This is a genomic window from Microbacterium sp. Y355 (assembly GCF_059445345.1).
On the sequence record NZ_JCAIUD010000002.1, the window covers coordinates 1 to 57516 of the forward strand.

The window sequence follows — 57516 nt, forward strand, 5'->3', positions numbered from 1 at the left end:
GCTAAGCCTCACAGCGCCGATGGTACTGCAGGGGGGACCCTGTGGGAGAGTAGGACACCGCCGGACTTCTTTTAGACAAAATGGCCACCCAACGCTGGGTGGCCATTTTGCATTGTGTATCTCTGCGTCAGCAGAGCGAAGAGCCATCCCTTGCGGGGTGGCTTTTCTTCGTTAAGAGACGAGCTATGCGTTCAGCAGCTCAGTGTGCGCCGAGCACGGCTGTAACGAAGCGAAACGGGATGCGGTCAGCGCCGGTCCGTGTGTACGGTGATCGAGTCCACCCGCATCGGGTGCGATTCTCAAAGCCCCAGGAGGGTTCACCACGGCTCGTCGCTTCGCCGCACTCACCGCGCCGACGCATGAGCGCACGCGGCGCTTCCTCACGCGGATCATGCGACCGCTCGACGGTCAGTAGTCTGATGCGCTTCGCCTACTGGGCGATCACGCGGTGAGTACCGGGAGCACCAGGCTCACGGCAATGGCGATCATCACGACGGCGATCATCGCGTCGAGGATGCGCCACGCGCGTGGCGTGTCCAGCCAGCGCCCGAGGTAGCGTGCGCCGAAACCGAGAGCGGTGAACCAGATCCCGCTGGCGAGTATCGCTCCTGCAGCGAAGAACCAGCGGGCCTCGCCGTGCGTGGCAGCGATCGAGCCGAGCAGCAACACCGTGTCCAGATACACATGCGGGTTCAACCATGTGAGCGCGAGCGCAGTCAGTATCACGGGTATGAGAGTGGCGGTGGTGGTGCGGTCTTCTCCGTCATCCGCTCGAAGAGCGGCTCCGCCACCGCGGAACGCCCGACGTGCTGCGAGAACTCCGTATCCGAGCAGGAAGGCGGCGCCGAGCCAACGAGCAACAACCACCAGCCACGGCATCGATTCCAGCAGGTATCCGAGGCCGGCAACACCGGCAGCGATGAGTACGGCATCCGAGAGTGCACAGATCATGACGACTGCCAGTACATGCTGGCGGCGGATCCCCTGACGCAACACGTAGACGTTTTGCGCGCCGATGGCGATGATGAGCGAGAGACCGAGTCCCAGACCGGAGAAGAAGGAGATCACCCTCCGACGCTACGGTTACGTGCACATAAGATCCAGCGATCAGAACTTATGAAGCATTAGCATGACTAATATGGCAGGGATATCCGCTGAGCTTGCGTTGACCGTTGCGGCGATCATCGACGGCGGAAGTCTCGACTCCGCAGCGCGCGCGCTCAGCATCACCCCGTCGGCTGTCAGCCAGCGGCTCAAGTCTCTCGAGCAGCAGCTTGGGCAGGTGCTCATCGTTCGCTCAAAGCCCGCAACCGCGACAGCAGCAGGGGAAGCTGTGGTTCGGATGGCGCGGCAGGTCGCCCTGCTCGAGCACGAAACTCTCGCGGCGCTGGGTCTCGACGCCGGGGGAGGCCGGGTGAGCGTGCCGTTGGCGGTGAACGCCGATTCGATGGCCACGTGGTTCCTCGCGCCGCTCTCGCGGCTTGCCGCGCAGCATGACATCGACTTCGATCTGCACCGCGACGACCAGAACTTCACTGCACGGCTGCTGGAGTCAGGCGAAGTAATGGCAGCGGTGACCTCGGAAGCTACCCCCGTCTCCGGCTGCACTGTTACGCGTCTGGGAGTATTCCGCTACGAAGCCGTGGCGAATCCACAGTTTGCTCAGCGCTGGTTCGCTGCCGGGGTCAACGCCGAGACGCTTCGTCTTGCGCCGTTCGTCGACTTCGATCGGCGCGACACGCTGCAGCACGTATGGCTCGCTTCCCGGGGCGCCTCCGAGCACGGCATCCCGCGGCATTTCGTTCCCGCCTCGCATGATTTCGCGCAGGCGGTCATCCTCGGGCTGGGCTGGGGCTTGCTTCCAGCGGAACAGGCGGCGGATGCCGTGGCATCCGGTGCGCTCGTTCCGTTGGGTGGCGATCCGGTGCGCGTGCCGCTCTATTGGCAACAATGGAATCTGCGCTCTCAGCTGCTCGATGCCATCGCACGCGAAGTCGCCGACGAAGCCGCTCGAGTGCTCGACTGAGCTCAGCCCTGGCGCGCTGCGGCGGTGAGCCGGTGCAGCAGGTTCGTCAGAGTCGAGATGTCTTCCAGCTCCCAGCTTGCGAGGCGGCGGAGCATCGCGCCCTCCTGCGGACGCCGCGCCTCTGCCAGTCGGGTGAGTCCGTTCTCGGTCGGGGAGAGCAGCATGGAGCGGCGATCGGCGGGATCCGCGGTGCGCTGGATGAGCCCGAGTTCTTCGAGCTCACGCACTGTGCGGCTGAGCTGACCCTTGTCCATCTGCAGAACGTCGGCGAGCGTGGATGCGGTGCTCGACTCGTATCGCACGATCGTGGTGAAGATTTTATATGCGCCGGGGAGCAGGCCAGGGCTGAGGCGGTTCGCGCTCTCCATCACGACACGACGAAAGTGCGTGATGAGCTCGCCGAACTCGGACTCCAGTGCCGTGATTGCACTGACGCGTTCTTCATCGAGCACAGGGATGGAGCTGGTGTCCGCCCCCGTGCTCAAATCGTCCTCCGTTGCGGTGGTCATGCGTCGTCGTCACGTGAGAGATGTACGGGAATCGAGCCGGTCTCAGCCGTAGCCACGGCAAACTCGTTCTCGCGGCGCTGCTCCCGCACGCGCTCGACGTTGTTCTGTTTGATCAGCGGCTTGTTCGGCAGGAACACGATCGCGATCAGGCTGAGCACTGCGAGCGGCACGCCGATGAGGAAAGCGTGCGAGATGGCCTGTGCGGAGGCATCCTCGATGATGATGCGGATCGCCTCGGGCATGTCCCGCGTGGTCGGCAGCGCGCCAGACGCAAGCTGAGCGGCGATCGCCTTGCCCTCTTCCCCGAGTGAGGCGAGTGCGGTGCCGACCTCCTTTGCGCGGTCGGTCAGCTGCTGCGTCATGCTCGCGCCGAGGACGGAACCCATCACGGCGACGCCCGCCGTGCCGCCGACGGTCCGGAAGAAGGTGACGCCAGAGCTGGCGACGCCGATCTCCTGCGGTGCTGTGGTGTTCTGCACAACCAGGACGAGGTTCTGCATGGTCATACCGGTTCCGGCACCGAGCAAGAACATGTAGATGCCGACCAGCCACAGCGACGTGTCGTAGTGGAGCGTCGACAGCAGCGAGGTGCCAGCGATCATGAGCACCGCGCCAGTGACCAGAAAGCTCTTCCACTTACCGGTGCGGGTCACGAGTTGGCCGACGACAGCCGAGGAGATGAGCATGCCGGCAGCCATCGGGATGGTCAGCAGCCCGGCCTCGGTCGGTCCGTAGCCGCGGGAGATCTGCATGTACTGCGCGAGGTAGACCGAGGTGCCGAACATTGCGACGCCGATCGAGATCGACGCGAGGACAGAGAGGGTGAAGGTGCGGTTGCGGAAGAGTGAGAGCGGGATGAGGGGCTCAGCGACCTTGAGTTCGACGATGATGAACAGCGCCGTGGCGAGCACGGCGGTGCCGACCATGGCGAGGGTCTCCCAGCTGATCCAGCCGTAAGTGGAGACGTTGGTCACCCACACGAGCAGGAACCCGGCTGCGACCGACAACAGCACAATGCCGAAGTAGTCGATACGGACCTTCGCTGCACGGATCTGGTCGATCTTGAGCGTGCGGATCAGCACGACGATCGCGATGATGCCGAGGGGGACGCCGACGTAGAAGTTCCAGCGCCAGCCGACACTGTCGGTGAGTACGCCGCCGAGCAGCGGGCCGCCGACAGTGGCGATCGCCATGACGCCGGCGAACAGTCCCATGTACTTGCCTCGCTCACGGGGCGAGAGGATGTCTGCCATCAGCACCTGGCTGAGAGCAGCCAGGCCACCACCACCGAGACCCTGCAGGCCACGGAACATGATGAGCACCTCAGCGCTCTGCGAGAAGCCTGCGCCGGCACTGGCGAGGACGAAGATCGCCAACGCGATGATCATCAGGTTCTTGCGGTTGACGAGGTCAGCGAGCTTGCCCCAGATCGGCGTGGAGATCGCCGTCGTCAGAAGGGTCATGGTGATGACCCAGGTGTAGGACGTCTGTGACCCGCCGAGCTCGGGAACGATGATCGGCAGCGAGGTGCTGACGACAGTCGTGGAGACCATCGAACAGAACATCGCCAGAAGCAGGCCGGAAAGTGCCTGCAGCACCTGGCGGTGAGTCATCCGCGTTGCCGTTACGGCGGTGGACGGGGTTTGAGCGCTCATGCGCCCCTTTCGAATAGAACATGAAAGGTGAATGGCGCGGCGACGATGGCGCGCAAAAAGTTGATAAATATCAACAATAGTCCAGATGTTGACATGCGTCAACTATGTCCCAGATGGCGCGCGAGAATGCGGCCGCCGGTGGCGGAATGACGGACGGCGTGGCTCAGTCGGCCAGAGCGAGCGCGCGGAACGCATCGCGCTCGCGGAGGGCTTCGCGTCGGCTGGCGCCGTTGGCGGTGTCCGTGCTCGGCGGACGCTGCCCCGTGGTGCGGTGATAGAGCTCATCGATCAGGCGCGTTGCGAGCCCGACGAGTGTGCCGATCTCGCGATCGTCGCGGTCGATCCACACGCATCGAGGCTCGTCGTGGATCGGGCGGAAGTTGTCGTGCTCTTCCCAGATGAACAGGGTGCGCTCGGCTCCGAGCACATGCTGCTGCCACCACACCTGTCGCAGATAAGTGCGCGGGATCGTCCGCCAGTTCTTGTTGGTGGTCTTGATCTCAGCGAGCAGGATGCGGCCTTCGCCATCCTGGACGACGCCATCCGGCGTGGCCAGATGGCGGTGCTCCGCCTCGGCACGGAACAGTGCCGAAGAAGGTTGGATGCCATGCGTCGCTGCAACCCAGGCGGCGATCTCAGGCTCGCGCCGACGACCATGATCGGTGTAGGCGTTGCCGCCGAAGCGCGGACCTGCGCCGAGTTTTGCATCCGCGGCGCGGGTGATCGAGTTCTCACTCGTGAGGCCTGCGACATCGGTCGCGGTGATGCCGCGCGCTCGTGCTCGGAGCCAGGCGACGCGGTCGCGGGAGTCCGCGACGATTCGAGCCTGAAGTTCCGGATTCACCTTTCGAGGCTACCCCGAGCCAGTGACGTCCTTGGCCCTGCCGCGCCGCATCAGCCGCGAGTGAGCTGTCGTTCAGTGCCTCGTCGGCCAACCCGCCGGGCCACTCGACCCTGCGGCGTACTCCTCGAGTGGTACTTCGTCGCGCGACCAGGAATCGAGGACCGGCTGGACGATCCGCCAGCACTGCTCGGCGGCGTCATCGCGCACCGAAAGCATCGGATCGGCATCGAGGATGCCGGAGAGCACCTCCGCGTACGCAAGCAGCGCTCCGGCGCCGAGGTCTGCCGACAGAGTAGCCCGCTCGAGAACGAACGGATCATCGGCGCCGTTGAGATTGAGCTCCAACGACATCCGATCCGGCGCGAGCGAGAACCTCAAGATCGCGCCGTCAGCGGAACCGGTGAGCCCGACAGGAACATGGCGCACGGCGCGGAAGGTGACGATGATCTCCCTGGCCGGATCGCTCAGTGCCTTGCCGGAACGCAGGCTGAACGGCACGCCGGCCCAGCGGCCGTTGCGCACTTCGAAGGTCGCCTCCGCGAGCGTCTCTGTCTTGCGCTCAGGGGTGACGCCGGGCTCGTCCACATACGACGGCTTCGCCACACCGTCGACGCTGCCGGCTGTGTACCGCGCACGCCGGGAAGAGGAGGCGGCATCGTCGTCCCAGATCGTCGTCGCCCGCAGGACAGCGGACGTTGCCTCCCGGAAGTCGGCTTCGCCCAGGGTCGCCGGCTGCTCCATGGCCAACACCGCCATCACCTGCAGCAGGTGACTCTGGATCATGTCGATGAACGCGCCGGCGCCGTCGTAGTAGCCGGCGCGCCCTTCTAGCCCCAGCTTCTCGTCGTAGACGATAGCGACAGATTCGATACTCTCCGCCGACCAGAGCGGCTCGAGCAGCCGATTCGCGAACCGTGCGCCGAGCAGATTCAGCGTGGTGGACTTGCCGAGGAAATGATCGACGCGGAAAATCTGCCGCTCCGGTACGAGCTGCGCCACGCGCGCATTCAGTGTGCGGGCACTGGCTTCGTCCGTACCGAATGGCTTCTCGAGTGCGAGCATCGCGCCGTCCGGAAGTATCTCAGGTGTGAGTGCTTCGCAGGCGGCGGCCGCGACTGCTGGTGGCACAGCGAAATAGATGGCCACTTGGCCTTCGAGCCCCTGCAGCAGCGCGGTGAGATCTTCTGTCCGAGTGATGTCTGCCTGGCGGTATTCGACTGTGACGCGGTCGGTGGCGGCGCCGGCATCCGCACTGTCGAACGAAGTGCGCACGACCTCACGCAGATCGTCGTCCTTCCAATCTTCCATCCCGGCGCCGATCACGCGCACCCGACGCTCGGGTTCCGTGGTGAGCAATTGACCGAGCGCAGGCAACAGGAGCCTGGCAGCGAGGTCGCCCGAGGCTCCGAAGATCACAAGCGTGGTTTTGGCATCCATGCGCCCACCGTATTCCCATCGGTGCATATCGGCCAGGGCCATGCAAGAATCGGTGAGATGCCAGCCCCTATCGAGGACTATGCACTGCTCAGTGACTGCCGTACGGCTGCGCTGGTGTCGCGCGATGGCAGTATCGACTGGCTTTGTCTGCCGCGCTTCGATGCGCCCTCCGTCTTCGGCGCACTACTGGGGGATCCCTCGCACGGGCGCTGGCTGGTCCGCCCGCAGGATGCCGACGCAAAAGTGCGTCGCTATTATCTGCCGGACACGTTCATCCTCGTGACCCGCTGGGAGAGCGCCAGCGGCATTGCCGAGGTGCAGGACTTCCTTGCTATGACAGATGACCGCACGGACGTGGTGCGCCGGGTCGTCGGAATCACCGGCACGGTCGATTTTGCCACCGAGCTGCGGATGCATTTCGACTACGCGCGTGCCCTGCCCTGGGTGAGGCAGGTGGGCACGGAGGATGCGCCAGCCCTGCACGCGACAGCAGGGCCGGAGGCCGTCATCGTGCGCGGTGTCGCGCTCGCGGCATCCGATCACGCGCATAGCGCGACGTTCGAGGTTTCGGCGGGGGAGACCCGTGATCTTACGCTTGCATGGTTCCCATCCTTTGAGGATGCCCCGGTGCCGCTGGATGTCGACGCTGCCATCGCGCGGACACGCTCCTGGTGGCAAGGCTGGGCGAGCTCGATCGAGCATGAGGGCCCGCACCGTGACGCTGTGATTCGGTCACTTCTCGTGCTGCGCGCGCTTACGAACCGTGACACCGGTGGAATCGTGGCGGCAGCGACGACGTCACTGCCGGAAGAGTTCGGGGGATCCCGCAATTGGGATTACCGCTTCGTGTGGCTGCGTGATGCGGCGCTGACGCTGGAGGCGCTCATCGCGCACAGCTTCCTCGAGGAGGTGCAGCACTGGCGGCGCTGGCTGCTGCGGGCGGTGGCCGGAGAGCCGGAGGAAGTACAGATCATGTACGGCATCGCCGGCGAGAGGGATCTCGCCGAGCGAGAGCTGAGCAGTCTTCCTGGCTACGGAGGCGCCTCGCCGGTGAGGATCGGCAACGGCGCGGTCGATCAGTATCAGGCCGATGTGATCGGCGAAGTGCTCGTCGCGATGGAAGCGGCACGGATTGCCGGTCTTGATGAATCGGAGTTCTCGTGGCCGCTGCAGCGCGCCCTGATCGCACGGGTCGTTGCAGGACTGGATCGACCTGACAACGGGATCTGGGAGATCCGCGGAGAACCGCAGTTCTTCACGCACTCGCGAGTGATGATGTGGGCGGCGCTCGATCGTGGTGTGCGCGCCGTCCGTGAGCACGGCATGTCGGGGGACGAGGAGCTGTGGGCGCGCATGCGCGATCAGTTGCGCGCGGAGATCGACGAGCGCGGCGTTCATGTCGACGGATACTTCGTGCAGCACTACGACTCCGCGGAGGTGGATGCGTCGCTGCTGACTCTTCCGCAGGTCGGGTACTGCGCTGCGGACGATCCGCGGATGCTTCGTACTGTCGAGCAGATGGAACAGACGCTCGTGCGCGACGGGTTGCTGATGCGCTATCGCACCTCTTCTGGCGTGGATGGGTTGGAAGGCGGCGAGCATCCGTTCCTGGCATGCAGCTTCTGGCTCGTCGAGCAGTACGCGGCCAGCGGCAGGATCGACGACGCGCGAACGCTCATGGACCGGCTGGTCGGGCTCGCCAACGATGTCGGCCTGCTCTCCGAGGAGTATGACGTCGAGGGTGCGCGGCAGGCGGGCAATACCCCGCAGGCGCTGTCGCACCTCACCCTTGTGCGAGCGGCTGATGCCCTGGCTGGCCACACCGGCCGTGCCGCCGACCGGCGCTAGCACGCTCGATTTGGGCGGGAGTGCGGGGTCGGGTATAGTTATCTCAACCGAAGACCGCTGGTCGTCGTCGTGTGCGAACACGATGATCGAAGCTCTGCAATGCAGGGGCCCGCGCAGGTGTCACGATCTTCTCAAAGCTCCGTGCGCTTGCGCCGGGGCTTTTTCTATTGCAGTCGTGGTCGAGGTCGATGCTTCACCACCGTGTGGCATCTCGTACCCACCAAGGAGTGACCATGGCGCAGAAGGATGCATCGGTTGCCGAGCTCACGAAGTCATTCGAGAACTCGAACGCCGTCCTGCTGACCGAGTACCGCGGTCTGACGGTTGCCCAGCTCAAGGAGCTGCGCAACAGCATCCGTCAGGACGCTGAGTACGCCGTGGTGAAGAACACGCTGACCAAGATTGCCGCCAACAAGGCGGGAATCTCTGCACTGGATGACGACCTCAAGGGTCCGTCGGCTGTTGCATTCGTGCACGGTGACTTCGTCGCCACCGCGAAGGCTCTTCGTGACTTTGCCAAGACCAACCCGCTTCTCGTGATCAAGGGTGGCGTTTTCGAGGGCAATGCTCTCAACGCCGACGAGGTCAACATGTACGCATCGCTGGAGAGCCGTGAGGTTCTGCTTGCGAAGGCTGCGGGCATGATGAAGGCAACGATGGCCAAGGCTGCGGCCACCGTCGATGCTCTTCGCGAAAAGCTGGAGACCGCCGCAGCCGCGTAAGCGACTGGCGTTCTCGTTCTACAAACCCCACCAATCTAGGAGATACATCATGGCGAAGCTCACCACTGAGCAGCTGCTCGAGCAGTTTGCAGACCTCACCCTCGTCGAGCTCAGCGAGTTCGTGAAGGCGTTCGAGGAGAAGTTCGACGTCACCGCTGCCGCCCCGGCTGCTGCTGCAGGCGCTGCTGGTGCCGCTGTTGAGGCAGAGGAAGAGAAGGACTCGTTCGACGTCGTTCTCGAGGCTGCTGGCGAGAAGAAGATCCAGGTCATCAAGGCTGTCCGCGAGCTCACCTCGCTCGGCCTCGGCGAGGCCAAGGCTGTCGTCGACGGTGCACCGAAGGCTGTCCTTGAGGGCGCCAACAAGGAGACCGCTGAGAAGGCCAAGGAGGTCCTCGAGGCCGCTGGCGCCACGGTTACCCTCAAGTAATCACGTCTCACCGCTTCATTCGAAGGCCCCGGGGTTCATCCCCGGGGCCTTCGTGCGTTCCCCGCAAAGAGGTTTTGGGGGCTAGCGCGGGGGTGCGGATGAGTTGCGCACGACCAGGGCGGATGCCGCGAGCTTGTGCACGGGCTCGGCCGCGGGATGCTCCAACTGAAGCATCAGCAATCGCACGGCCTCGTTGCCCTGCTCGCGAGGTTGCTGCCTGATCGTGGTCAGGGCAAACATCTCGGCATGCTGATGGTCATCGATTCCGACGACGCTCAGTTCGGTGGGCACAGCGATCCCGAGCCGTCGCGCGGCGATGATCGTGCCGATCGCCGCCTCGTCGCACACGCCGACGACCGCGGTCGGCCTGGTACGCCGGTTGCCGAGCAGGTCAACGGCTGCCTCATATCCGCTCGGCATGCTGCTGGCGGCCGGACTAACGCTGACGTGCGCGCTCAGGCCTGCGGCATCCATCGCCTTGCGATAACCATCGAGTCGGCGCGCGTCGCCGAAGCCGAGTGCGCTCGACTCCGCCTCCCCGCCGATGAATGCGATGGCGGTGTGGCCGAGGTCGATGAGATGCTCCGTCGCGATCCGTGCCGCAGCGGCGTCATCGATTGATACCGCACTCGTGCCGTCGTTGTATGGGCCAACGCTCACCAGCGGGCGGCCGAGCTCGCGTAGTCGCTCTAGTTCGTGTGCGCTCGGCTGGATGCCGGCGGCGATGATCCCATCGAATCGCCTGCGTGGCAGCACTGAAGCGAAAACCTCGTCGCGCGTAGCGGAGTGCTCTGGGACGCCGTAGAGCGCAAGGTCGTAGCCGTGTTGGAGCAGGGATTCCTGGATGCCGGTGAGCAGCTCTGAGAAATACCATCGCCCGAGGCTGGGGACGATAACGCCCACGATCTGGGTGCGTCCGGTGGCAAGGCTGGTCGCCGACGAATGCGCGACGTATGACAGCTCGGCGGCTGCCGTCTCGACGAGCACCCGTGTCTCGTCCGCCACGTAGCCGCGACCGCTCAGCGCGCGACTCGCAGTCGCTTTGGAGACGCCGGCACGCGCGGCGACATCGGTGATCGTGCTCATGCATCCTCCTCGATGGCGGCACTGCTCGAGAGGCCCGAGCACAGCGTAGCCCTAACGGGTGCCGAAGGGAACCGGTTCCATACGATCCGCGCGGGAGCGCTCCCATGCCGCTGGGGAATACCGGAGCAAAGGTTGTCAGCTTGTGACCAACGCCCATTGTGCCGGGACAGGAGAGGCCGCTAGGTTGGGCCTGGAAGCGGTTCCCGATCCGCCTGCCTTTGGGCAGCGGCAAGCCAGAGGGAACGTGAACTCGAAGAGGAGAAGTCACATGGCACTGTCACAGCGTTATCGGCGCCTCGCGCCGCTCGCCCTGCTTGGGGCAGCGGGCATCGCGCTTGCAGGATGTGGGGCTCCGGGTGCGCCCGAGGGTGGCGGAGGCGACGGCGGCGGAGATGCGGGCAGCAACACTGTCACCGTCTACGGCACGATCGTCGACAGCGAAGCCGAACTCCTGCAGGAGTCCTGGGCGGACTTCGAAGAAGAGAACGACATCGAGATCAAGTACGAGGGTAGCCAGGACTTCGAGACTCAGCTCGGTACCCGCGCTCAGGGCGGCAACCCGCCCGACATCGCAATCTTCCCGCAGCCGGGTCTGTTCGCAGACTTTGCTTCGCGTGACTTCCTGAAGCCTGCTCCAGAAGAGGTGGAAAAGAACGCCAACGAGTACTGGACCGAAGACTGGGTGAACTACGGCACCTACGACGGCACCTTCTACGGCGCGCCGCTGATGGCCAACGTCAAGGGCTGGATCTGGTATTCGCCCACGAAATTCGCCGAGTGGGGCGTGGAAGTTCCCGAAACTCTCGGCGACATGACAACTCTTACCGAGACGATCCAGGCCGCCACTGGCACGCCCGCGTGGTGCGCCGGCTTCGAATCCGGCACGGCGACTGGCTGGCCCGGCACTGACTGGATCGAGGACTACGTCCTTCGCCAGGCCGGCCCTGATGTCTACGACCAGTGGGTCACCAACGAGGTGCCCTTCACTGACCCGCAGATCAAGACCGCGTTCGACTCGGTCGGCGCGATCTTGCTGAACCCGGCGAATGTCAACGCCGGATTCGGTGATGTGCGCTCGATCAACTCGACCGCCTTTGGTGACGTCGCGCCGAAGGTCGCCGATGGCTCCTGCGCACTGACGCACCAGGCGTCGTTCCTCTCGGGCTTCTTCCCTGAGGGCACGAACATCGCTGAAGACGGCGATGTCTGGGCGTTCATGCTCCCGGGCGAGAGCGCTGGAGACAGTGCAGTGACCGGTGCGGGTGAGATCGTCGGCGCGTTCACCGACAGCGAGGCAACGCAGAAGGTGCTCGCATACCTGTCCAGCCCCGAGTGGGCGAACAGCCGCGTAAGCCTGGGCGGTGTCACCTCCGCGAACAACGGACTTGACCCGGCCAACGCGCAGGACCCGATCCTTCAGGAGACCATCAAGATCCTGCAGGACCCTGACACCACGTTCCGCTTCGACGCCAGCGACCTGATGCCGGGTGCTGTCGGTGCAGGCACGTTCTGGAAGGGCATGGTCTCCTGGGTCAACGGTGATCCCACCGATGCGGTCCTCGAGCAGATCGAGACGGGCTGGCCGGCAGGCTAATCCGGCTCCTGGCGGGTCGCCTTCGGGCGACCCGCCAGGTCCGGTTCACGCGACGGCGCGTGAACCGAAGATGATCTGCACGCTGTTGTAAAGGGGACTCCGTGACCGCGCTCGATTTCTTCCAATGGATCGGCACCCTGCCGTCGGTGTGGCAGGCAGTGGCCGTCGTCATAGCCTTCGCCGTGGTGGTTGCCGCAATTCTGTTTCTCGTTGACGTCGCACCGCGCACGGGTACCTGGTACACCGTCGCTCGCCTTGCGATGTGTCTACTCATCCCGCTTGCGGTGATGTGGTTCTTCCGCTCGTACTACTGGGCGATGGGCGTCGCCGTTGTCGTCGGCGCAGTATTCTTCCTGCTCGACTACCGATCGCGTGCGGGCAAGGGCTATCTCATTCAGCTGGTCGCATTCCTGGCGCCGGCGTTCCTGCTGCTGACGGTAGGACTCATCCTGCCGTCGCTGCAGACGATGGTTGCTTCTTTCTTGAACTCCTCGGGGAAGAGCTTCGTCGGACTCGCGAACTACACGTGGATATTCGGTCAACCCGACGGCATCCGCGTCGTGGTGAACACCATTGTCTGGGTGCTCGTTGTGCCAACGGTGTCGACCATCGTCGGTCTCGCATATGCCGTGTTCATCGACCAGACCCGCGGTGAGAAGGTCTACAAGGTGCTGGTCTTCATGCCGATGGCGATCTCGTTCGTCGGCGCCGGCATCATCTGGCGATTCATGTACGAGTATCGCGGCCCGCAGTACGAGCAGATCGGTCTTCTGAACCAGCTCCTGGTCTGGTTCGGCGGGGAACCGCAACAGTTCCTGCTCAATCCGCCGTGGAACACCCTGTTCTTGATTGTCGTGCTCATCTGGGTACAGACCGGATTCGCGATGGTGATTCTGTCGGCATCCATCAAGGGGGTGCCGATCGAACTGCTGGAGGCCGCGGAGCTCGACGGCGCGAACGCGTGGCAACGGTTCAAATCAGTCACCGTTCCCGCCATCCGTCCAGCGCTCATCGTCGTCCTTACGACCATCTCGATCGCCTCATTGAAGGTGTTCGACATCGTCCGTACGATGACGGCCGGTAACTACGACACCAGCGTGCTCGCCAACGAGATGTACACCCAGTTCTCGAAGTTCGAAGCGGGGCGCAGCGCGGCGCTTGCCGTGATCCTGTTCATCCTCGTGCTGCCGATCGTCATCTACAACGCACGCCAGATCCAGAAGCAGCGGGAGATCCGATGAGCGACACGGTGAAGTCCAACAAGGTGAGTACCCCGATCTCTGAGAGCACGCGAGCGATCGTTACCGGTGGAAAGCTCAATGCCTCCGCAGGGCGCGCCCGCAAGAAGCTGTCACGGCCATGGGCATCCGTTGCGTCGATCGTTATCGCGTTCCTGTGGACGCTCCCGACGCTCGGGCTGTTTATCTCGTCGTTCCGACCACGCGACCAGATCCTCACCAGCGGGTGGTGGGAGTTCTTCCTGAACCCGCAGGTCACTGGTGAGAACTATGTTGATGTGCTGCAGTCCGGCACGACGCAGCTCACGATGATCGAGTCGTTCGTGAACTCGATCGCCATCACGATTCCGGCGACGCTCGTCCCGTTGATGATCGCCTCTATGACGGCCTACGCGTTCGCGTGGATCGACTTCAAGGGACGCAACTTCCTGTTCATCTTCATCTTCGCGTTGCAGATCGTGCCCATCCAGATGGCCCTGGTGCCGCTGCTGAGCACGTTCTCGAGAGGATTGAGCTTCTTCGGCCTGCAGATCACGCTGCCTCTCGGTGCCTCCGGCGGATACGCACAAGTATGGTTTGCGCACACAATGTTCGCCTTGCCGCTGGCAATCTATCTGCTGCACAACTTCATGGCAGAGATCCCCGGAGAGATCGTTGAAGCCGCGCGCGTTGACGGCGCATCCCGTGGGCAGATTTTCTTCCGGATCGTGCTGCCGCTGACCATGCCGGCCATCGCCTCGGTGGCGATCTTCCAGTTCTTGTGGGTGTGGAACGACCTGCTGGTGGCGTTGGTGTTCGCTGACGGTGGGGCAGCTCCGATCACGAAGTTGCTGGCAGAGATCACCGGAACCCGTGGCAATGACTGGCACCTCCTCACCGCCGGTGCGTTCGTGTCGATCATCGTTCCGCTGATCGTGTTCTTCGCGCTGCAGAGGTACTTCGTGCGAGGGCTGTTGGCAGGATCAACCAAGGGGTAGCCCTTCAGCGGATGCCGCGGTAACACGGCATCCGCTGCCCCGTACCCTGGAGACATGAAATACGCCGAGCACATCGCCGATCTCGTCGGCAGTACCCCGCTTGTGAAGCTGCAGCATGTCACAGAGAGCGTCGTATGCACGGTGCTTGTGAAGCTGGAGTATCTGAATCCCGGTGGCTCGTCGAAGGATCGCATCGCCCGTCGAATCATCGACGCGGCCGAAGCATCCGGTGAGTTGAAGCCTGGTGGCACGATTGTTGAGCCCACCAGCGGCAACACTGGCGTCGGTCTCGCGCTGGTCGCTCAGCAGCGCGGTTACAAGTGCATCTTCGTGCTGCCAGACAAAGTCGGCGAGGACAAGATCGACGTGCTGCGCGCGTATGGCGCCGAGATTGTGATGACGCCGACCTCCGTACCGCCGGACAGTCCCGAGTCGTATTACAGCGTCAGCGACCGCCTCGTGAAGGAAATTCCGGGGGCGTTCAAGCCGAACCAGTACGACAACCCGAACGGTCCGCTCAGCCACTACGAGACCACCGGCCCAGAGATCTGGAGCGACACCGACGGCAAAGTCACGCATTTCGTCGCCGGTGTCGGTACCGGCGGAACGATCAGCGGCACCGGACGGTATCTGCGTGAGGTCTCCGATGACCGGGTACGTATCATCGGCGTCGACCCTGAAGGCAGCGTCTACTCGGGCGGAACCGGTCGCCCCTACCTCGTCGAAGGCGTTGGCGAGGACATCTGGCCGGGCTCCTACGATCCTGCTGTCCCGCACGAGATCGTCGCGGTGGACGACGCCGAGTCGTTCGCGATGACCCGCCGCCTCGCACGCGAAGAAGCCATCCTCGTCGGCGGCTCCAGCGGCATGGCCGTGGTCGGTGCGCTGCGGATCGCCCAGACACTGCCGGCGGATGCAGTAATGGTCGTGCTCTTGCCGGACGGCGGACGCGGCTACCTCTCGAAGATCTTCAACGACTCGTGGATGCGCTCTTATGGCTTCAGCGAGGTCGAGGAGGGGGAGACGGTCGCTGATGTGCTGACGACACGCGCTCAGGCTTCGGGGCAGGGCTCGATTCCGGAACTCGTGCACGCGCATCCGACCGACACGGTGCTCGACGCGATCAACATGATGACCGAGTTCGCCGTCTCGCAGCTTGTGGTGCTCAGTGCCGAACCGCCCGTCATGATGGGGGAGGTCGTGGGCAGCGTCGACGAGCGAGGGCTGCTGGATCTACTCTTCCGCAATGTCGCGAAGCCGACGGATGCCGTGGGCGCTCATGTCGGCGAGCGGCTGCCGCTCATCGGCATTCATGCGTCCGTCGATCAGGCGCGCGCGGCGCTCGCCGAAGCGGATGCCCTGCTGGTGACGATCGATGGCCGCCCGCACACCGTGCTGACTCGCCAGGATCTCGTCGCCTACCTCGCGCGCTAAATTCCCCACTCGCCACGGGCAGGGATGTCGCGGGGCGTAATGAGAGGGGGAGTGGCGAAGGGGCGCGCGTAGGGTGAGAGCATGTCTGACCACGCTTTCGCCACCCGTGCCATCCACGCCGGCCAGCAGGCCGATCCGCTCACCGGCGCGATTATCCCGCCGATCTACCAGGCCTCGACGCATGTGCAGGATGCCGTCGGCGTGTTCCGCGAGGGCTACGAGTACAACCGTGCGGGCAACCCCACACGCAACGCGCTCGAGACGCAGCTCGCCGCTCTCGAAGGTGGCGTCAACGCGCTTTCGTTTGCGTCTGGACTTGCCGCTGAGGATGCGCTGCTGCGCGGCATCCTCCGACCGGGCGACCACGTGCTGCTCGGCAATGACGTTTACGGCGGCACCCACCGACTGCTGACCAAGGTGCTGGCGCCGTGGGGTATCGAGACCACCACCGCCGAACTCGGCAGCGCGGATGCGATCCGCCAGGCGCTGCGCCCCGAGACCAAAATTGTCTGGCTCGAGACGCCGAGCAACCCTCTGCTGAAGATCGTCGACATCGCTGCGACCGCAGAGATCGCGCATGCAGCGGGTGCCATCGTCGTGGTGGACAACACCTTCGCCTCACCGGCCTTGCAGTTGCCCCTCGCGCTCGGCGCCGATCTCGTCGTGCACTCCACCACCAAGTACCTCGGCGGACACTCCGATGTGCTCGGCGGTGCCGTGATCTTTGGCGATGACCGATTCTACGATCAGGTGAAGTTCCAGCAGTTCGCTGTCGGCGCCGTCTCGGCGCCGTTGGACGGCTGGCTCACCACCCGTGGAATCAAGACTCTTGCGGTGCGGATGCGCCAGCACAGCGAGAACGCGCAGGCCATCGCTGAGTGGGCAGAGTCCCGCCCCGAGTTCGAGACCGTCTTCTATCCTGGCCTTGCTTCGCACCCCGGTCATGAGATTGCCGCGCGCCAGATGAGTGGATTCGGCGGGATGCTGTCGCTTGCGCTCGTCGCGGGACACGACGCTGCGCGTGCCTTCGCAGAGTCGACCGAGCTCTTCCAGCTGGCTGAATCGCTGGGCGGCGTCGAGTCACTGATCAGCTATCCGCCTGAGATGACGCACGCCTCGGTGCGCGGTACCGATCTGGCCGTTCCGGAGAACGTCGTGCGTCTGTCCGTCGGTATCGAGGACATCGCCGATCTGATCGCCGATCTGGAGAAGGGGCTCGCGCGCATAGCGCGATGAGAGCCGGGGTGCGGCTCAGGCCGCGCCCGTACAATTGAGGCATCTTGAACGATTCCTCTTCTTCCTCTGCGCCCACTCCCGACTCCGAACGAACCGACTCCGAACGAACCCCTTCTGAGCGGACGCCGACCGGAAGCATCCGCGCGTTCACCGGAACGATTCGCACCAGCACGCCGACCAGCGCGATCCGCACGCTGGGACCTGATCCGGCGACCGCGCCGATCATGCTGCACCCAGGCGATGCGATCTCCAACTCGCGCCGTGTGCTCTACATCATCCTGCTCGGCGCGCTCACGGCGCTTGGACCGTTCACGATCGACCTGTACCTGCCAGCGTTCCCGTTGCTGGAGAGAGATTTCCAGACCACCTCTGCTGCGATCCAGCTGACCCTCACCGGCACCATGATCGGGTTTGCCCTCGGCCAGCTCGTCGTGGGGCCGTTGTCCGACAAGGTCGGTCGTCGCGTGCCGCTGATCGCCGTGACCGCGTTGCACGTGCTCGCGAGTGTCGCTGCGGCTTTCGCACCGGATCTGCTGCTGCTCGGCGGCGCACGCGTGGTCATGGGAGTTGGCGCGGCGGCCGGTGGCGTGGTCGCGATGGCGATCGTGCGCGACCTGTTCGGCGGTCGCCGGCTCGTGGTGATGCTGTCGAGGCTCGCACTGGTCTCTGGCGTCGCCCCTGTTGTCGCGCCTCTGATCGGATCCTGGCTGCTGGGAGTCATGCCGTGGCGCGGCATCTTCGTCGTGCTCGCGGCCTACGGCGCCATCATGCTGCTCGCGGCGCTGTTGTTCATCCCAGAGACCCTGCCGAAGGAACGACGAGGCGAGCGCGGAAGCACCACCATCTGGCAGCGTTATCGCAGCGTTTTCAGCGATCGCGTCTTCGTGGGCGTGCTGGTGATTGGGGCGATGACCTTCTCCGGGCTGTTCTCGTATCTGTCGGCGTCGCCGTTCCTGTTCCAAGAGGCCCACGGGCTGGACGCGCAGGAATACGGCTGGCTATTCGCGGCCAACTCGGTCGGTGTCGTGGTTGGTGTGCAGGTTGCATCCCGGTTGGCTGCGCGGTTCGGGCCACAGTGGGTGCTGGCATTCTCGACAGCGGTGCTGCTGGTCAGTGGTGCGGCGATCATCGTGAATGACCAGCTGGGCTTGGGGTTTTGGGGCACGGTCATCCCGCTGTTCCTATTCATGACCGCATGCGGGTTCTCGTTCCCGTGCGTGCAGGTGCTGGCACTCGACCGACATGGCAAGGCAGCAGGCACCGCCGCGTCCGTTCTCGGGGCGTGCAACAACGGCGTCGCGGCAATCATCTCACCGGTGGTCGGCCTCATCTCTGCGGGTGCAGGAATCACCGCGACGACGATGGCCTCGGTCATGGTGGGCTGCGCCGTCGTCGGAATTCTCGCGCTCTGGCTGATCGTGCGCCCGCGCTCGGTCGGGATGTTGACTCCGTAGCGTTCGCGCCGTCATCTGAGTCAGAATAGGCGGATGACTCGTCCCGCACTTCTCTGGTGGGGCATCGGGGCGATTCTCGCTGCGATGGCCCTTGGCGCCGCATTGACTGCGGCAGGATCGGACCTGCCCAGTGCATTAGATGTCGGCTGGAATGAGCTGATGGTCAGCATTCGCTCACCGTTGCTCGTCGGCTTCGCTGAAATGATGAACCATCTCGGCGGTGGCTGGATCGCCACGATTCTCATGCCCGTGCTGATCATTGCCGCGCTGCTGATCGCTCGTCGCTGGCGAGCCGCCGTTCTCGTCGTCGTGACATTGCTGGCGAGCGTCGCGGCTGTGCAGTTGTTGAAGCATCTGTATGGCCGCGCGCGGCCGGAGGACATGCTCGTCGTCAGTGATTTCGGTTCATTCCCTTCCGGGCATACAGCGAACGCCGCCACTCTTGCGATGCTGGCGATCTTGCTGTTCCCGCGGCTCTGGGTCGTGCTCATCGCCGTGCTCTGGACCTTGGGAATGGCTTTCTCGCGCACCGCACTTTCGGTGCACTGGCTGACCGACACGATCGGCGGAATGCTGGTGGGAGCCGGCGCCGCACTTGTCGTGGGCGGCCTCATGCTGGAATGGGTACGACAGCCCCGAACTCGACAGGAGTCACTATGACCGGCATCCGCCCGTATCGCACCGAGGATCGCCCGGCGATGTTCGAGATCTGTGTGAAGACCGCGGATGCCGGAGGCGACGCCACCGGGATTTTCAGCGATGATGAACTCTGGGGCCTGATCTTCGCGGTGCCATACGTCGACCGGCATCCTGATCTCGCCTGGGTCGTCGAATCGGACGACGCGCGAGTGATCGGCTACATCGTCGCCACAGACGACACGGATGCTTTCGAGCAGTGGTTCCGCGATGAGTGGTGGCCGCAGTTCGCCGAACGCTTCCCCAGGGCTGAAAAGCCGGAGACGCGCGAGGAATCGATAGTCGACGGCGCGTACACGCGCGGGCCCGGCGAGAACCAGAATGCGGGGGAGTATCCAGCGCACCTGCACATTGATCTGTTGCCAGAGACGCAGGGGCAGGGGCTGGGGCGTCGACTGATCGAGACGCTGTTCGCCGAACTGCAGCGGCGCGGTGTGACGGGGCTGCACCTGGGTATCGATCCTGCGAACCTCGGCGCGGCCGCGTTCTATGAGCGACTCGGCATGCAGCGATTGCCCGCAGACCCCGGCGGCCAAAGCTACGGTGTGCGCTTCCACAGCTGACGATGTGTGGCAAAACAGAAACCCGCGAGGCGCATGCGCTTCGCGGGTTTCTGCTCTTCGGCGGTGACGGAGGGATTCGAACCCTCGGTTGCTTGCACAACACACGCTTTCCAAGCGTGCTCCTTCGGCCGCTCGGACACGTCACCAGGGAACAACCTGAACAGTCTATCCGATCCTTTGTGCTCGCCGTGCCATGCCCAGTTCGTGGGCGGCCGCCGCACGCGGGCAGTTCGCCAGCATCCGCAGTTATGCTGTGCCGATGGGGCGAAACTCGACGCGGGCGACCATTGCTCGGCACGGTCAGCAGGGCACTCCGTCGCGCGGCAGCCAGCTGATCAAGCTGCTCGGGATCGGTGTGGCAACGGTGTTGGTCGCAGCGCTTGGCATCAGCGCATGGCTGTTCGTCGACCTGAGTTCCACCTACACCGCGGACGCTGTCGAACTCAGCGGCGAAGCGCCGCCCGCCTTCGCTGAGCTCACCACCGGCGCGAACATCCTCGTCGCCGGCACTGACATCTGCGAACCCGAGTACGCCGAAATGTTCGGCGACCGCTGCGCCGATCCCGAAGACGGCGTGCGCAGCGACGTGCTGATGCTCGTGAACATCTCGGCACCACCGCGCCGCGTCACCGTGATCAGCTTCCCGCGTGACCTGCTCGTCGATATCCCTTCATGTACCGATGCGAACGGCAATGAGACGTCGCCGCAGTACCGGCAGATGATCAACTCGGCCTTCGGTATCGGCGGGCTGGACTGTGCGGCATCGACGATCAAAGAACTCACCGGCGTCGACGTCCAATACGCAGCATCCATCAACTGGGGCGGCGTGATCGACGTCACGAACGCCATCGGCGGCGTCGACGTGTGCCTTGCGACAGCGATGAAGGACGACGACTCCACCATCGACCTCCCCGCCGGCACCCATTCCCTCGAGGGTGCGCAGGCGCTTGCATTCCTGCGCGCGCGACACTCCACCGAGAATGGCAGCGACCTCGACCGCATCGGCAACCAGCAGCTCTACATGTCGAGCCTCGTGAAGAAGATCACCAGCGAACAGGTGCTTTCGAACCCGTCGATGCTGCTGACACTCGCGCGGACGATCCTGTCTGCCATCGATCCCAGCACCAGCCTCACGAACCCCGTGACTCTCGTGCAGATGGGACTGGCGCTCAAGGACATTCCGCTCAGCGACTATGTGTTCGTTCAGTACCCCGTCGCGGACGCACCGGAAAATCCGAATCGGCTCGTGCCGATCACGGACGCGGCCACGCAACTGTTCGATGCGTTGGCGGCAAATGAACCGCTCGTGTTGGCCGGAGATGACGACGGAACCGTCGTGGAGACCCCAGATCCGGTTGCCACGGCTCCCACCACGGAGGAGCCTGTCGACGAGACTGCCGTGCTCCCGCCGGCGATCACCGGCACGACCGGCGAGGCTGATGGCTGCGCGACCGGTACCGTGCACTGAACCGCGTCGGCGCTGAGCCGCGTAAAATCGCAGGGTGGCAACTCCCAAGATCGTCCTCTTCTACGCCTTTACTCCGCTAGCGGATCCGGAGGCGATTCGGCTGTGGCAGCGCGACTTCGGCGAGGCTCTCGGCCTGCGCGGGCGTCTGATCATCTCGAAGGATGGCGTCAACGGCACTCTCGGCGGTGACCTGCCGGCGCTCAAGAAGTGGTCACGCTCCTTCCGCTCCTACCCGGCCTTCAAGAACGCCGATATCAAATGGAGCGAAGGAACGGGTCTGGATGCCGATGGCCACAGCCTTGACTTCCCCAAGCTCAGCGTCAAAGTGCGAGATGAGATCGTCTCGTTCGGAGCCCCAGGCGAGCTGCAGGTCGATGAGGGTGGCGTCGTGGGCGGCGGCACGCGGCTGAGTCCGGATGAGCTGCACGCGTTGGTGAACTCACGCGACGACGTCGTCTTCTTCGACGGACGCAACGCGCTGGAAGCCGAGATCGGGCGATTCAAGAATGCGGTAGTGCCCGACGTGGCAACCACCCGTGACTTCGTAGAGCTGCTCGACTCCGGTGCCTACGACGACCTGAAGGGCAAGCCTGTCGTCACATACTGCACCGGCGGCATCCGCTGCGAAGTGCTCTCGAGCCTGATGACCGCACGCGGCTTCGGTGAGGTGTACCAGCTCGATGGCGGCATCGTTCGCTACGGCGAGAAGTTCGGCGATGACGGACTGTGGGAGGGGTCGCTCTACGTCTTCGACAAGCGCGGTTCTGTCGACTTCAGCGACCACTCTGCGGCGATCGGCACCTGCGTCGGATGCGGCGCAAACACCAAGCGCACCGCGAACTGCCCTGATGCCTCATGTCGTGGGCAGTTCGTCGTTTGCGAGAGCTGCCAGTCCGTGCCGTGCGAGAAACACGTCGCGGTCAGCTGAGCCGTTAGGACATCACAGAGCTGCGTGACTCGCGCGCGACGAACAGTGCTCGCGGCACCAGCACCGCGGCGACGCGGACGCGCAGATCGACACTGCGGCGCAGGTCTGCGGTGACGCGTGCGAGGGCGGGAGACAGGTCCCCGGCATCGCCCACAGTCCGCGCGTAGCTGGCACTCTCCACAGCGCTAACCAGCACCTGCACTGCGGTGGCATCCGCCCCGCGCTCCACCAATGCGGCGCCGCGAACTCGTGGACTGTCTGCCTCCGACACCGGCAGGCGCAGGTCGATCAGCGTGTCGCGCAGCTCCTGCCACGCGCTCATCGCGTCGCCGTGACGGGCGCGGACGTGTCGTCGCAGACGAATCACGAGTCGGACCAGCGCAGGCATCAACAGTGCAAGCAGCACACCGCCGGTGATCAGCATCACCGGAGTGGGGTCCAGGCGTTGCAGTGCTTGACCGTCAGCAGTCGATGAGCCGCCCTGGTTCCGATCGATCTCCGGACCGCTTGTCGCTTCCGCCGATGGTGCGGCACTGGGAGCGGGGGCGCTGGGGCCAGCGGCCGAGCCACCCTCGGTGGCGGCGGCCTGGAAGCTCGTGGGCACTCCCAGCGACGCCGTCGGCTCAAAAGGCACCCAGCCGATGTCCTCGAAATGCACTTCGGGCCAGGCGTGCAGCTGCTCGCTGCTGACGGCGAAGATGGACTCATCGCCGCGCTTCTCATCCGTCAGCCGGCCGGGAAGATAGCCGACCACGACTCGCACCTGCATGTCGAGCGACTGCGCCATCAGTGCAAAGGCTCCGGCGAAATGGATGCAGTAGCCCGAGCGCACTTCGAGGAACTCCGCGACTGCTTCCGCGCCGGTGCCGTCGAAGCCGCCATCGACTGGTGCGTCCAGTGAGTAGCTGAACTGCGAGCGGAACCAGCCCTGCATCGCGAAGAGCTTGTCGTAGTCGGTCGCGGCATCCGCTGTCACCGTGAGCGCGGTCTCCGCAATTGCGGGCGGGAGAGCTTCTAGGGATTCGTTCGACTCGGCAGGACCAGCGGCGGAAGCGCTGGCCGCCTGAATCTGCTCCCTGGTTGGCTGCGCGGTCTGAGTGGTGACGGTGTAGTCCTGGCCCGCGGCATCCCGAGTCTCGGACAGGACGGTGCGATTTTCTGGCATCACTGTCCAGCCAGAGCCAAGCCCGATGATCTTCGTGGCGGGAAAGGGCACCGGCAGCATCGGACTGGAGATGCCGGTGACACGAATCGACGTGCGTTTCTCAAGCGTTTCGATGCCCTCTGCCCAGTCGGGCTCGCCGAAGCCGTCGCGGAGCGGCTGCACATCTGCCTCGTCTGGCGTCCACGTTTCGCCGTCGAATTGCGACAGGCTCGCGACGCGCAGATATGGTGCTGTCTCGGCGCTGGTCGCCAGCGTCATGACGTTGAACGGGTCGGGTCTACGCAGGTCGTCCCCCAGACGAAGGGACGGGTTCAGCTGCACACTGGTGCCGAGCCCGACCCAGGTTGCGGAGACCGGCAACGCGGGGGTGATCACGAGGGCTGCGACGACGGCTGCCGCGCCAAGCGAGACAGTGACGCCGAGCGACGCGCGTCGGGGTGACGTTCGATCGTGCCGGATGCTGTGTCGCAAGAGCAACAGTGTCAGCAGTGACAGCGCCACGAACCACGGGATGTTCGCGTCTCCGAGCGTGATGATCATTGGCATCGCCCCGACCGTGGCGACGAGGATCGCGGCCAGCAGGGTGATTCTTTGGGAGATGAGCTGATCGAGCAGAATTGCGATAACGGCGAACCCGATGCCGAGCATCGCGCCCAAGGCGGGGGTCGGTTCCAATGGCGCCGTACCGAACTGCACCTGCTGGAATGCCTCGGCGGCCAGCCGGCCCACCGAAGCGAGAGTAGTGCTGGTCGGGATCACACCGAAGAACGCGCCCTGTGGCAGCGTGATCGCCGTAAGCGTCAGGATCGCCACCAGCAGTTGGGCGACCAGCGTCGACCACACCCGGTCAGCCCTGCCAGCGCGCAACTGTCGTACGACGAATCCGGTCACGGCGATGACCAGGATGATGGTGACGCTCATCAGCGACCAGCCGCCGGGGGCGATCACCGATGTGTATGGCCAGAGTGCGACGAATCCTGCGCAGGCGGAGAGCAGTGCAACGGCAAGCGTGCGCTCCCGGCGCTCAGCGGTGTTCCTGCGTCGGTCGGCAGGGCGCTGTTCAACGTGCGACATGCCCGCCTCCGGATGCCATGCGTACGGGCAATGCATCTTCCCAGGCGGATGCAACGTCGTCGGTGAGCTGCGCGGACGACCACCCAAGTGCTGCGACAGCATCTGCGGCACCGGCGAGCGGCTCTGCGGCAAGCAGGATGGGAGCTGCAGCGCCGCCGTGTCGGAGGAGCACAGCATCCTCTTCATCGAGTCGGCCCGTGATCATCACCAGGGGCCCTGGGGGTGCGCCGTCGAAGAGCGAGACGATGTCTCGCGCCTCGCCCTGGGGGGAGACCATTGCCAATGCGACCAGCAATGAGTCACGGTCATCCTCATGCCCGCGGAGGGCGCCGAGCACGGTTCCTGACGAGTCGAGGACGTCGACGCTGTAGCCCTCCTGCACGAGGTGCAGAGCGATAGATGCGCATGCCGAGACCGCTGCTTCGAAGGCAGGGTCAGCGTCTACGCCTACTCGTTCCCAGCGGCGCGCCGTGCGATCGAGGATGACGAGCGCATCTGGGCTGGACTCCTCTTCCTCCTGGCGCACCATGAGATCGCCGCGGTGGGCGGTCGCTCGCCAGTGGATGCGGCGCATCGAGTCCCCCGACACATAATGCCGAGGGGAGAGGTTGTCGCTGCCCTGGCCGAGCCTCGTTGACGATGTGTGTGCGGTGCCTCCGGCCGCGCCGATGTTGCTGCTCAGCGGAGCGAGTGGAACGATCTCGGGCACGACGGTGACGGTGCGTGTGTCACCGAACTCCTGCTCCCGCTGGGCAAATCCGAAGGGGTCGATCGTGCGTAAGAGCAGGGGGCCAACCGGCCAGACGCCGCGCCTGACCCCGGTGATCGCATAGCGGATGTGTGTGCCGTTGTCGGTGGGGAATTCGCCTTCCGCATCACCTGAGACCGAGGGCGGCAATTGGTCGCGCCATGTGCCGTGCGGCACGCGCAGTGCGCGCAAGTCGAAGCGCACCGCAACCTGGGACTCTTCGCCGACGGTGAGCAGATCTGTGGAGATGCGCCTGGTCACCGGACCGCTGCGCCGAGGAACATGTACGACGAGTGCGGCGAAGACGACGAGCAGAAACAGCAACATCGCGACGTAGAGCAGGATAGGAGCCGCAAGCAGGTTCGCCGCGATCACACAGAGCAGCCCCGCAAGTATCGCGGCTACGCCGCGATAGGTGAGAGGTCTACGCCGACGCATGGCCGGATGTCAGACTCGGGCCGCAACCGGAACGCGAACCCGATCCACGATCTGGTTCAGTGCGGCCTCGATCGGTTGTGCGCCGGCACGGTGCACCCCTCGTGCGGGCAACAGTCGATGCGCGAACACCGGCGCCAGCAGTGTGGTGAGGTCGTCGGGGATCACGAAGTCGCGGCCATCCAGCGCGGCCCAGACCTTGGCGGCGCGGACGAGTTGCAGCGTCGCCCGTGGACTCGCGCCCAGGTGCAGGCTCGGATCGGAACGCGTTGCATGTGCCAGCGCGACTGCGTACTCCTCGACGGCGGGGGAGACGTGCACTGCACGGGCCCAGCCGATCATCCGAGTAATCGAGCGGGCATCGGCGACCGGGGTGATCGAGGCGAGAGGGTTCACGCTGTCCCGCTGGCGCAGCATGAGGGCTTCGGCCGCGGCGTCCGGATATCCCATCGAGATGCGCATCATGAACCGGTCCCGCTGTGCCTCAGGGAGCGCGTAGGTGCCTTCCATCTCGAGCGGGTTCTGAGTGGCGACGACGAGGAATGGGTCAGGCAACGGGTGCGTCTGCCCGTCCACCGTGACCTGGCCCTCCTCCATGGCCTCCAGGAGCGCGGACTGCGTTTTGGGAGAGGACCGGTTGATCTCGTCGGCGATCACGATCTGGGCGAAGACTGCGCCCTGCTTGAACTCGAACTCGCGGTCGACGGGGTTGTACACCGAGACGCCGGTGACGTCGCCAGGCAATAGGTCGGGCGTGAACTGGATGCGGCGGACAGTGGCATCCACGCTGGCCGCGAGTGCGCGGGCGAGCATTGTCTTGCCGACGCCAGGCACGTCCTCGATGAGGAGGTGCCCCTGCGCGAGCAGGCACACCACCGCGCCGCGTACGGCATCCGGCTTGCCATCTATGACTTTGCCGACGGACGCAAGGATCGCGGAGGTCTCTGTCGCGAACTGCGTAGCCGTCATCGGCGTTCCGGTGTCGTCCATGCACTGCCTCTCGCCCTGCGTTGGGTGTTCTTTTGATCGTACGCGTTGGTGACTGGGGCTGTCGCGTTCCGGATCCTGAACCTGACGAAGGGCCGGGATCCGCGTATGGAGGGTTCACCCCCATACTCGACCACGCGGTTCGGTGGGATCGATGTGGCTCTGTGTGCTCCGGGCGACGCGGAGGAGCGCGGCGCCCTGGAGGCCACTCAGCTCGTGCAGCGAACACCTGCCCACCATCTGGCTCCAGAGTTCGCTGAATCGCTCGGCATCCGCCCGTCGGCGGCCGATCAGCCGGGGAACCGGAAGAAGCGTTCTGCCGGGGGAGAGTCGATCGGCCAGCCGATCGAACCAGCCGAACCCTCGTGCGGCGCCGCGATCGACGCGGAGGAGGAACCGGGGGTTCTGCGCAGGAGAGAAGAGCTCCTCGACAGCCTCGGCAATCAGCCGACGGTCGGCCTCACTGCCGCCGAGCTCGATGCGGATCGTGTTCGATTCGCCCTCGACGCTGCGAGCGGCGATCAGCTTTTCATCGAATTGCGCGATTCGCTGCGCCTCGTGCAGGGCCTGCGCGATCGCGACGGCTGCACCTCGATAGATGTCGGCCGGGTGGGAGCGGCTGCGCAGAGCGCGAATCAACGTTGGCGCGGTAGACGATGCGGCGATGACCAAACCACCCGCAACGGCCACGCCCAGCGCCGAAGGCGGGGCGATGGTGATGAATCCGGTCTCGCTCAGCGCGGCGGTGAGGGTGCCGATGCCGATGGCGCCGAGTGTGAACCGCATCGGCACTCCGACGGCGACCGCCGGTGTGGTGCGAAACAGCGGCGAATCGGTCCTGCGATTGCGCACCGACACGATCTCGCGCTCGCGGGATGCGTAGGGCTCCCCGATCCGCCAGTCGGTGTGAGTCTGTGCTCGTGTGGGCATCCGGGATGCGGTGATCCGATTGATCTCGTGGACAGTGGCACCGGGGTCCTTGCTCAGAACACGCTCCAGCATGGTCGCGGCGTCGGTCGGGAGTGCGTGTCCGAGTCCAGCGACGATGCGGGTGGAGTCGTCGCTGCTCAGCCCCCAGAGATGGCTGTGCTTGCGCCGTAGCCTGCGAGGCTCGGCGGCATCGTCGAGTGCGACCGGTGAGGGGATCAGACACGAGACCGACCAGTTATGCGCCACCTTGGAGGGCCAGTCGGGATCGAGACGGAGTGTTCTGCCTCGTAGCTGCTGCGTGGCGGATGATGTCGCCACAGCGGTCAGATCGATGAGTGTGTTCACCGCGGGACAGTCCCAGCCCTCGCCGAGCAGCCCTCGAGTGCCGACGAGAAGTCGAACGATTCCGCGCCGAATCAACTCAGACACCGCAGTGACGATCCGACCGCTGCCGACACCCGGTGCTCTGAGCTCACGGACGGCTCCGAAGCCATCGGAGATTTCGACGTCGACGTCGACGTCGAGTAGTTCAGTCAGCGCCGCCGCGATCATCGAGGCATCCTCGCTGCGTACCCGCAGATGCTGCGACGTGATGAGCACTGGGCGCATGCGGCCGGTCATCTCGTCGCGAGCAAGCAGATCGAAGGTGCGCAGTGCTCCGGCCGCTTCGTCTCCGGCAAGGCCTCGGTGATTTCCGTGGACCACGAAGTCGGTCACGACGACCGCCCGCACATGCTCGGCATCGGCGCTGGAGAGTTCCATACGCAAGATCTCGACGACCGCATGATCCTTCGCAGCGGAGTAGGCGAGGGTCGTCTCAACAGGGTTCCGTCCGCGTCGGATGCCACGATCCGTGAGGTGGTATCCGAAGTCCGCCAGCGACCGGCGTACGTACTCCCATTGCGCGCGGGCATCAGGATCGGAGAGAAGCCGAGCAAGTGCGAAGCGGGCGAGGACGGTGAGGAGATCGTCAGTGGTGCAACGGTCGAACAACGCGGGCGGAAGCACAGTCGCGATCGGATGGTTCGGCGCGATCTCACGGAGCACCACGGCGCAGGACCGCGTGAGAGCGAAGTCCGAGGTCAGGGCGCGGTCGAGCCGGATGAGGGTGTGCTCCGCGTCACCAACCGCGTCTCCGACCGGCTGCAGCTGCTCTTCCAGATAGGACAGACCATCCGGGGTGGAGAGCACCTGGGTCATCAACTCGTGCAGACGCCCTTCATGGTGGCGGAGGAACTCAGCCTCAGCGGGAACGGGCTCGGTGAACCAGACATGGTCGCGGTACGGGGCGAGATGGCCCTCTTTGACGACAGCCGGAGTCGGGACCTCGTAGTCCACCTCGCCGAGGAGCTGATCGTAGTTCTCGAACTCCGTCTCGTCATCCGGCGAAGGCAACGTGGCGGTGAGGCCGATCAGCAGGGGAGTGCCGCCGTTCTCGCGGATACGCCCGGCGAGGTAAGCGACCACCAGCGCCCAGTGATCGAGCAGATGATGACACTCGTCCAGGACGATCGTCTCGATTCCGGCCGCGACGATCGCATCGATCACCCTTACCGCGTTCGGATGCAGGACGCGCGCGAGTTCCTCCGGGCGCTGTCTGGCGAACCGGCTTCGCAGTCGTCGCACGCGCCGCCGGACGCCGACGCGGTATGCCGACGCGTTGTCCACCGCCAATTCGGCGAGCCACGTCGAGGCATCCACCTCGCTACGGCCAGCGGCGACGAGTTCATCCACCCAACGTGATCTGGCGAGTTCCTCAAAAGGTGAACCGTCTCCGGCGACGCTGAGCAGCTGATAGGTAAGGACAGTCAGGTCGGCGAGGCGGGTGGGATCGTCTGACACGGATTCGAAGTCCGACGCGAGGTCCCGCGCGGCGCGCAGCCACTGTTGACGAATGGTCATCGTCGGTGCGAGTACGAGAGTGCGGCGTCCCTCTCTCATGGCGAGCAACAGGCCCAGCAGCGTCTTCCCAGATCCGGGCGGCGCGACGATGTGCAGCGACTCGCCCGCGGAAGGCGGAAGCTGATCGAGGACTTCGGCCTGGTAGGTGCGCAGCGTGCCAGTGAAGTGCCAAGACTTCAACGGGGCGACGTCGGCGAGTGGATCCATGGGCTTCCTGTATTTCTTCGTTGTCATCGAGACTATCCGGGCGCGTTCGTGACTGCGTCGCGCGACGGGTAGACTGTTTCTCGGCTCTCCGCGTGGCAGCATCCAGGCCAATTCCCCCAGGACGGAAACGTAGCAAGGGTAACCGGGCTCTGCTGGGTGCGCGGAGGGTCATTTCTTTTGCCCGAAAGCGGGATGTCACGCAGCTTCTCCTGCGAGGATCATGGTGTGAGTAATTCCACCGCCCCGCGGCGAACCAGCGCTTTCGCGCGCTTCGTCTCGCCGCTCGCGCTCGTCGCCCTGATGTGGGCGATCCAGATCGTCGACGCTATTCTGCCCGGTTCGTTCACCGGGTTTGGGCTCCGTTCGTGGGATTTCGCCAGTCTGCCTGGGCTCGTGCTCGGGCCGCTGTTGCACTCCGGCTGGCCGCATCTGATCGGAAACACGCTGCCGTTGCTCGTGCTGGGCTGCCTGGTCGCCGTTGAGGGGTCGCGCAGGTTCTGGCTGGTCACGCTCGTGGTCGCGCTCGTGGGCGGCGCGGGAACCTGGCTCCTCAATGCTCCCGGCACGCTCACCGTCGGGGCATCCGTGCTCGTATTCGGCTACTTCGCGTATGTCGTCGTGCGAGTATTCTCGCCGCGTCCGGTCGCGCACCGCATCGCCTACGCCCTCGTCGCGCTCATCGTCATCGTGCTCTACGGAGGCTCGATGCTCGCCGGCATCGTCGGGGTGAGTGCCGGCATCTCCTGGCAGGCGCACCTGTTCGGAGCGATCGGCGGCGGCGTGGCCGCGCTCGCCGGAGTGCGGCCACGCGGAGACCGCGCGGCGTGAGCGCTCGAACAACGACGGCGAAAAAGCCGACGGCGAAAAAGCCGACGGCGAAGAAGCCAGCGAAGAAGAAAACGTCAACAAAGAAAAAGGTGAACACGCGGCGTTCAGTGCGGCCGGTGATCCTGACTCTCGGCGCGCTCACTCTCGCCACGTTCCTGATCGTGCTTGTGCCGGTGGCGACGTCGCACGATCCAATCGCCGTGTGCGCCTATGACACAGCAGCCTTCCCCGCTGACGGCGTGGCGGGGTGGCAGGGCGAGCAGTTGGAAAACGCCGCCATCATCGTCCGGACGGCGACGGCTCAGGGGCTGGAACGCGACGGACAGATGCTCGGCGTGATGGCCGCGATGGGCGAGAGCAGTTTGCACAACATCGATTACGGCGATTGGGAGACGTCCGGCATCACGAACCCGGATGGCACCGCCACCAGCAGCATCGGGCTGTTCCAACAGCAGGAATGGTGGGGGAGCGCACAGGAGCGAATGGACCCAGCCACAGCTGCCACGCTGTTCTACGCGCGGCTGATGAAACTCGCGGGGTGGCAACAGATGGAGCCGACCCAGGCGATCCACCGCGTGCAGATCAACACCGAACCCGATCACTATGCCCAGTTCGAGGACGATGCCGCACTGGTGGTCGACGCACTGTCTGGCGTCTGCCCGGTATAGGAGGCGGTGCAGGAAGCACGGCCTAAGCTGGCTCCGTGGCGCGGAGCATCTACATCACCTCGGCCGAGGGACATTCAGGCAAATCCACCATCGCACTGGGCGTGCTCGATGCGCTCATGCGAGTCACCCCGAGAGTCGGTGTCTTCCGCCCGATCGCCCGATCGTCTGAAGAGCGTGACTACGTGCTCGAGCTGCTGCTCGCGCACGATGGCGTGCACCTCGAGTACGACGACTGCGTTGGCGTCACCTACGACCATGTGCGCGACGATCCTGACAAGGCGCTCGCGACCATCGTCTCCCGCTTCAAAGCGGTCGAAGCACAGTGCGATGCGGTCGTCATCGTCGGCAGTGACTATACGGATGTCGCCAGTCCCGCAGAGCTCGGGTACAACGCTCGCATTGCGGCGAATCTCGGTGCGCCCGTGCTTCTCGTCCTCGGCGGTCGCGACCAACAGGCCAACGCTGAACAGCTCGGAACCTCGACGGCGCGTACGCCAGCGACAGTCGGTCAGATCGCGGCGCTCGCGCTCGCCGAGCTGCAGGAGGAGCGCGCCGAGCTCTTCGCCGTGATCGTGAATCGCTCCGATCCGGATGCGCTGCCGCAGGCCATCGAAGCCGTGCGCGCCGCGCGCGCCGAGGAGACCTCGGTGTGGGCGATCCCGGAGGACCGCACGCTGGTGGCACCATCGATCCGCGGCATCCTCGCTGCGGTTGACGGTCGTCTAGTCAAGGGCGACCCTGAGCTGCTGACCAGGGAAGCGCTCAGCGTGGTCGTCGCTGGCATGTCGATGGTGAACGTGCTGCCGCGCCTCACTGAGGATGCCGTGGTGGTGATTCCTGCCGACCGCACCGAAGTGCTGCTCGCGATTCTGCTTGCGGATGCCGCGGGCACCTTCCCCTCGATCTCCGGGGTCATCTTGAACGGGCCGTTCCCGCTGCCGGCACCGATCGAACAGCTGCTCGACGGGCTCGCCTCGTCGGTGCCGATCATCGCCACCGATCACGGCACCTACGACACTGCCGTGCGGGTGATGGGTGCGCGCGGGCGTCTCGCGGCCGACTCCAGGCATCGCTACGACCGGGCGCTCAGACTATTCCAGACACACGTCGACATCACCGAGCTCACCACCCAGCTCGGGCTTGCCGAATCGCGCGTAGTCACGCCACTGATGTTCGAATATGGGCTCATCGAGCGCGCTCGCGCAGACCGCAAGCGCATAGTGCTTCCCGAGGGTGAGGACGATCGAATCCTGCGGGCGGCGGCGACACTGATCGCACGCGATGTCGCTGATCTGACGATCCTCGGCGACGAAGCCGCTATCCACGCGCGAGCCACTGAGCTGGGCATCGATGTCTCCGCGGCCCAGATCATCAGCCCGACCGATCCCGAGTACGTCGCGCGTTTCGCTGAGGAGTATGCGCGACTGCGCGCGCACAAGGGTGTCACTGTTCAGCAGGCCGCAGACACCGTCACTGATGTCTCCTATTTCGGCACCCTCATGGTTCACCTCGGCCTCGCTGACGGCATGGTCTCAGGGGCGACGCACACCACGGCACACACGATTCGTCCTTCATTCGAGATCATCAAGACTCGGCCAGGCGTCAACGTCGTCTCAAGCGTGTTCCTCATGGCGCTCGCCGATCGGGTGCTCGTGTACGGCGACTGCGCGGTGATTCCCGATCCCACCAGCATCCAGCTCGCTGACATCGCGATCTCGTCTGCCGAGACCGCGCAGCAGTTCGGGATCGAACCGCGGGTCGCGATGCTGTCGTACTCAACGGGGGAGTCGGGCACTGGCGCCGACGTCGACAAGGTCCGTGACGCGACCGCACTCGTACGAGAGCGCGCTCCTGAGCTGCCCGTGGAAGGCCCGATCCAATACGACGCCGCAGCCGATGCCGCGGTCGCGAAGGCGAAGCTGCCGGACTCCGCCGTCGCTGGCCGCGCCACCGTGTTCATATTCCCCGACCTCAACACCGGCAACAACACCTACAAGGCTGTGCAACGCTCGGCCGGCGCGGTCGCGATCGGCCCGGTGCTGCAGGGGCTGAACAAGCCGATCAATGACCTCAGCCGTGGCGCTCTGGTTGATGACATCGTCAACACGGTCGCCATCACCGCGATCCAGGCCCAGGGCGGCGCAGGTACAGCACAGGGAGCATCCTCATGAGTGTCGTCCTCGTCATCAACAGTGGTTCTTCGTCACTGAAGTACAGCCTCATGGACATGGAACGTGAGCTGCCGCTCGGTGAGGGCCTCATCGAGCGGATCGGACAGGAAGCCGGCGAGATCTCGCACAGCGTCCGCCATCTCGCGGTCGAGGGCGAACCCACACAGGCAATGCTGAGTGCCACGCATCGCAGCGAGCGACCGGTCGCGGACCACTACGAGGCGATGGCCGTGATGCTCGAGCAGTTCGCTGAACACGGCCCGCAGCTTGCGGAGCACCCGCCCATCGCGGTCGGACATCGCGTGGTGCATGGCGGGGCGAGGTTCTTCGCACCCACGCTCATCGACGACCTGATCGAGATCAACATCGAGGATCTCTCGATCCTCGCACCGCTGCACAATCCGGGCGCCGTCGCGGGAATCCGTGCCGGTCGGCAAGCCTTCGCCGACGTCCCGCACGTAGCGATCTTCGACACCGCCTTCCATCAGACCCTGCCTCGGGCCGCCTACACCTACGCCATCGACCGGAAGCTCGCGGAGCGGCACCGCATCCGCCGTTATGGATTCCACGGCACGAGCCACAAGTACGTCTCAGAGCAGGCCGCACTGTTCCTGAAGCGGCCTTTGGCAGAGTTGCGGCAAATCGTGTTCCACCTCGGCAACGGTGCCTCGGTCACCGCCATCGACGGTGGTCGCTCGGTGGAGACGTCGATGGGGCTGACTCCCCTCGAGGGCCTGGTGATGGGCACGCGCTCCGGAGACATCGACCCTGCAGTCGTGTTGCACCTCGGCCGGGTCGCGCAGATGGACAGCCGCGAGCTGGACACGATGCTGAACAAGCAGAGTGGTCTGACGGGCCTTGCCGGTCGCAGCGATATGCGCGACATCCTCGCCGGCATGGATGCGGGAGAGGATGCCGCAATCCTTGCATTCGATGTCTACATTCATCGACTGCGCACCTATGCCGGCGCCTACATGGCACAGCTCGGCGGAGTGGATGTGATCTCGTTCACCGCGGGTGTCGGTGAAAATGCTGCACGCGTGCGCGCCGAGGCACTGGCAACCCTGGGGTTCCTGGGTATCGAGATCGATCCTGCGCGCAATGAGGCGCGCGCATCCGGCATCCGCAGAATCTCCACCGATGCCTCGAGCGTCGAGGTGCTCGTCGTGCCGACGAATGAAGAGCTCGAGATCGCACGTCAGACGATGAGCCTCGCATGAAGATCGTCGTCTTCGGAGCAACCGGCGGAGTGGGCCAGCACGTGGTGCGGCGCGCCGCAGAGGCCGGACACGAGGTGACGGCGTTCGTGAGAACCCCCGAAAAGCTGCGGTACCGCGAAGGTGTGACCGTGCGCCAGGGAGACGCGTTCGACGCGGCAGCCGTGGCATCGGCCATCGACGGCCAGGATGCCGTGATCTCATGCCTGTCGTCATCGACCGGCCTGAAGAAATCTGATGAGCTCGAGCGGATGACAGCGAACATCGTCGCAGGGATGAAGCAGGCAGGTGTCAGCAGGATCGCCTACTGCGGCTCTCTCGGTGTCGATGACGAGCTGACAGGGATCGTGGGCCGCGGCGTGCAGTGGGTGCTGCGGCATCCGCTCGCCGACCACCGCGGCGCCCTGCGTCAGCTCTCAGACGCAGGTTTAGACGTCACTGTCGCGCGCCCGACGACGCTCAGCACGAGCGAGTTCGTCGAGTATGTAGAGACCTTCACCGGGGCGCCAGCGATGAACCGGGCGATCCCACGTGTCTCGGTCGCGGACTTCCTCGTCAAGGCCATCGAACAGCCCCAGATTTACAGCCGCACCTCGGTCGGCCTGGCTCCGGTAGGCGCGTAACCTTTACCCCGCTCAGTACCCACCACTACGCTGGCAGGACAGGCACGTTGAGGTGTCCCTCCACAACCGAGACCACCAAAACCACCGAGCCGATGGGAGTTCTGAGTGTCCCAGACCCTGCCCGACCTGAGCCGCGCCGAAGGCGTACTCTTCGACCTGGATGGCGTGCTGACGCCTACTGCCGAGGTGCACATGCGCGCCTGGCAAGCCGTATTCGACCAGGTATTCACGCAGTGGGGAATCACCCCGGCGTACACCGACTCCGACTATTACGCCTACGTCGATGGCAAGAAGCGCTATGACGGCGTCGCGAGTCTGCTGCGCAGCCGCAACGTCGAGATTCCGTGGGGTCACGTGGATGATCTGCCGGAAACCGAGACGATCTGCGGCATCGGCAATCGCAAGAATGCCGCGTTCTCCGCGTCCCTGCACAGGCAAGGCATCACACCGTACCCGGGCTCGCTCGCTCTCATCGAGCAATTGCGCGCCGCAGGCATCCCGATGGGCGTCGTCTCCAGCTCGAAGAATGCCGAGGAGGTGTTGGCGAAGGCCGGTATCCGAGATTTCTTCGCCATCGTGGTCGATGGTGTGGTCGCCGAGCGTGATGGTCTTGCCTCGAAGCCTGCGCCCGACATGTTCCGCGCCGGTGCCGTGGCGCTGGGCGTGAATCCGGAGCGAAGTGTGGCTGTTGAGGATGCAGTGGCCGGCGTCGCATCCGCGTCATCCGCCGGTTACGTCGTCGTCATTGGCGTCGACCGCGGTGCTGGCGCGGGCAACCTGCGCGCTGTCGGCGCCACCTTCATCGTCGACGACCTTGCCAGCCTTCTGCCTAACCCCTCTCTGCTCAACCCCTCGGAGACCGCATGATCGATCGCGAACGCTTCCCCGTCGACCCGTGGCGTCTCACCGAGACACGATATGCAGAGGACGGTGTCGCAGAGACCATCTTCACTGTCGGCAACGGCTATCTCGGCCTGCGTGGCAACCACATCGAAGGGCGCGGCGCCCACGAGCACGGCACCTTCATCAACGGCCTGCACGAGACTTGGCCCATTCGGCACGCGGAGCAGGCCTTCGGCTTCGCCGAAGTCGGCCAGACGATCGTCAACGCACCGGATGCGAAGATCATGCGCGTCTACGTCGACGATGAGCCGATCTCCTTCGAAGAGTCCGAGGTGCGCGAGTACACCCGCACTCTGGACATGCGCACTGGTGTGCTCGAGCGCAGCTTTGTATGGGACACGCCGTCCGGCAAGCGCATCCGTATGCGTGACGAGCGCATGGTCAGCTTCGAAGAGCGTCATCTCACAATCCTTCGACTCGAGATCACGGTCGAGAATGCGGATGCTCCGGTGACTGTGTCCTGCCAACTGCTGAATCGGCAGGACGGCGGGAACGTCTACGCGGGCACACCGGATGTTGCGCAGAAGGCGGGTTTCGACCCACGCAAGACCGAGCGGATAACCGAGCGAGTGCTGCAGCCCGCGGAGTACTGGCAAGACGGTCTGCGCTCGGTGCTGTCTTACGAGACCACTGATTCCGGCATGACGGTCGCCGTGGTCGCCGATCACGTGATCGAGACCGATAACGACTACAGCGTTCGCATGCTGGTCGAACCCGACATCGCCAAGCACGTCTTCCGGGTGCAGGCGAAAGCCGGCGTCCCGATTCGGATCACAAAGCTCGTCAGTTACCACACCTCTCGCGGGATGCCTGCGAGAGAGCTCGTCGACCGTTGCCGTCGATCGCTCGACCGGGCGGCCGTAGAGGGCGTCGAGTTCCAGTTCGAGCGTCAGCGAGAGTGGCTGGCAGCATTCTGGGAGCGTTCGGATGTCGTGATCGAGGGGCATGACGATCTGCAGCAGGCGAGTCGTTGGTGCCTTTTCCAGCTGGCCCAGGCCTCTGCGCGCGCGGACGGGGCAGGGGTGCCAGCCAAGGGACTCAGCGGCTCCGGCTACAGCGGTCACTACTTCTGGGACACCGAAATCTATGTCCTGCCTTTTCTCACCTACACGAGCCCGCAGTGGGCACGCAATGCGCTGCGCGCGCGTGTGCTGATGCTGCCGGCGGCTCGTCGCCGTGCTGGCCAGCTCAACGAGGCCGGCGCGCTGTTCCCCTGGCGGACAATTAACGGCGAGGAAGCCTCCGCCTACTACGCCGCCGGCACCGCGCAGTACCACATCAACGCCGACGTGAACTTTGCGCTCGGCAAGTATGTGCGTGCCACGGGAGATGAGGACTTCCTCCGCCGCGAGGGAGTGGACATCGCCGTGGAAACGGCGAGACTCTGGGCGACGCTCGGGTTCTGGCGTTCGTCGAATGGGCTTGGGGGAGGCTCGGAGGAGACGTTCCACATTCACGGTGTGACCGGCCCAGATGAGTACACGACCGTTGTGAACGACAACCTCTTCACGAACGTGATGGCACGCCACAACCTCCGCTACGCGGCACGCGTCGTGCGCGAGATCGCGGAGGCTGATCCTCGGGCCTATGCGGCGCTCGTCGAGCGCACAGGGGTGGGACAAGGCGAGCCGGATGCATGGGACCGCGCCGCAGAGGCCATCGTCATCCCGTTCAGCGAGAGCCTCGGCATCCACCCTCAGGACGCGATGTTCCTGGAGCGAGAGGTCTGGGATCTGGACCACACGCCGGAAGATCAGCGTCCGCTGCTGCTGCACTTCCACCCTCTGGTGATCTACCGGTTCCAGGTGATCAAGCAGTCGGATGTCGTGCTCGCGCTGTTCTTGCAGGGCAATCACTTCACCCCCGAGGAGAAACTCGCCGACTTCCAGTACTACGACCCGCTGACGACCGGCGATTCGACGCTGTCAGCGGTCGTGCAGTCGATCCTCGCGGCCGAGGTCGGATATCAGGACCTCGCGAGGGAGTACTTCGAACAATCATTGTTCGTCGACCTCGGCGATCTGCATCACAATGCCTCCGACGGCGTGCACGTGGCATCCGCGGGTGGAGTCTGGACCGCGCTGGTGTCTGGTTTCGGCGGTATGCGTGATTACGCGGGCGAGCTGAGTTTCGACCCACGACTGCCGGTGGACTGGCCTTCGCTGTCTTTCCCTCTGCAGTGGCAGGGCGCGACTCTGCAGGTGACGGTGACGCGTGAAGAACTGCGCGTCGTCGCCCGTTCTGGAGAGCCGGTCTCATTCACCGTCCGCGGGGTCGAGTACACGGCGTCGCCGGGTGTGGATGCTGTAGTCGCGCTCGCCGACCAGGGTCCTGTTCTGCCGGGGCGGCCGACGCTGCGACAGTTCCAGGATGCACGACGAGACGACGGCACGCGGCTCTCGGCATCCGTACCGGTGATCACGACCACGATGCCGATCATGGGTGTGGTTGAAGACTGAGTGAGAAGCCGATCGCTCACCTCGGTGTCGGCGGTACGCCGTAGGCTGGGGAAGTGACCACAGCCCTGTACCGCCGCTACCGCCCCGAGAACTTTGGCGAGATGATCGGGCAGTCGCAGGTGACTGATCCGCTCATGACCGCGTTGCGCAGCGATCGCGTCGGGCACGCCTATCTCTTCTCCGGTCCTCGCGGATGCGGAAAGACCACTTCAGCGCGCATTCTCGCCCGTTGCCTGAACTGCGCAGAGGGCCCCACTGACACCCCGTGCGGTACGTGCCCGAGTTGTGTAGAACTCTCCCGCGCCGGTGGCGGATCCCTCGACGTCGTCGAGATCGATGCGGCGAGCCACAACGGTGTCGACGATGCCCGTGACCTGCGTGAGCGGGCGACCTTCGCCCCCAGCCGTGATCGCTTCAAGATCTTCATACTCGATGAGGCCCACATGGTCACCCCGCAGGGCTTCAATGCACTGCTGAAACTCGTCGAAGAGCCGCCTGCGCACGTCAAGTTCATCTTCGCGACCACTGAGCCAGACAAGGTGCTCGGCACCATCCGCTCTCGTACGCACCACTATCCGTTCCGGCTGGTGCCTCCGGCGGCGATGCTCGAGTACGTCGAGAAACTCTGTGTCGAAGAGGGTGTCAAGGTCGCCCAGGGTGTGCTGCCACTCGTCGTTCGCGCCGGTGGCGGATCGCCCCGTGACACGCTCTCGCTGCTTGACCAGTTGATCGCCGGCTCTGACACCGACACCGTCGCATATGAACGTGCTGTGTCACTGCTCGGATATACGCACGGCGCACTGCTGGACGAGATCGTCGAGGCGCTCGCCGCTGGTGATGCCGCGGCCGCTTTCCCCGCAATCGATCGGGTTGTGCAGACCGGGCAAGACCCACGCCGATTCGTCGATGATCTGCTGGAGCGACTACGCGATCTCATTGTGATCGCCGCGGTCGGCGACGGCGCCTCGGCGGTGCTGCGCGGCCTGGCTGAAGATGAGCTGACTCGCATGCGCGCGCAGGCCACCGCATACGGCGCTGCGCGCCTCTCGCGCACGGCCGACGTCGTGAGCGCCGCTCTGGATGACATGGCGGGGGCCACATCTCCCCGTCTGCACCTGGAGCTCATGATCGCCCGCGTGCTGAGCGCGGCGGGGCAGGGCGTGGCGGTGGCTGCCGTCGCTGCCCAGGTGCCTGCCGCTGTTGCTGCGCCTGCGCCTGCCGCTCCTGTTGCGGCGCCTGCCGCGCCGGTTGCTGCGCCTGTCATAGCGGCGCCAGTCGCGCCGGCACCGGTCGTTTCTGCGCCTGCCGTAGAGGCCGTAGAGCCAGTCGTGGCGGCGCCCACTCCCGCCGAAGCTGAGCCTGTCGCGCCAGTCGTGCCGGTCGCTGAGCCTGTCGAAGCGCCCGCTGCACCCGAACCTGTCGAAGCGACCTCCGCGCCCGCCCGGTCCGGAATGGTCGATTTCGACCGCATCCGCTCGTCGTGGCCAGCCATTCTCACGCGCCTCGAGAACGTGAACCGCATGTCGTGGCTGCTAGTCACCACAGTGCAGCCGCTCGACTTCGACACCGCGTCTGAGGTGTTGACGATCGGCTTCGCCGGACAGCAGGACGTTGCGAAGTTCAAGGGCACGACGCCAGGTGATGGAGCATCCGATCACCTTCGCGATGCGATCGATCAGGAGCTCGGCGTACGTGTGAAGTACCGCCCCGCCCCGTTGCCGCCAGCGGCGTTATCCGAAGCGGCAGCGCCGGCCCCGGTGCGCACGGCTCCGAAGCCTGCTGCCAAGCCCGACACGCAGCAGGCAGCCCCGTCGACACCCGTCACCGAGTGGGCGGTTGCATCCATCCCTATTGCTGATCCCAGTGCCGCCGATGAACCCCAGCCGCAGTTCCCGGTCGATGAGGAGCCCGCCGAGGTAGAGTCCGCGGCATCCGCGCCGCTGCCCCCGAACGATGGCGCAATCGATCGCGATGAGCCGCCCCTGCCCGGCGATGACGAGGCGCCGTATCCCGACGACGAGCCGCCCTATGAGCCACCGATGCCGCCCGCGTCCGAGGTTCCCGCACCGCAGGCCGCCGCACCTCAGATCGCTACGCCTCAGGCAGCAGCACCTCAGACAGCTGCACCTCAGCCCGCACCATCGGTGCCGGCACCGACGGCGCAGCGCGCTGCGCCTGCCACCCCGCCCGCGGCCAATGCATTCCAGCCGACCAACGGAGTGCAGCGCTACGGTGAGGCGGTCATCCGCCAGGTGCTCGGCGCGACGTTCGTGCGCGAAGAGCCCTACGAGCCTCCGACGAAGTTCGCCTGATGTACGAAGGCATCGTTCAGGAACTCATCGATGAATTCGGGCGTCTTCCCGGAATCGGGCCGAAGTCCGCGCAGCGCATCACGTTCCACATCCTGCAGACGCCATCGTTCGATGTCGCCCGGCTTGCGGAACTGCTCGCCGACGTCCGTGCCAGGGTGCGTTTCTGTGAGATCTGCGGCAACGTATCAGAGCAGGATCGCTGTGCGATCTGCCGTGATCCGCGCCGCAACCCGGCGCTGATCTGCGTTGTCGAAGACGCGAAAGACGTGTCAGCAATCGAACGCACACGCGAGTTCCGTGGCCTCTACCACGTGCTCGGCGGAGCGATCAGCCCCATCGCAGGTGTTGGACCAGATGACCTGCGCATCACTCAGTTGATGACGCGACTCGCTGACAGCACCGTGCAGGAGGTCATCCTCGCGACGAACCCCAACCTCGAGGGCGAGGCAACGGCGAGTTATCTGAGCAGGCTTCTCACCACGATGCAGATCACCGTTTCACGTCTGGCATCCGGGCTGCCCGTCGGCGGCGATCTCGAGTATGCCGACGAGGTCACGCTGGGTCGCGCGTTCGAGGGTCGGCGCACGCTGTGAGCGCCGTCGCCATCCGCCACAATGACGTGGCTGTGGCCGAGTGAACACCCACGGCGGTTTCACCCGCAAGGGATGGCTGCTGTTCGGTGCGATGGCTGTGCTGTGGGGCATCCCATACCTGTTTATTAGCATCGCCGTGGAGTCTTACTCCCCACCGGCAATCGTCGCCGGTCGCGCGATCATCGGCGCCCTGGTGCTGCTGCCGTTCGCGATCCGCAGCGGAGCACTCAAGGCGGCGCTGCGCCACTGGCGGTGGGTGCTGGCATTTGCTGCGGTGGAGATCGCCGGGCCCTTCGTGCTGCTCGGCCACGCCGAGATGACGCTGCCATCCGGACTCACAGGACTCCTTGTCGCCACGGTGCCGCTGTTCGCCGTGATCATCGCACTCCTCAGCGGTGATCGTGGTGTGTTGAAGCCCGCACGGGCGATCGGTCTGGTGATCGGATTCGTCGGTGTCCTCGTTGTGGTGGCCGGGCCGGGACTCGCCAGTGGCAACCTCGTTGCGGTTGCCGAGGTGCTGCTGGTCGCAGTGCTCTACGCGACAGCGCCGTTCATCGTGGCGAAGAAGTTGGGTGGCGTTCCGTCGCTCGGCGTCATCACCCTCGCGCTCATCGCCAACGGCATCTTCTATCTGCCGATCGCGCTTGCCACCCAGCACAAGGTGCCGACTGTGCCTGCCACGGTTGCGCTCGTGGTTCTGGCAATCGTGTGCACAGCCGTGGCGTTCCTGGCATTCTTTGCACTCATCCGCGAAGTGGGGCCAGTGCGTGCGCCTCTGTTCACCTACGTCAACCCGGTCGTCGCGATCGTCCTGGGCGCGATCGTGCTCTCCGAGCCGCTCACACCTGGTCTGCTGATCGGATTCCCACTCATCATCATCGGATGCTGGTTCGCGGGCACCGGCGGACGGCTGCGCCCCCGCCCGAAGAGCGACATCGTTTCGGATGCCACGGCTTTGGACGGGCCGCAACCCTGAGTTCACTGCTGTACGGAAGCGGGCTGTCGACGAATCGCTGCGCGCAGGCTGAGCAGCAGCAGAACGAAGCCAGCGCCGACGAGCATGTGCCCGAGCCCGGCGATGCCGGCGATCATCTTGGATGATTCCAGGCCCTGCACCTGCAGCATCCCGTGCCAGATCAGCATCGCACCCGTCAGCACGACACCGGCGTTGTAGATCCAGAAGAACCAACGAAACAGCTTGCTCGACGACAGCGCGAATGACTTCTCCAGCGCGAGCACGATCAGCAGCACGATCATCCCCAGCGTGAGGATGTGCGTGTGCGCGAGTCCCAGTTGTCCCATCAAGCCCTCTGGATACTCGTTGGCCTTGGTGAACTCACGGTAGAAGAGGCCGGCGGCCAGCCCCAACACTGTGTATGCGGTGACGGCACGCAGGAGGAGAAGCTGGGCGGGACGCGAAGCGATGCGCGGGGCGGGAACGATTTCAACAGTCATGATTCCAGCGTGCGCGGCCATCGCGCGTGCGGGATCCATCGAAAGATCGAGATCCAGACGGCGCATCCTGAGACCGAACGAGGCAGAATCAGATCATGTCTGCTCCGTCCGTCACTGACCCCGCTCGGCGGCGGATGCTCTCCTCAGCGCGCTTCGCGCTGCATCTGATCACGGTGCTGCTGGCCGTGGTGACAGCGTTCCGAGCGGTCACCGTCGGCGTGCCACTGTTGCCCGCCATGCTCTCAGCGGGTGCTTTCCTGGCCTGGTATGGGGCAGGGGTGAGCTTCACCCGCGGTCGCTTTGCGGGCTGGTGGCTGTGCGGACTCAGCATCCTGTGGCTGGCGATGCTCGTCGTCTCGGCCGAGTTCGTGTGGCTGGCGTTCCCGCTGCTGCTGCTCGCCGGGCATGTGCTGCGCACCTTGCCGTCGGTGCTTTTCGCGCTGCCGGTGCTGGTCGCGGCGATCATCGCGCCGATCCTGCACCAGGTGTCGATTTCGTTCGCGCATATTGCAGGGCCTCTGCTGGGCGGCGGCTTCGCCCTGGCGATATCCCTTGGCTATGACGCCCTCGTGCGGGATGCCGTCGAACGTGATCGTCTCATCGCCTCGCTGGTGCGCACGCAGGAGGAGATGTCGTCGCTTCAGGAAGACCTCGCACGAACCCAGCGTGAGGCGGGCGCCATACACGAGCGCACCCGCCTCGCGCGAGATCTGCATGACACGATCGCTCAGGAACTCAGCTCGATGGTGCTGCTTGCGCGCGGCGGTGACAGCGAGCGGATGCCGCAGATCGAGTCGCTCGCGCAGCATTCGCTCATTGATCTTCGTCGCATTGTCGCGGCGCTCGCACCGGCCGAGTTGGAGGGCTCGGCGCTCGCGGCCGCCCTCGCGCGGATGTTGGACACACTGCACGCGGACACTGGTATCGACACCGCGCTGCGGGCCGACCATGCGTTGCCGACGTTGCCGACGCCGATCGAGGTCGTCTTCCTGCGGGTTGCACAGTCGGCGCTTGCGAACGTGCGCCAGCACGCGCAGGCGCATGCCGTCGAGGTCGGCCTGGAGATGGTGGGTGCGGCGGCGCGGCTGACAGTGACTGACGACGGCGTCGGCTTCCGGCCCGACGCTTCGACCACGCCTTCGACTTCGACGTCATACGGCCTCTCGGCGATGCGCTCGCGGCTGCGCGAATACGGTGGAGAACTCACAGTGCGCTCGTCGCCGGGAGAGGGCACCGTTCTCGTCGCCGAAGTGCCGGTGCGCGCTGCTTCCTCGGAGGAGAGCCCCGCATGAGCACACGAGTCATGCTGATCGATGATCATCCCGTCGTTCGTGCGGGATTGCGCGCGATCATCGAGGCCCGCGGATTTACCGTAGTGGGGGAGGCCTCGACAGGCGAAGAAGCTCTCGAGATGGCATCCGTCCTGAAACCAGATGTCGTGCTGTGCGACCTCCGTCTCGGTGAGGGGATCGACGGCGTCCAGACGACCGCCGCGCTGCGCAGGCTGCCGGATGCTCCGGCTGTGCTGATCCTGACGACGTTCGATCATGATGCGCAGATCATTCGCGCGATCGAAGCGGGCGCCGCCGGTTATCTACTGAAGGACGTCGACAACGACACGATCGTCCGTTCGATCATCGACGCTGCCGCAGGCGCGATGGTTCTCACGCCGGGAGGCGATGAGCGACTCATCGCGGCTCTGCGGTCACCGCGGGTCGAACTCACCGACCGCGAACGTGAGGTTCTGCTGCTGGTGGATGCAGGTGCGGCGAACAAAGAGATCGCCGCACGGCTGTTCATCTCTGAATCCACGGTCAAGACGCATGTCGTGCATCTGCTGGAGAAACTCGGCGCCACCAGCCGCTCTGCCGCCACCAGCGAGGCGCGTCGACTCGGACTTCTCTGACCAGCGCCGTGTCACATGCGCTCGGCGGCATACGCGTCGAAAGTACAATGGCCGGTGGGCGGATCTGCCCGACATCCCTGGGAGTGAACGTGGCCCTCATTGTGCAGAAGTACGGCGGCTCGTCCGTCGCCGACGCTGAGAGCATCAAGCGCGTTGCCAAGCGCATCGTCGACACCCGACGAGCAGGGCACGACGTCGTCGTCGCCGTGAGCGCGATGGGCGATACGACCGATGAGCTGCTTGAACTCGCGAACGAGGTCGCACCGATCCCCGCACCGCGTGAACTTGACATGCTGCTCTCCAGCGGGGAGCGCATCTCGATGGCGCTGCTCGCCATGGCGATCCACTCCATGGGCTTCGAGGCCCGCTCGTTCACCGGCAGTCAGGCCGGCATGATCACGGACGATCATCACGGCTCGGCGCGCATCGTCGATGTCACACCGGTTCGCCTGCGCGAAGCGCTCGACGAGGGCGCGATCGTCATCGTCGCCGGATTCCAGGGTTTCAACCGCGACACCCGCGACATCACCACACTCGGTCGTGGCGGCTCCGACACGACTGCTGTCGCACTGGCCTCAGCGCTGAGTGCCGACGTGTGCGAGATCTACAGCGACGTCGACGGCATCTACACCGCTGACCCGCGAATCATCCCCCGGGCGCAGAAGCTCGACCATGTCTCCAGTGAAGAAATGCTTGAGCTGGCTGCAAACGGTGCCAAGGTGCTCTACATCCGCGCCGTCGAGTTCGCCCGCCGTCACGGCGTGCTCATCCACGCACGATCGTCCTTCTCATCAAGCGAAGGCACATACGTTTTGGGCGAGGGCATGAAGAACCCCCGCGAAGCTGAGGGAGAAGTCATGGAAGAACCGATCGTCGCAGGCGTGGCCACCGATATGGGTCAGGCGAAGATCACCGTCGTCGGCGTGCCTGACGTTCCGGGCAAGGCTGCCGAGATCTTCAAGATTGTCGCGAAGTCCGGTGCCAACGTCGACATGATCGTGCAGAACGTGTCCGGGGCATCCACCGGCCGAGCCGACATCTCGTTCACCCTGCCGAAGGCCGATGCCTCGACGGCGCTGAAAGCGCTGGCCGCTGAGCAGTCCGAAGTCGGGTTCGACGGCCTCATCCACGATGACCAGATCGGCAAGCTCTCGGTCGTCGGTGCCGGCATGCGCGTGCACTCCGGTGTCTCGGCGACGCTTTTCGAGGCGCTGTCGACCGCGGGTATCAACATCGAGATGATCTCGACCTCTGAGATCCGCATCTCCGTGGTGCTGCGCGACACCGACCTCGCCGATGCATCCCGCATCGTTCACACCGCGTACGGGCTCGACGGCGACGCCGAGGCTGTCGTACACGCCGGCACTGGGCGCTGAGATGACCATCCTCATCCGGCCGGTCGAGCAGTCCGACCGGCAAGGATGGGAACGGCTGTTCCACGGATACCGGGACTTCTACGCGCTCGAGCACGACGATGCGGTGATCGATACCGTCTGGCGATGGCTGAACGACGAGAGCCATGAGCTGAATGCGCTCATCGCGGTGCAGGACGGCATGCCGATCGGACTCGCGCACTGGCGGCGCTTCGCCCGTCCGTCCCGGGGCGGCACGGCGATCTTCCTGGACGACCTGTTCACGACGACCGATGCCCGAGGCCTTGGCGTCGGATCGGCGCTGATCGCACGCCTTCAGGAAATCGCCGCAGAAGAGGGCCTCCTCGAAGTGCGCTGGATCACCTCGGAATCGAACACCGATGCGCAGCGACTCTATGAGCGTGTCGCCCAGCGATCGCCCTTCCTCACGTACATCGCACCGGTCGCCGGAGACTGACCGCCACTGGGCCGGTCGCTCCCTGAGTCTGCCGAAGGGTAGACTCACCAGAACCCTGACATCGGCGCCAGGCGCGGCATCCGCACCCCGACGCCGTGCCTTGCGCTTCGTTTGCAATACTGCACGTCGCCAAGGAGACTCTCATGACCCGCATCTCTGACTCAGGACACTCCGTCGCCATCGTCGGCGCCACCGGTCAGGTGGGCACTGTCATGCGCGAGATTCTCAGTGAGCGAGCGTTCCCGATTCGTGAGCTGCGCCTGTTCTCCTCGGCTCGCTCGGCGGGGAAGACCATCGAGTACGCGGGCGTCGACGTCATCGTTGAGGACGTCGAGACCGCAGACCCAGCGGGCATTGAGATCGCGCTGTTCTCCGCCGGCGCCACCGCCAGCCGCGCCTACGCTGACCGTTTCGCCGCAGCCGGTGCCGTCGTCATCGACAACTCCAGCGCCTGGCGCAATGACCCCGAAGTGCCGCTCGTGGTCAGCGAGGTGAACCCGCACGCGATCGACGACCGCCCTCGGGGCATCATCGCGAACCCGAACTGCACGACCATGGCGATTATGCCGGTGCTCAAGCCCCTCGCCGAGGCCGCTGGTCTCGAGCGTCTCATCGTCAGCACCTACCAGGCGGTGTCGGGCTCCGGCCTCTCTGGTGCGCAGGAACTGCTCGGCCAGGTCGAGAGCGTGCTCGCTCAGGGTGACACGCTGCGCCTCGTGCACGACGGCTCCGCAATCGACTTCCCTGCGCCGAACAACTACGTCGCACCCATCGCTTTCGACGTCATCCCGCTCGCCGGCTCTATCGTCGATGACGGACTGAACGAGACCGACGAGGAGAAGAAGCTCCGCAACGAAAGCCGCAAGATTCTCGAGCTGCCCGGCCTGCTGGTCGCGGGCACGTGCGTGCGCGTTCCGGTCTTCACCGGCCACTCTCTATCGATCCACGCGGAGTTCGCGGACGACATCACCCCCGACCGTGCCCGCGAGATCCTGGCATCCGCTCCCGGTGTGGTTCTCGAAGAGGTGCCGACCCCGCTGCACGCGGCAGGCAAGGACCCGAGCTTCGTCGGCCGCATCCGTGCCGACCAGTCTGCGCCGGAGAACAAGGGTCTCGTGCTGTTCGTCAGCAACGACAACCTTCGCAAGGGCGCCGCGCTCAACGCGGTGCAGATCGCCGAGATCGTCGCCGCGCGCCTCACCGTCGCCGTCTAACCCGCGTCTCGGCCGGACGGTGGTATCGAGTCGCCGGCACACTTGCAGGGCGGATGCACGGACGTCTGCCCATCCGACGGCGTTTCGCCCTGCATTCGTTCGATCGCCCTGCATCTGTGCAGGGTAGACGGGGCCCTAGGACGGCGTGCGCCGGATGGTTCGCGGCGTACCGGCCGCGAACTAGACTGGTCTGGTGACTGAATCCGTTGACGTTGTCCTCATCGGTGGCGGCATCATGAGTGCCACACTGGGTGCCCTGCTGCACGAGCTGCAGCCGGACTGGAAGATCGTCGCCTTCGAGCGACTGTCCGACGTGGCCCAGGAAAGCTCGAACCCGTGGAACAACGCGGGCACCGGCCACGCCGCCCTCTGCGAGCTGAACTACATGCCGCAGACCGGTGGACCGCTCGACCCCGCCAAGGCGGTCTCGATCAACGAGCAGTTCCAGCAGAGCCGGCAGTTCTGGTCGTCACTGATCGACAAGGGCGTGCTCGACGCGCCATCGACCTTCATCAACGCCACTCCGCACATGACGTTCGTCAACGGCGAGAAGGATGTCGCGTACCTCAAGGAACGCTACGAGGTGCTCAAGAAGCAGCCGCTGTTCGATGGCATCGAATACAGCGAAGACTCCCGCGTGATCAACAAATGGGCACCGCTGCTCATGCAGAAGCGTCGCAAGGGCGAGCCCTTCGCCGCCACGCGTGTGCCGGCCGGCACCGACGTCGACTTCGGCGCTCTCACGCACCAGCTCTTCGATCACCTCAAAGGCAACGGCGTCGAGCTGCGCACCAACCACGAGGTGCGCAGGCTCAAGAAGCAGAAGGACGGCAGTTGGGACATCAAGTTCCGCAACAGCCTCGGCCACACACCTGGTCAGATCAACGCGAAGTTCGTCTTCGTCGGTGCGGGCGGTTGGGCACTGAAGATGCTGCAGCGCTCCGGCATCCCTGAGATCAAGGGTTACGGAGTCTTCCCGATCGGCGGCCAGTTCCTGAAGACCTCGAACCCGGCAGTCGTCTCGCAGCACAAGGCGAAGGTCTATTCGCAGGCATCCGTCGGTGCGCCGCCCATGTCGGTGCCGCACCTCGACACGCGTGTCGTCGACGGCGAGGCGTCACTGCTGTTCGGTCCGTTCGCGACCTTCAGCCCGAAGTTCCTCAAGAACGGCTCGATACTCGACCTGGTCACCCAGGTGCGCCCGCACAACCTGTGGCCGATGCTGCGGGTCGCATTCGCGAACCCCGACCTCATCACCTATCTCGTCGGCGAACTGATGAAGAACCACCGCAAGAAGGTCGACAGTCTTCGCACGTTCATGCCCACCGCGAAGGACGAGGACTGGACGCTCATCGACGCCGGTCAGCGTGCGCAGGTCATGAAGAAGGATGCCAAGAAGGGCGGCGTGCTGCAGTTCGGCACCGAGGTCGTCTCGGCCGCTGACGGTTCGATTGCCGGACTTCTTGGCGCATCGCCTGGCGCATCGACGGCCGTGCCGATCATGCTGACCCTGCTGAAGGACTGCTTCCCGGAGCAGTACTCGGGCTGGGAGCCTGCGCTGCGCGAGCTCATCCCGACGTACGGCCAGAAGCTGAACGAAGATGCCGAACTGGCCGAGAAGTCCATGGCTGCGACAGCAGCCACCCTCAACATCTCGAAGTGACACGGCACCGTGGCGAAGCTCTACTTCCGCTACGGGGCGATGAACTCCGGCAAGTCGACGTCGCTGCTGCAGGCCGCATACAACTATGAGGAACGTGGGCAGCACGTTCTGCTCGCGAAGCCTGCGATCGACACCAAGGGTGCAAGCCAGGTGGAGAGCCGCCTCGGCATGACCCGTGAGGTCGACTTTCTGATCCCTCCGAACGGGGACGCGCGTGCGCTGTTCCAGTCCAGGCGTGAGCGGATGCAGTGGCACAACGACGCAGGGCTCATCCCCGCCGAGCCGATCGATGTCGCATGCCTGCTGGTGGATGAGGCCCAGTTCCTCACCGCAGAGCAGGTCGATGATCTGTTCCGGATCGCGGTCGATGACGGCATCCCAGTGATCGCCTACGGCATCCGCAACGACTTCCTCACCCACGCATTCCCCGGGTCTGCCCGCCTGCTCGCTATCGCGCACTCGCTGGAAGAGCTGAAGACGATCTGCCGCTGCGGACGCAAGGCCGTGTTCAACGGCCGCGTGATCAACGGCAGCTTCGTGTTCGACGGTGATCAGGTCGCGATCGATGAGGGTGCGACCGGGGGAGCGCCCACCGATGTCGTCACCTACGAGTCGCTGTGCGGGCACTGCTACCTGGAAGAATCCGGCGGACGCCTGGGCTGAGGGCCCGATTCACAACCTCGGGAGAGGGAAGTTTTGCGTGGTCTGACCACACGCGCTACTCTGTGGTCAGACCACAGGAGGAGCAATGGCGGAGCGAGCATGGCGGCTCGTGCTCGAGCACATCGAGCGCGACCTTCTCGACGGCAGGCTCGGACCAGGCGACCGGCTGCCTTCCGAGCGCGATCTGGCAGCTGATCTCGGCGTCGGACGTTCCAGCGTCCGTGAGGCGCTGCGCGTGCTCGAGGTCATGGGGCTCATCCGCACCGCGACCGGCTCAGGCCCGCAGTCGGGCGCGATTGTGATCGCCACCCCCTCCGGTGGCATGTCCGCCCTGCTGCGCCTGCAGGTGGCCGCACAGGGTTTCCCGCTGGCGGATGTCGTGGGGACGCGGCTCGTGCTGGAGGATGCTGTGGCGGCAGCCCTCGCCGCGGACACTGCCCGCGACACGACTGAAGCGCACCGTGTCCTTGATGCGATGGATGCCAGCACGCTGACGCCCGGCGAGTTTCTCGCCCTGGATGCCCAGCTGCACCTGTCTCTGGCCGAGGCATCTGGAAACTCTGTGATCGCGGCCATGATGGCGGGACTGCGCACAGCAATCGAGTCGTATGTGCAGGCCGGTTCCGAGGCGATCGCCGACTGGGAGTCGATGGCAGACACGCTCCGCGCCGAGCACCGCGAGATCGTCGCTGCGATCGACGCAGGCGAGGCGGATCATGCTCGCGCGCTGGTCCGCGCACATATCACCGGCTACTACACCGCAGCGGGCTTGACTCGCATCACAGAACTCTGAATCTGAATCTGAATCCCGAATCTGAATCCTGAATCTGAACCCCGAATCTGAGAGGAGCATCATGGTCAAGCGCCAGCTGCCCAACCCGGTCGAGATCCTCGACCTGATGAAGTTCAAGAAGCCCGAATTCGACGGCAAGAAGCGCCGCCTCGAGGGCGCGCTCACCATCAACGACCTGCGCACGATCGCGAAGCGCCGCACGCCGAAGGCGGCGTTCGACTACACCGACGGAGCCGCCGAGGGGGAGCTGTCGCTCACGCGCGCACGTCAGGCGTTCGAGGATGTCGAGTTCCACCCCGGCGTTCTGCGCCCGGCGCCGGATGTCGACACCAGCGTCGACATCCTCGGGGGACCCAGTGCACTGCCGTTCGGCATCGCCCCGACCGGCTTCACGCGTCTGATGCAGACCGAGGGTGAGGAAGCAGGAGCGGGGGCTGCCGCCGCGGCAGGCATCCCGTTCACTCTTTCCACGCTCGGCACGACCTCGATCGAGTCAGTGAAGGCCGCGAATCCGAACGGGCGCAACTGGTTCCAGCTGTATGTCATGCGCGACCGTGAGATTTCATACGAGCTCACCCGGCGCGCCGCCACCGCTGGCTTCGACACGCTGCAGTTCACTGTCGACACCCCGGTCGCCGGAGCCCGCCTGCGCGACAAACGCAACGGATTCAGCATCCCGCCGCAGCTCACCCTCGGCACGATCATCAACGCGATTCCGCGCCCGTGGTGGTGGTATGACTTCCTCACCACCCCGAAGCTCGAGTTCGCTTCGCTCAGCACCACCGGCGGCACCGTCGGCGAACTGTTGGATGCCGCGATGGACCCGACGATCAGCTACGACGATCTTGAGGTCATTCGGGGCCTGTGGCCAGGCAAGCTCGTCATCAAGGGCGTGCAGAACGTCGAGGATGCGGTGCGGTTGCGCGACGCGGGAGTCGATGGCGTCGTGCTGTCGAATCACGGCGGACGCCAGCTCGACCGTGCGCCCATCCCGTTCCACTTGCTTCCGACGGTGCGCAAGGCCGTCGGCGATGACTTCACGGTCATGGTCGACACCGGCATCATGAACGGCGCAGACATCGTGGCAGCCGTCGCGCTCGGCGCAGATTTCACACTGATCGGTCGGGCATACCTCTACGGCCTGATGGCCGGTGGCAGGCAGGGAGTCGATCGCACGATCACGATCCTGCGCACGGAGATCGAACGCACCATGCGTCTGCTGGGCGTCGCCTCACTCGCCGAGTTGGAGCCCGGCCACGTGACGCAGCTGCAGCGCCTGATGCCCGTCGCGCGCTGACTGAGCCAGTGGTGGGTGTCACAGACGTGGCGGGTGTCTTGACGCGGCACCCGCCATTTCTGAGACGCGCGCTTCGACCGTGTCTCACAAGCTGCGGGTTGGATGCCGCCATACCCGCACGTTCTGTGACACGGGCGCCGGTCTACAGCGTTGGAATCAGCTCGTCGAGCTTGTCGGCGGTGTCCTGCCAGCCCTCAACTGCGATCGAGCGGACGCCCATCGCGAGCACCGGGTAGTCATTGCCGCCCTCGTCGAGGCGGTCGCCGTAGAACAGCATGTCGCCCAGCGGAATCTCGGTGTGCTCGGTGAGCGACTTCATGCCATAGGCCTTGTCGATGCCGGCACGGGTGATATCGATGGAGGTCGAACCGCCCGCGCGCACCTCGAGGTCGGGGAGACGTGCAGCGACGGTGTCGCGCAGCGAGAGGCGCTTCTGGCCGGAAGGATCCCAGGCATGCTTCGCGTCTCCTGGCGCCTGCTGGCCGAGCGCGGAGAAGGTGATCTGCGAGCCCCGATCTTCGAGGATGTCGCCCCACGGGTTCTCTTCCCACAGGCCCAGCCGCTCGGCCTCTTCGCGAAGCGCCTGCAGTGCCGAGGACTTCTCCTCTTCGGAGAGGTCGTGGGCGTACACAGTGGTGAACTCGGTGCCGTCGTGGCGCAGGTAACGGGTGCCGCATGTCGGCAGCAAGTGCAGGCGGCCGAGCTCGGCATCAGTCGCGTTGCCCAGCTGATTGATGACCTGCGCACGGAACTGCTGCTCGTTACCGCCGGAGATGATCGCGACCTCGACACGGGCAAGCAAGGCGCGTAGCTGTGCAGCGATGCGCGGGTCGATCGCGCTCTTCGACGCAGCGAGCGTGTCGTCGAGGTCGAAGGCAACGAGCCGAGGCGTGGTCATGAATTCTCCAGGTGATATGGGGAAGGCCGCCCCGTAGGACGGCCTTCCTGCAACTGTGGTCGGGGTGACAGGATTTGAACCTGCGGCCTCTTCGTCCCGAACGAAGCGCGCTACCAAGCTGCGCCACACCCCGTTGCAACCGTTTGAGTCTACAGGGAAAATCTCCGCGCACCGAATCGAGCGCAGGTCCCTGCTAGGCGGGCGTGTCCTGTGCTGTCAGCGTGAGCAGGGTCGCTTCTGGGCGGCACGCGAAGCGCACTGGCGCATAGATCGAGTGGCCGCAGCCGGCGCTGACGTTCAAGGGGATGCTGCGCGCGCCGTGCGTCCAGGTGCTCAATCCCTTGGCCTGCTTAAGAGGAATATCGCAGTTCGCAACGAGCGTTCCGTAGCCGGGCAAGCAGACCTGGCCGCCGTGTGTATGTCCGCCGAAGATCGCCTGGGCGCCGTTGTCGACGAAAGTATTCAGTACCCGCTGATACGGAGCGTGAGTGACGCCGAGCAGGGGAGTCGTGGCATCCCGCGCCCCGAGCGAGGCGATTGTCGCCGGCACCGAGTCGAGGTCATCCCAATCGCGATGGGCGTCGTCGACGCCGAACAGATCGACGGTGTTCCCAGCGACTTCGATGCGCGCGGCGGCATTGTTCAGCCCTGCCCAGCCGAGCTCATCGGTGAAGTATGCGTCCAGCGCTGCGGTGTCGAGCATCTCTGGGGCGCGGTGCCGCTTCGATGGGCCAGAGAAGTACAGCAGCGGGTTGCGCGGAGAAGGACCTTGCACGTCGTTGGAGCCGTGCACGAAGACGCCGGGGACGCCGGCGAAAGCATCGAAGGCGTTCCGGATGCCTTGCAAACCGTCGCGATGGCCAAGATTGTCGCCGGTGTTGACCACCAGATCCGGCTCAAGCTCGGCGAGTGATGACAGCCAGTTCTGCTTGCGGTGCTGCCACGGCGCCATGTGAGCATCGGACACGTGCAGGACGCGCAGGGGTTGCGCGCCGGGTGGCAGGGCCGCGACGGATGCCTCCCGCACCGTGAACAGGTAGCGCTCGATGCCGATGCCCCACACGGCGCAGGCCGCACCCACAGCCCCCACCGCGCCGAGCGCGATGAGGGCAGGGTGTGCAGAGCGCGAAGCTGCTACTCGCACTTGATCGTTACGGTGGTGGACTTGGTTGCAGGAGTGCCAGCCGAGGGACTCGTGCTCTCCACTTCAGCGTCCTTCTTTGAACACGACCCATGTGGCGAGACGTTCGAGAATCCGGCGGCATTAAGAGTGTTGATCGCGTCCTGGATCGATTCTCCGGATACATCGGGCATGGTCGTGCCCTGTCCGTTGCTCGGCGAGAGCGTGACAGTGGTGCCTCCAGGAGCCTGGCCTGCGCCCGGATCCTGTTCGGCCACAAGACCCTCGGCGATATCGCTGTCGATCGGAGTGCCCACAGCAACGCCGAATCCAGCGCCCTCCAGCGTGCGGGTCGCATCTTCGATGGTCTGTCCGACGACGTTCGGTAGATCGGTGAGTACCCGGCGGGTGAGGTTGCTGTCCGGCTGCGGGAAGTTGTCGCCACCGCCGAGTAGCTGGTCAGCGGCGTATTGCATATCTTGGGCGATGCCGTAACGGATGTTCTGCAGCTGGGTGCCGTTGTAGGACTGGCGCCAGATGTCGGCATCGCCCTTCCAACGGCCGACGAAAACGGCGGTGGTGGCTTTCGTGCTCGACTCGATCATCATCGTCGAGTAGTTGTTGTGCGAGCCGGTCTTGCCGATCAGCGGCGTGCCGTCGCCTGGGTTGGCTGCCGAGCCGGTGCCACCGCTGGTCATCACACCTTGCAGCGCGTAGGCAGCAGTGGCGGCGACCTCTCGGGTGAGGACCGGCGTGCACTTCGATTCGGGAACCGGCATCTCGGCGCCCGCCTGGTCGATGACCTTGTCGATGGCCTTCGGCGTGCAGTAGATGCCGCCGTTGGCGACAGTTGCGTAAGCGCCGGCCATCGCGAGTGGGGCGATGTACTTGTCACCCAGGACGTTGAAGGGCACGTTATCACCTTGTTGGGTGGTGGACGCGACGCTGCCGCCATTGCCGAGGGTGACACCCATGCGTTCTGCGACCTTGTTGATATCGCAGATGTCGAGCTTCGCCGCCATGGCGAAGTAGCCTGAGTTGAGCGAGTTCCTCGTGAACGTCATGGGAGTACCGGTGTAGCCGCCGTTGCCACCGAAGTTGCCGACGTCCTTCGTGTCGAACGTGTAGGTCGCATCCATGCACTTGGCCGGCATCTTCAGGGTCTGATTGCGCCCGTTGATCGACTCGTTGACCGAGTGGCCCTTCTCGAGCCAGTCGATGAGGGTGAATAGCTTGTAGGACGACCCAACGGGGAAGCCGTTGGATCCGCCGTGAGCCCTATCCGAGGCGAAGACGAGCCCCGAGTACGCCTGATCGCCAGTGTCCACTTCCTGGAATATCGTGTTCTGCGTCATCGACAGAATGCGGCCGTTGCTCGGCTCGATCGTGACGCCAGCGGCGCCGAAGTACTGATTGTCCAGGTTCGGGGGAACGCGCGACTGCATTGCGTCGCGTGCCGGTTCCTGTATACGCATGTCGAGCGTCGTATAGATCTCCAGGCCGTCGCGCTGCAGAGCCTTGGTGCGCTCCTGAATGGTTTCTCCGAAGGCGGGATCGCTTAGCACGATCGTCCTCACGTACTGGCAGAAGTACGCATTAGCTTCTGCAGCTGCGCAGCCCTGTACTGGGTTTTTGATCGCCGGCACGATCGCCGCCGCGTCCGCCGCGTCGTACTGTTCCTGCGTGATCTTGCCCTGGGTGACCATCATCCCTAGCACATAGTGACGGCGATCCTTCGCGAGCGCGTAGCCGTCGGCCTCACTGTTCACGGCGTTGCCATCCACGGTGTCAGAGCCGTCGATTTTATCGATCCGGTAGGAGTTCGGGTTCTGCACCATGCCTGCAAGGGTCGCGGCCTGCTCGACGGTGAGGTTAGCTGCGGTCGTGCTGAAGTAATAGTTGGCCGCAGCTTCGATGCCGTAGACCGTGCCACCGAAGCTGGCGATGTTCAAGTACCCGAGCAGAATCTCGTTCTTCGAGTAGTCCTTCTCAATCTGGATCGCATAACGCATCTCTTGCAGCTTGCGCTCGATGCCGTCGCTGCCGTCCGCGGTCGCCGCATCAGTCCAGCACTGCGCGATCTTCTCGTAGTATTCGTCTACGCCGGGCAGTACGCCCTGCTCGCACTGCTGGATCAGAACGTTCTTGACGTACTGCTGCGTGATGGTCGAGGCACCGCGCGAGGATGTGCCGCTGACGTTCTCGACGAGGGCCTTCGCCGTGGCGCCGATGTTGATGCCACCGTGCTCGTAGAAGTCCTTGTCCTCGCTGGAGAGAACCGCGTCGAACATGACCGGTGCGATCTGATCGAAACTAACCTGGGTGCGGTTCTGGTCGAAGAAGCTCGCCAGCGCCATGGGATTGCCGTCGAGACCCGTGGCGTAGATGGTGCTCGGCTCCATTGGAGCGTCAGGCTTGAGGTAAGACGGCAGCTTGTCGAACAGGTCGAGAGCTTGGGATCCGGCGGCACCGGCGACGGCCAGAGCGGGCGTCACTGTTGCGGTCACCAGGACACCGGCGACCACGCTGAGCCCGACGAGACCGAGAAGGCCGCCGAGCACGCCTTTCGCCGTGCGATTCTTCTGAGGCATACGCTAGATCGTAGGGGAGTTCCCTGAATACCGCCTTTGACGCTCGGCTGAGCCGACCGTCGCTGATGTGCAGGAGTGCCATGACTACGTGGGAGTACTTGACTACACCGCTGCTGATTCACAACACCGCAGCAATTCTCAACAACTGGGGCAAGCATGGCTGGGAGCTCGTGCAGGTCATCACAGGCCCCGAAGGCGGCCTGGTGGCCTACTTCAAGCGCCCCGTCGCAGGTGACGACTCGAACAGTGCCGGTCTCGCAGCCGCAGAGCAGGCAGCGCGCAAGTTCGAAGGCGGCACCGCATGAGCATCGCTGCGCGACTGAACGAACTCGGCATCGAGCTGCCAGCGGTCGCAGCGCCCGTGGCCGCGTACGTGCCCGCGGTGGTGCACTCTGGCCTCGTTTACACATCCGGTCAGCTGCCGTTCACTGCCGGAGCGTTGCCCGCGACCGGCAAAGTGGGTGCTGAGGTCACGGCCGAGGATGCCAAGGCCTATGCCCGCACGTGCGCCCTGAATGCGGTGGCTGCTGCTGCCGCTGCAGCCGGTGGTGTGGACAAGCTCGGTGGCGTTCTGCGCGTCGGTGGCTTCGTGGCATCCGATCCGACGTTCGCCGGCCAGCCTGGCGTCATCAACGGCGCGAGCGAAGTTCTCGGCGAGATCTTCGGCGAGGCCGGCGTGCACGCCCGCGCCGCCGTCGGCGTCGCTGTGCTGCCGCTGGACA

48 protein-coding genes, 2 tRNA genes, 1 rRNA gene, 1 other RNA gene and 1 pseudogene (1 of these 53 only partly in view) are annotated in these 57516 nt (G+C 64.8%); 37 read left to right on the plus strand and 16 right to left on the minus strand.

What is annotated here, in order from left to right:
* A 5S ribosomal RNA gene (gene rrf / locus AC1C2O_RS17020) occupies positions 1-66 on the plus strand; the annotation flags it as partial.
* 375 nt (positions 67-441) lie between these two features.
* Here the strand turns inward: rrf and AC1C2O_RS17025 are convergent.
* Positions 442-1068, minus strand: a complete 627-nt coding sequence (locus AC1C2O_RS17025) for a LysE/ArgO family amino acid transporter (RefSeq protein ID WP_495431767.1) — start codon at positions 1066-1068, stop codon at positions 442-444.
* A 70-nt stretch (positions 1069-1138) separates the two neighbouring features.
* Here AC1C2O_RS17025 and AC1C2O_RS17030 point away from each other — a divergent pair, with 70 nt between their 5' ends.
* The gene (locus AC1C2O_RS17030) at positions 1139-2026 is read left to right on the plus strand and encodes a LysR family transcriptional regulator ArgP (RefSeq protein WP_495432165.1); all 888 of its coding nucleotides are present in this window, start codon (positions 1139-1141) and stop codon (positions 2024-2026) included.
* Between the two features lie 2 nt (positions 2027-2028).
* Here the strand turns inward: AC1C2O_RS17030 and AC1C2O_RS17035 are convergent, their stop codons facing one another.
* From AC1C2O_RS17035 to AC1C2O_RS17050, 4 genes are all read right to left on the minus strand, one after another.
* A complete protein-coding gene (locus AC1C2O_RS17035) occupies positions 2029-2535 on the minus strand; it encodes a MarR family winged helix-turn-helix transcriptional regulator (RefSeq protein WP_495431768.1) in 507 nt (168 codons plus the stop codon).
* Positions 2532-4190 carry an MDR family MFS transporter gene (locus AC1C2O_RS17040; RefSeq protein ID WP_495431769.1) on the minus strand — a complete coding sequence of 553 codons (1659 nt, stop codon included), beginning with the start codon at positions 4188-4190 and terminating at the stop codon, positions 2532-2534. Before AC1C2O_RS17040 ends, AC1C2O_RS17035 begins: the two co-directional genes overlap by 4 nt.
* A 163-nt stretch (positions 4191-4353) precedes the next feature.
* Positions 4354-5034 carry a YqaJ viral recombinase family protein gene (locus AC1C2O_RS17045; protein WP_495431770.1) on the minus strand — a complete coding sequence of 227 codons (681 nt, stop codon included), beginning with the start codon at positions 5032-5034 and terminating at the stop codon, positions 4354-4356.
* Positions 5035-5106: 72 nt separating this feature from the next.
* Positions 5107-6471: a glucose-6-phosphate dehydrogenase gene (locus tag AC1C2O_RS17050; protein ID WP_495431771.1), complete on the minus strand. Its 1365-nt coding sequence runs from the start codon at positions 6469-6471 to the stop codon at positions 5107-5109.
* Positions 6472-6528: 57 nt separating this feature from the next.
* Between AC1C2O_RS17050 and AC1C2O_RS17055 the strand changes: the two genes are divergently transcribed.
* The 3 genes from AC1C2O_RS17055 (at position 6529) to rplL (ending at position 9468) form a co-directional block, all read left to right on the plus strand.
* A complete protein-coding gene (locus AC1C2O_RS17055; protein ID WP_495431772.1) occupies positions 6529-8319 on the plus strand; it encodes a glycoside hydrolase family 15 protein in 1791 nt (596 codons plus the stop codon).
* A 233-nt stretch (positions 8320-8552) separates the two neighbouring features.
* A complete protein-coding gene (gene rplJ, locus AC1C2O_RS17060) occupies positions 8553-9041 on the plus strand; it encodes a 50S ribosomal protein L10 (RefSeq protein ID WP_495431773.1) in 489 nt (162 codons plus the stop codon).
* Between the two features lie 49 nt (positions 9042-9090).
* Positions 9091-9468: a 50S ribosomal protein L7/L12 gene (rplL, locus tag AC1C2O_RS17065; RefSeq protein WP_439280869.1), complete on the plus strand. Its 378-nt coding sequence runs from the start codon at positions 9091-9093 to the stop codon at positions 9466-9468.
* Positions 9469-9549: 81 nt separating this feature from the next.
* Here rplL and AC1C2O_RS17070 read toward each other — a convergent pair whose 3' ends face one another.
* Positions 9550-10554 (minus strand): LacI family DNA-binding transcriptional regulator, encoded by a 1005-nt coding sequence (locus AC1C2O_RS17070; RefSeq protein WP_495431774.1) that lies wholly within the window; start codon positions 10552-10554, stop codon positions 9550-9552.
* 268 nt (positions 10555-10822) lie between these two features.
* On the opposite strand from AC1C2O_RS17070, the gene AC1C2O_RS17075 reads away from it, so the two are divergent.
* From AC1C2O_RS17075 to AC1C2O_RS17110, 8 genes are all read left to right on the plus strand, one after another.
* Positions 10823-12148 (plus strand): ABC transporter substrate-binding protein, encoded by a 1326-nt coding sequence (locus tag AC1C2O_RS17075; protein ID WP_495431775.1) that lies wholly within the window; start codon positions 10823-10825, stop codon positions 12146-12148.
* Positions 12149-12249: 101 nt separating this feature from the next.
* Positions 12250-13389, plus strand: coding sequence for a carbohydrate ABC transporter permease (locus AC1C2O_RS17080; protein WP_495431776.1), 1140 nt, complete (start codon positions 12250-12252; stop codon positions 13387-13389).
* Positions 13386-14363: a carbohydrate ABC transporter permease gene (locus AC1C2O_RS17085; protein WP_495431777.1), complete on the plus strand. Its 978-nt coding sequence runs from the start codon at positions 13386-13388 to the stop codon at positions 14361-14363. Before AC1C2O_RS17080 ends, AC1C2O_RS17085 begins: the two co-directional genes overlap by 4 nt.
* A gap of 54 nt (positions 14364-14417) precedes the next feature.
* A complete protein-coding gene (locus tag AC1C2O_RS17090) occupies positions 14418-15797 on the plus strand; it encodes a cystathionine beta-synthase (RefSeq protein WP_495431778.1) in 1380 nt (459 codons plus the stop codon).
* 81 nt (positions 15798-15878) lie between these two features.
* Entirely contained in the window at positions 15879-17033 is a 1155-nt protein-coding gene (locus tag AC1C2O_RS17095) for a cystathionine gamma-synthase (RefSeq protein ID WP_495431779.1), read from the plus strand.
* 224 nt (positions 17034-17257) lie between these two features.
* Positions 17258-18487: a multidrug effflux MFS transporter gene (locus AC1C2O_RS17100; protein WP_495432166.1), complete on the plus strand. Its 1230-nt coding sequence runs from the start codon at positions 17258-17260 to the stop codon at positions 18485-18487.
* 33 nt (positions 18488-18520) lie between these two features.
* Complete coding sequence (locus AC1C2O_RS17105) at positions 18521-19147, plus strand: phosphatase PAP2 family protein (protein WP_495431780.1); 627 nt, start codon at positions 18521-18523, stop codon at positions 19145-19147.
* Positions 19144-19746, plus strand: coding sequence for a GNAT family N-acetyltransferase (locus AC1C2O_RS17110; protein WP_495431781.1), 603 nt, complete (start codon positions 19144-19146; stop codon positions 19744-19746). Before AC1C2O_RS17105 ends, AC1C2O_RS17110 begins: the two co-directional genes overlap by 4 nt.
* A gap of 61 nt (positions 19747-19807) precedes the next feature.
* On the opposite strand, the gene AC1C2O_RS17115 is transcribed toward AC1C2O_RS17110, so the two are convergent.
* A tRNA-Ser gene (locus AC1C2O_RS17115) sits at positions 19808-19892 on the minus strand.
* Positions 19893-20005: 113 nt separating this feature from the next.
* On the opposite strand from AC1C2O_RS17115, the gene AC1C2O_RS17120 reads away from it, so the two are divergent.
* Positions 20006-21214: an LCP family protein gene (locus AC1C2O_RS17120; protein ID WP_495431782.1), complete on the plus strand. Its 1209-nt coding sequence runs from the start codon at positions 20006-20008 to the stop codon at positions 21212-21214.
* 34 nt (positions 21215-21248) lie between these two features.
* Positions 21249-22142, plus strand: coding sequence for an oxygen-dependent tRNA uridine(34) hydroxylase TrhO (gene trhO, locus AC1C2O_RS17125; RefSeq protein WP_495431783.1), 894 nt, complete (start codon positions 21249-21251; stop codon positions 22140-22142).
* Between the two features lie 4 nt (positions 22143-22146).
* Here the strand turns inward: trhO and AC1C2O_RS17130 are convergent, their stop codons facing one another.
* From AC1C2O_RS17130 to AC1C2O_RS17145, 4 genes and pseudogenes are all read right to left on the minus strand, one after another.
* The gene (locus AC1C2O_RS17130; RefSeq protein WP_495431784.1) at positions 22147-24381 is read right to left on the minus strand and encodes a transglutaminase TgpA family protein; all 2235 of its coding nucleotides are present in this window, start codon (positions 24379-24381) and stop codon (positions 22147-22149) included.
* A gap of 256 nt (positions 24382-24637) precedes the next feature.
* Positions 24638-25567 (minus strand): annotated as a pseudogene (locus tag AC1C2O_RS17135) (DUF58 domain-containing protein); the annotation flags it as partial.
* Between the two features lie 9 nt (positions 25568-25576).
* A complete protein-coding gene (locus AC1C2O_RS17140; protein ID WP_495431785.1) occupies positions 25577-26554 on the minus strand; it encodes an AAA family ATPase in 978 nt (325 codons plus the stop codon).
* A gap of 114 nt (positions 26555-26668) precedes the next feature.
* Complete coding sequence (locus AC1C2O_RS17145) at positions 26669-29590, minus strand: DEAD/DEAH box helicase (protein WP_495431786.1); 2922 nt, start codon at positions 29588-29590, stop codon at positions 26669-26671.
* Between the two features lie 79 nt (positions 29591-29669).
* Between AC1C2O_RS17145 and ffs the strand changes: the two genes are divergently transcribed.
* From ffs to AC1C2O_RS17200, 11 genes are all read left to right on the plus strand, one after another.
* An RNA gene (ffs, locus tag AC1C2O_RS17150) (signal recognition particle sRNA small type) lies at positions 29670-29766 on the plus strand.
* 49 nt (positions 29767-29815) lie between these two features.
* Entirely contained in the window at positions 29816-30418 is a 603-nt protein-coding gene (locus tag AC1C2O_RS17155) for a rhomboid family intramembrane serine protease (protein WP_495431787.1), read from the plus strand.
* Positions 30415-31086, plus strand: coding sequence for a hypothetical protein (locus tag AC1C2O_RS17160; protein ID WP_495431788.1), 672 nt, complete (start codon positions 30415-30417; stop codon positions 31084-31086). Before AC1C2O_RS17155 ends, AC1C2O_RS17160 begins: the two co-directional genes overlap by 4 nt.
* A gap of 35 nt (positions 31087-31121) precedes the next feature.
* The gene (gene pta, locus AC1C2O_RS17165) at positions 31122-33257 is read left to right on the plus strand and encodes a phosphate acetyltransferase (protein ID WP_495431789.1); all 2136 of its coding nucleotides are present in this window, start codon (positions 31122-31124) and stop codon (positions 33255-33257) included.
* Positions 33254-34477 (plus strand): acetate/propionate family kinase, encoded by a 1224-nt coding sequence (locus tag AC1C2O_RS17170; protein ID WP_495431790.1) that lies wholly within the window; start codon positions 33254-33256, stop codon positions 34475-34477. Before pta ends, AC1C2O_RS17170 begins: the two co-directional genes overlap by 4 nt.
* Positions 34474-35097, plus strand: a complete 624-nt coding sequence (locus tag AC1C2O_RS17175; protein WP_495431791.1) for an SDR family oxidoreductase — start codon at positions 34474-34476, stop codon at positions 35095-35097. The genes AC1C2O_RS17170 and AC1C2O_RS17175 overlap by 4 nt, the downstream gene beginning before the upstream one ends.
* Positions 35098-35202: 105 nt before the next feature.
* On the plus strand, positions 35203-35964 hold the full coding sequence (locus AC1C2O_RS17180; protein ID WP_495431792.1) for an HAD family hydrolase: 762 nt from the start codon (positions 35203-35205) through the stop codon (positions 35962-35964).
* On the plus strand, positions 35961-38459 hold the full coding sequence (locus tag AC1C2O_RS17185; RefSeq protein WP_495431793.1) for a glycoside hydrolase family 65 protein: 2499 nt from the start codon (positions 35961-35963) through the stop codon (positions 38457-38459). The genes AC1C2O_RS17180 and AC1C2O_RS17185 overlap by 4 nt, the downstream gene beginning before the upstream one ends.
* 53 nt (positions 38460-38512) lie before the next feature.
* Positions 38513-40771 (plus strand): DNA polymerase III subunit gamma and tau, encoded by a 2259-nt coding sequence (locus AC1C2O_RS17190; RefSeq protein ID WP_495431794.1) that lies wholly within the window; start codon positions 38513-38515, stop codon positions 40769-40771.
* Complete coding sequence (gene recR, locus AC1C2O_RS17195; protein ID WP_495431795.1) at positions 40771-41364, plus strand: recombination mediator RecR; 594 nt, start codon at positions 40771-40773, stop codon at positions 41362-41364. The genes AC1C2O_RS17190 and recR overlap by 1 nt, the downstream gene beginning before the upstream one ends.
* A 40-nt stretch (positions 41365-41404) precedes the next feature.
* Positions 41405-42340, plus strand: a complete 936-nt coding sequence (locus tag AC1C2O_RS17200) for a DMT family transporter (RefSeq protein WP_495431796.1) — start codon at positions 41405-41407, stop codon at positions 42338-42340.
* A gap of 2 nt (positions 42341-42342) precedes the next feature.
* Here AC1C2O_RS17200 and AC1C2O_RS17205 read toward each other — a convergent pair whose 3' ends face one another.
* Positions 42343-42819, minus strand: coding sequence for a DUF2871 domain-containing protein (locus tag AC1C2O_RS17205; RefSeq protein WP_495431797.1), 477 nt, complete (start codon positions 42817-42819; stop codon positions 42343-42345).
* Positions 42820-42914: 95 nt separating this feature from the next.
* Here AC1C2O_RS17205 and AC1C2O_RS17210 point away from each other — a divergent pair, with 95 nt between their 5' ends.
* The 9 genes from AC1C2O_RS17210 (at position 42915) to AC1C2O_RS17250 (ending at position 52185) form a co-directional block, all read left to right on the plus strand.
* On the plus strand, positions 42915-44111 hold the full coding sequence (locus AC1C2O_RS17210; protein WP_495431798.1) for a sensor histidine kinase: 1197 nt from the start codon (positions 42915-42917) through the stop codon (positions 44109-44111).
* Positions 44108-44725, plus strand: a complete 618-nt coding sequence (locus AC1C2O_RS17215) for a response regulator (RefSeq protein ID WP_495431799.1) — start codon at positions 44108-44110, stop codon at positions 44723-44725. The genes AC1C2O_RS17210 and AC1C2O_RS17215 overlap by 4 nt, the downstream gene beginning before the upstream one ends.
* A gap of 89 nt (positions 44726-44814) precedes the next feature.
* Entirely contained in the window at positions 44815-46101 is a 1287-nt protein-coding gene (locus AC1C2O_RS17220; RefSeq protein ID WP_495431800.1) for an aspartate kinase, read from the plus strand.
* A 1-nt stretch (position 46102) separates the two neighbouring features.
* Complete coding sequence (locus AC1C2O_RS17225; protein ID WP_495431801.1) at positions 46103-46555, plus strand: GNAT family N-acetyltransferase; 453 nt, start codon at positions 46103-46105, stop codon at positions 46553-46555.
* Between the two features lie 143 nt (positions 46556-46698).
* Positions 46699-47769, plus strand: a complete 1071-nt coding sequence (locus AC1C2O_RS17230) for an aspartate-semialdehyde dehydrogenase (protein ID WP_495431802.1) — start codon at positions 46699-46701, stop codon at positions 47767-47769.
* A gap of 235 nt (positions 47770-48004) precedes the next feature.
* A complete protein-coding gene (mqo, locus tag AC1C2O_RS17235; protein ID WP_495432167.1) occupies positions 48005-49432 on the plus strand; it encodes a malate dehydrogenase (quinone) in 1428 nt (475 codons plus the stop codon).
* A gap of 9 nt (positions 49433-49441) precedes the next feature.
* A complete protein-coding gene (locus AC1C2O_RS17240) occupies positions 49442-50095 on the plus strand; it encodes a thymidine kinase (protein WP_495431803.1) in 654 nt (217 codons plus the stop codon).
* An 85-nt stretch (positions 50096-50180) separates the two neighbouring features.
* Positions 50181-50888, plus strand: a complete 708-nt coding sequence (locus AC1C2O_RS17245) for a FadR/GntR family transcriptional regulator (protein WP_495431804.1) — start codon at positions 50181-50183, stop codon at positions 50886-50888.
* Positions 50889-50949: 61 nt separating this feature from the next.
* Entirely contained in the window at positions 50950-52185 is a 1236-nt protein-coding gene (locus AC1C2O_RS17250) for an alpha-hydroxy acid oxidase (protein WP_495431805.1), read from the plus strand.
* Positions 52186-52327: 142 nt separating this feature from the next.
* Here the strand turns inward: AC1C2O_RS17250 and AC1C2O_RS17255 are convergent, their stop codons facing one another.
* The 4 genes from AC1C2O_RS17255 to AC1C2O_RS17270 form a co-directional block, all read right to left on the minus strand.
* Positions 52328-53083, minus strand: a complete 756-nt coding sequence (locus AC1C2O_RS17255) for an HAD-IIB family hydrolase (protein ID WP_495431806.1) — start codon at positions 53081-53083, stop codon at positions 52328-52330.
* A 56-nt stretch (positions 53084-53139) separates the two neighbouring features.
* Positions 53140-53216, minus strand: a tRNA-Pro gene (locus tag AC1C2O_RS17260).
* 60 nt (positions 53217-53276) lie between these two features.
* A complete protein-coding gene (locus AC1C2O_RS17265) occupies positions 53277-54227 on the minus strand; it encodes a metallophosphoesterase (protein ID WP_495431807.1) in 951 nt (316 codons plus the stop codon).
* Positions 54218-56794 carry a transglycosylase domain-containing protein gene (locus tag AC1C2O_RS17270; RefSeq protein ID WP_495431808.1) on the minus strand — a complete coding sequence of 859 codons (2577 nt, stop codon included), beginning with the start codon at positions 56792-56794 and terminating at the stop codon, positions 54218-54220. The genes AC1C2O_RS17265 and AC1C2O_RS17270 overlap by 10 nt, the downstream gene beginning before the upstream one ends.
* A gap of 80 nt (positions 56795-56874) precedes the next feature.
* Here AC1C2O_RS17270 and sp36 point away from each other — a divergent pair, with 80 nt between their 5' ends.
* Both sp36 and AC1C2O_RS17280 read left to right on the plus strand, forming a co-directional pair.
* Complete coding sequence (sp36, locus tag AC1C2O_RS17275) at positions 56875-57099, plus strand: Sp36 family protein (protein ID WP_495431809.1); 225 nt, start codon at positions 56875-56877, stop codon at positions 57097-57099.
* Positions 57096-57516: the 5' portion of a RidA family protein gene (locus AC1C2O_RS17280; protein ID WP_495431810.1), read on the plus strand. Its footprint extends 38 nt past the window's final position; 421 of the gene's 459 nt are visible here — the first part of the coding sequence; it begins with the start codon at positions 57096-57098; the stop codon falls past the right edge of the window. The genes sp36 and AC1C2O_RS17280 overlap by 4 nt, the downstream gene beginning before the upstream one ends.

Bases quoted from the DNA above. Each gene is read 5' to 3' on its own strand.
- AC1C2O_RS17030 (WP_495432165.1), top strand. From the start codon at position 1,139: ATGGCAGGGATATCCGCTGAGCTTGCGTTGACCGTTGCGGCGATCATC.
- AC1C2O_RS17035 (WP_495431768.1), bottom strand. From the start codon at position 2,535: ATGACCACCGCAACGGAGGACGATTTGAGCACGGGGGCGGACACCAGC.
- AC1C2O_RS17040 (WP_495431769.1), bottom strand. From the start codon at position 4,190: ATGAGCGCTCAAACCCCGTCCACCGCCGTAACGGCAACGCGGATGACT.
- AC1C2O_RS17050 (WP_495431771.1), bottom strand. From the start codon at position 6,471: ATGGATGCCAAAACCACGCTTGTGATCTTCGGAGCCTCGGGCGACCTC.
- AC1C2O_RS17055 (WP_495431772.1), top strand. From the start codon at position 6,529: ATGCCAGCCCCTATCGAGGACTATGCACTGCTCAGTGACTGCCGTACG.
- rplJ (WP_495431773.1), top strand. From the start codon at position 8,553: ATGGCGCAGAAGGATGCATCGGTTGCCGAGCTCACGAAGTCATTCGAG.
- rplL (WP_439280869.1), top strand. From the start codon at position 9,091: ATGGCGAAGCTCACCACTGAGCAGCTGCTCGAGCAGTTTGCAGACCTC.
- AC1C2O_RS17070 (WP_495431774.1), bottom strand. From the start codon at position 10,554: ATGAGCACGATCACCGATGTCGCCGCGCGTGCCGGCGTCTCCAAAGCG.
- AC1C2O_RS17075 (WP_495431775.1), top strand. From the start codon at position 10,823: ATGGCACTGTCACAGCGTTATCGGCGCCTCGCGCCGCTCGCCCTGCTT.
- AC1C2O_RS17085 (WP_495431777.1), top strand. From the start codon at position 13,386: ATGAGCGACACGGTGAAGTCCAACAAGGTGAGTACCCCGATCTCTGAG.
- AC1C2O_RS17090 (WP_495431778.1), top strand. From the start codon at position 14,418: ATGAAATACGCCGAGCACATCGCCGATCTCGTCGGCAGTACCCCGCTT.
- AC1C2O_RS17095 (WP_495431779.1), top strand. From the start codon at position 15,879: ATGTCTGACCACGCTTTCGCCACCCGTGCCATCCACGCCGGCCAGCAG.
- AC1C2O_RS17100 (WP_495432166.1), top strand. From the start codon at position 17,258: ATGCTGCACCCAGGCGATGCGATCTCCAACTCGCGCCGTGTGCTCTAC.
- AC1C2O_RS17105 (WP_495431780.1), top strand. From the start codon at position 18,521: ATGACTCGTCCCGCACTTCTCTGGTGGGGCATCGGGGCGATTCTCGCT.
- AC1C2O_RS17110 (WP_495431781.1), top strand. From the start codon at position 19,144: ATGACCGGCATCCGCCCGTATCGCACCGAGGATCGCCCGGCGATGTTC.
- AC1C2O_RS17120 (WP_495431782.1), top strand. From the start codon at position 20,006: ATGGGGCGAAACTCGACGCGGGCGACCATTGCTCGGCACGGTCAGCAG.
- AC1C2O_RS17130 (WP_495431784.1), bottom strand. From the start codon at position 24,381: ATGTCGCACGTTGAACAGCGCCCTGCCGACCGACGCAGGAACACCGCT.
- AC1C2O_RS17140 (WP_495431785.1), bottom strand. From the start codon at position 26,554: ATGGACGACACCGGAACGCCGATGACGGCTACGCAGTTCGCGACAGAG.
- AC1C2O_RS17145 (WP_495431786.1), bottom strand. From the start codon at position 29,590: ATGGATCCACTCGCCGACGTCGCCCCGTTGAAGTCTTGGCACTTCACT.
- AC1C2O_RS17170 (WP_495431790.1), top strand. From the start codon at position 33,254: ATGAGTGTCGTCCTCGTCATCAACAGTGGTTCTTCGTCACTGAAGTAC.
- AC1C2O_RS17175 (WP_495431791.1), top strand. From the start codon at position 34,474: ATGAAGATCGTCGTCTTCGGAGCAACCGGCGGAGTGGGCCAGCACGTG.
- AC1C2O_RS17185 (WP_495431793.1), top strand. From the start codon at position 35,961: ATGATCGATCGCGAACGCTTCCCCGTCGACCCGTGGCGTCTCACCGAG.
- recR (WP_495431795.1), top strand. From the start codon at position 40,771: ATGTACGAAGGCATCGTTCAGGAACTCATCGATGAATTCGGGCGTCTT.
- AC1C2O_RS17205 (WP_495431797.1), bottom strand. From the start codon at position 42,819: ATGACTGTTGAAATCGTTCCCGCCCCGCGCATCGCTTCGCGTCCCGCC.
- AC1C2O_RS17210 (WP_495431798.1), top strand. From the start codon at position 42,915: ATGTCTGCTCCGTCCGTCACTGACCCCGCTCGGCGGCGGATGCTCTCC.
- AC1C2O_RS17215 (WP_495431799.1), top strand. From the start codon at position 44,108: ATGAGCACACGAGTCATGCTGATCGATGATCATCCCGTCGTTCGTGCG.
- AC1C2O_RS17225 (WP_495431801.1), top strand. From the start codon at position 46,103: ATGACCATCCTCATCCGGCCGGTCGAGCAGTCCGACCGGCAAGGATGG.
- AC1C2O_RS17230 (WP_495431802.1), top strand. From the start codon at position 46,699: ATGACCCGCATCTCTGACTCAGGACACTCCGTCGCCATCGTCGGCGCC.
- mqo (WP_495432167.1), top strand. From the start codon at position 48,005: ATGAGTGCCACACTGGGTGCCCTGCTGCACGAGCTGCAGCCGGACTGG.
- AC1C2O_RS17245 (WP_495431804.1), top strand. From the start codon at position 50,181: ATGGCGGAGCGAGCATGGCGGCTCGTGCTCGAGCACATCGAGCGCGAC.
- AC1C2O_RS17250 (WP_495431805.1), top strand. From the start codon at position 50,950: ATGGTCAAGCGCCAGCTGCCCAACCCGGTCGAGATCCTCGACCTGATG.
- AC1C2O_RS17255 (WP_495431806.1), bottom strand. From the start codon at position 53,083: ATGACCACGCCTCGGCTCGTTGCCTTCGACCTCGACGACACGCTCGCT.
- AC1C2O_RS17270 (WP_495431808.1), bottom strand. From the start codon at position 56,794: ATGCCTCAGAAGAATCGCACGGCGAAAGGCGTGCTCGGCGGCCTTCTC.
- sp36 (WP_495431809.1), top strand. From the start codon at position 56,875: ATGACTACGTGGGAGTACTTGACTACACCGCTGCTGATTCACAACACC.